Below are 57337 nucleotides of genomic sequence, written 5' to 3'. Positions count from 1 at the left end.
CACAAACGCTTGAAGATAAAACTAAAGGGCATGAGCCCGGTTCAATACCGAACGCATACCCTGCGGGTTGCTTAAAACTTCGTGTCTAACTTTTTGGGTTCACTTCATCATCGTTTAGCTGGTTTTTTTGATTCATCTCTATTTCGCTGTAAAACCAAGTAACATCTCCCGAATCAGCTTCGCTGCTGTAATCGGTGTCTGCTCAGTAGGATCATAGGCTGGAGCAACTTCTACTAAGTCTGCGCCTACAATCGTCAAGTCTGACTTCGCGATCGCATGGATGGAAGCGAGTAGTTCTTTGGTTGTGATACCGCCTGGTTCAGGGGTTCCTGTGCCTGGTGCATGTGCTGGATCGAGCGCATCGATATCAATGGTCACGTAGACAGGGCGCCCTGCTAGTTCGGGTAGACAGGACTTTAGCGGCTCTAGCACATCGAACGGGAAGAAGTGAATGCCTGCTTCTTCTGTATACTCCACTTCTTCTTTCGTCATCGAACGGATTCCGAATTGATACACGTTAGCTCCGCCGATTAACTCGGAAATCTTGCGAAGAGGGGTGGAGTGAGAGTATGGCTCTCCTTCATAATCTGTGCGTAGGTCTGCATGTCCATCGATGTGGATAATCGCTAGATCTGGATATCGTTTGTAAACCTCTTGTACAACGGGCCACGTTACTAAATGCTCGCCGCCCATCCCGAGAGGCATCTTTCCTGCATCGAGGACACGACTTACAAAGTCCGAGATCTGAGCCAAGCTTTTCTCGGGATTCCCGAAAGCGAGGGGGATGTCACCCGCATCGTAGTAAGCGATTTCGCTTAGTTCACGACGCAGATAGTGGCTGTATTCTTCATGAACTAAGGATGCTTCGCGAATTCGAGGAGGACCGAAGCGAGAACCGGGACGGAAGCTTACGGTCCAGTCCATCGGCATTCCGTATAGGACCGTGGTGGACTCTTCAAAGTTATCTGTGGAACCGATAAAGACATTTCCTGAGTACTTTTCTTCAAAACGCATGCTCTACTTCTCCTCTTTCACCGTTAACTCACGTACAAACTGAGGAAGTTCGAACACAGCTTTATGAATCTCTGGACGATAGTATTTGGTATCAAGCGTTGGCAATTCCCGTACATCCACATCTAATGGATCATATTTCTTCGATCCGATGGTAAAGCTCCAAAGTCCGGATGGATACGTTGGGATGCTTGCTGTGTAAAGGCGAGTAATCGGGAAAGTAGCCGATAGATCCGCAAACACACGACTGATGAGGTCACGGTTAAACCATGGGGATTCCGTTTGTGCGACCATGATTCCGTCTTCTTTTAATGCCTCGCGAATGCCTTCATAGAAGCCTTTTTCAAACAATCCCACTGCTGGGCCAACTGGCTCTGTAGAATCAACCATGATGACATCGTATTTATTTTTATTTTCAGCGATATGCTTGATGCCGTCTGCTACTTGGATATCGACACGAGCATCTCCAAATAAACCCCTTGCAATCTCCGGGAAGTACTTCTTAGAAGCTTCAATTACACCTCCATCGATCTCTGCCAAAACTGCTTTTTCGACTGAAGAGTGTTTTAGAATTTCACGAATCACTCCGCCATCTCCGCCGCCTACGACGAGCACGTTTTTCGGATTCGGGTGGGTATTCATCGCGACATGCGTAATCATCTCATGGTAAACAAACTCATCTATATCCGTTGTCATCACCATACCGTCTAGGACAAGCATATTCCCAAACTGCTCGGTTTCGATTACGTCCAATGATTGAAAATCGGTTACCTCGTGATGCAAGGTTTTATTGATTTTCGTCGTAATTCCGTAATTAGGAGTCTGCCGCTCCGTATACCATAACTCCATTTGTGGCTTTTCCATATGTAATCCGTCCTTTCGTTGGCAACAATCCTCAATAAGAATACCACACAGGGGAAATCCACGTAAATCATCTCCATTCATTCGTCTGATTATCTCTTTTCGAATCAAAATAGGTATATTATACCTGTCACTTTCGCATAATACTCTCGCCGACACACTGTAGCGAGAGGGAGCGACAGCTAGAATGGGAATCCACGTAGAATCACCGCTTGAACAAACAAAAGTCTACAAATGGTACAAACGGAGCGCCCACTGGGTAAAACGCGTATTCATCGGATTCGCGATTCTTTGCGTTGCTTTGTTCCTGTTCCTTTTATATCTACGCTCTAAGCCCCTACCGCCACCTGACATCTCAGCCACTACCTTCTTATACGATGATCAGGGAAATGTGCTGGATCAGATGGATGCGGGAGAACATCGGGAGAAGATATCACTAGAACAAATACCAAAGTCTCTCGTCGATGCTACATTAGCAGCGGAAGATCGTGATTTTTTTCATCACCACGGATTTTCCTTTCGCGGTATTACTCGCGCTCTTCTCGTCAATCTAAAGCAACTCCGCGTGGTTCAGGGTGCCAGTACCATCACCCAACAGTTAGCGAAAAATCTCTACCTTTCCCACGACCGGACTTGGTCCCGCAAGGTGAAAGAAGCGATGATTACGGCACAGCTTGAACTCCACTTTGACAAGAAAGAATTACTAGAGATGTACTTTAATGAAATCTATTACGGCAATGGGGCGTACGGGATTCAACGAGCAGCGCAAGAATATTTCCGCAAGGATGCTAAGGACCTAAACCTAGCCGAGTGCGCCTTTTTAGCAGGGATTCCCCGAGGGCCATCGGTCTATTCACCCTATCAACATTTCCAGCGGGCCAAGGAGCGCCAACAATCGATTATCGCGCAAATGTCCGGGATGAAGTTAATTACGAAGAAACAAGCGAAGGAAGCCGCGCAGTATACACTGGGCCTACAGCCTCCACTACCAAGCCAAAAGAGTATAGCAAGCTATTTTCGGGATTATGTCATTCAGACAGCTGTTAACCAATTAGGATTTGATGAGGAGTTAGTAAGGCATGGTGGGCTACGCATCTATACGACATTGAACAAGCAGATGCAGAATCAAGCAGAGGAATCCCTCGTAAGTCAGGTAGGACAAGTCCCTAGCCTACAAGGGGCACTTCTTTCGGTAGATGCACATACGGGGTCCATTAAGGCGATGGTGGGCGGAAAGAGTTATCAGGAATCGCAATTTAACCGAGTATTTGCCCGGAGACAGCCCGGTTCTTCTTTTAAGCCGATCGTCTATTTAACCGCGCTGGAGAAAGGGATTCCCCCTACGCAGAAAGTGGTAAGTGCTCCCACTGCCTTTACGTACAATGGAGAGACATATACGCCCGGCAATTTTCAAGATATCTATGCCCAGCGTCCCATCACGATGCGGGAAGCGATCGCCAAGTCGGATAATATCTATGCCGTAACCACCCAGTTTCAGGTGGGGATCGATCAAGAGATTGAAACAGCACGAAAACTAGGCATCCAGAGCTCGCTAAATGCAACGCCTTCGTTAGCACTAGGAAGCTATGAAGTAACTCCTTATGAGATGACAGAGGCGTATACCACAATCGCGAGTAATGGTGATCATAAGCCGCTGATGGGCATCACGAAGATCGTCGATTCGTTTGGACACGTTCTCTATCAAAATCAGCCTGAATCCAAGCAAGTCTTTTCGCCTAGCTCTACCTATGTGCTCACTTCCTTGATGCGCAGTGTATTTGACACGGGCGGGACCGGTCATCGTGTGCAACAAATGTTTTCCCATCCTGCCGCTGGGAAAACCGGCACGACGGACTGGGATGGTTGGCTAGTCGGGTATACACCTGATTTAGTAACCACGGTATGGGTTGGATTTGATCAAAACCAAAAGCTAAACCATAATCAAGCTAAGATCTCGCAACATGTATGGGGCCACTTTATGAGCCTCGCTACTCTCGGGAAGCCGAGTAAAATCTTTGCGGTTCCGAGTGGCGTAAAAGCGGTATACATCGATGATGAAACTGGAAAATTAGCTCATCCGGATCAAAAAAATGCACGGCTTGAGTACTTCATGGCCGGCACAGAACCGACCGAGTACACAAAAGCACCTGAGAGCGCCGATCCAGATCCTTCTTTATGGGATCGCATTAAGAAATGGTGGTCCAGTTAAAAAAAGACACAAAAAAAGCGAATCCGCTTGTAACGGGGTCCGCTTTTTTTGTGTCCTAGCAAATGGTTCCGAAAACCATATTAAGTTTACTCTCTGCATAATAGCTTGCGCAATATGTCACAAAAAATTGTCACATTCCGTTCACGAATTCGAAAGTGCATCCTTTAATTCGTCTGAGCTATTTTCCCACATCTCTTGATCATGATCGATAAAGAGCGCTTTTAATGCTTCTTTCTCTACTTCACCTAGTTCACTTACTTTAATCCGGCGCTTTAAGGCATCATCCATTCGATTTACGTGGAACGCGAGATTTTTCCAGCCTTTGCGAATCTCATGATCAATCACCATCGGGCAAGCCGTAACGCCTGCATAATAGCTACCTTTCTCATTTTGACCGATCGCAACCCAGACTACATAGTAGGTTTTTCCCTCTGCAACTTCTGCCTGGTCAGCCGTAAACTTGATTCCACGTTCGATCTTGCTCTTCGCGTGAATCAAGCCCAAATCAATATTCGCTGTATCATGATCGATCAACACAGAAGACATGTTGCTTAGATTCAACGTACCTGTATAGTAATCGCCATGCGTCGTCGCTTTGCGATTACTTAATATGTTAAATTGGTTCTTTGGTTTTTGATCCACCATCCATCAACCTCGCTTTATCATCTCAACACTATATTATCATTCCATTATAGAAAATAGTTATCGTTCAAACAATCACTTACTCTTATTCCCCGAACAATGCACAATCTTCTTCCATCTGAACGGGTTCTTGTTTTAGAGGTAGCGATAGGTGAAACGTAGTCCCTTTCCCCATGCGACTCTCCACTCGCATACAGCCTCCGTGGTCTTGAATGATTCGATGGCAGATCGCTAACCCCATCCCAGTCCCTTCGTCCTTCGTCGTAAAAAAGGGCTCATATATTCTCGATATAAATTCGGGCTTGATCCCTGCACCTGTGTCTTGGATCTCGATCCATAGACCTTTATTTTTCACATACCACTTGATTTCCACTCGTCCTCTTTGGACTAAAGCATCTAAGCCATTTTGAATTAAATTGATGAGAACTTGCTTTAATTTCTCCGGATCCGCTTCGATATAGATGGGTGCTTTCGGCGTTTCCATAACGAGTTCATGCCCCATTAACATCACTTTCGGCTTGAGCAGGGAGCAAATATCAGAGATTAGCTGGTCTACATGGAAGTTTTGGAATCGGGTAGGCCGTGACTCACTTAGATTTAGGAACTGGGTTAGAAGATCATTGATTCGGTCGATTTCAGGAAGGATGATCGATTCCCATTTCTTTACTTCGGTGGATTCGGCTGCAGATATCTGAACAAAGCCACGGATGGATGTAAGGGGATTCCGGATCTCATGGGCCAACCCAGCCGCTAGCTGCCCTACTGCTGATAGCTTCTCCATATGCCTCCGTTTCTCTTCTTCTTTATCCCGCATTCGCCTCTGCTCGATGGATAATCTCTTTTCGGCTAATCGAATCAGTTCACTCGCATTCGCGGATTCCGCAGGATACGATGCGGTGCCTATGCAGTATTCGATATTGACTCGCTCGGTACAAATTTGGCTCATCACTTGATCGATGATCTCTACGCATCGCCGCAGATAATGGTGATCCCCTGTCAGGCCAATCGCAAACTGATCCCCATCATACCTAGCAATGTGTACACTTGGCGGCAATTGGCCTTGAAACTGGTCCGCCACCTCGATCAAGATCTGATCTCCAAACTCCACACCCTCTCGCAAGTTTACTTGTTTAAAGTCCGCTAGATCGATGCTTACGACGTGGTAACTTTGCAACGGCGACATCCGCTCCAAGCTACGAACCACCGCATCCTGAAACCCACCTAGATTATAAAGCCCGGTTAGATAGTCCCGGCAGTAGATCTCTTCAATTTGATCATTCATCTCTTGAATCTCAAGCTGAGAGGCAGTGAGCTGCGAGGTGATTTCCCTGTTTTTCCGCCGTAGCTTCTTATTTTTATTATGTAGGTAGGTATAAATAAATACCACGATAAAGCATCCCCAGAGAAAGGGTTCTAGCGAAATCATTTCGTCTAATAGGCTATCTGTCATGGTTGCACTTCCTTTTATGTTATGGGGTTAGCTGGATTAGAAATCATTTCACCACAAAAACAAAAAAACCCTGCTCGACGGGTCAGTCAGATCAGGGAATTTAGAAAGATCATATAAAGTTGCACGTATGGACTAACCTAAGTAGTTAACTAGATGGTTATATCCCTTTACAGGACCTTGGTCTTTCTTCTGCTCACCTTCAGCTGGGGGTTGCATCACTGCCTTGTCCCACATTTGGTAGCCTTCTTCCATTCCTGCTGGCATTTGCTCTCTTTTGATCATCGTTACCTTTTGTGGATCTTCTACATATCCATAACCTGCTACCGGTACAGCTTGTCCTTGCATCATAGCATGTTGTTGCTGTGGGTCGTTATATACCTGACCGAGGGGACGGGGGCTAAAAACAGGTTGCTCGTTCAACAAGGTATGGAGAACGGTCTCTTTCAGGATGTTTTTGATCTCTTCACTACGGTAACCACTTTCTAAATTCTTAATCCACTGATATACCGGACCATCTTCTGGAGTAAAGGTAACATTACGTTGAGTCGGGACATAGTCGCTTCTCGATTGGATCTGCTCTTTCAACATTCTACCATCACAAATCGATTGTAGCGGGAAATAATTGTTACGTAGATATGATTGGATACAATACTTGACTAGCATAGGAAACTGGCCCTTTGGAAGAATTTCATACCAGTAACGCACGAGACGATCTTTTTTACCTAAATATACACCAACTGTGATTGATGACATAATTTTAACACTCCTCTAAATGACATAAAAAAATTTAAAATTACTTGAATTAATAATAATGGTAGCAGTATCCAGTTAGATAAGTCAACAGAATACTTTGTCGAATCGGCTCGTATATTTGCGAAAGTCAAAAAAAAATTCATCTACCGAGGTAATTTTCTTATCAGTTAACAAAGTAGTCGCCAATAATATACCATAAATGGTAAAATAATATAATATTAGTTTGTTAGATCGGAACCTCTTTCTTCTTGATAGAAACTTACGTTCCTTCCAATTCTTGCATATAGATCTGAGTCTGATTTGTGAACTTCTGATCATATTTGAAAGAATATTGTTTCTCTAAAACGAGTGTGCGAAAATGATCCTATTCATAGATCGTTTGAATGACCAAGGGAGCTGAATCGATGAGTGCCAAGATTTTAGTAGTAGAAGACGAAAAACCGATTGCAGATATTTTAAAATTTAACCTTGAAAAAGAAGGATTTGAAGTAGAGTGTGTGCATGATGGACTGGAAGCCATCTCGAAAGCGATCCAAACACCGCCTGATCTTATGCTTCTAGACCTCATGTTACCTGGAGCGGATGGGATAGAAGTATGTAGACAAGTCCGCCAGCATTATCAATTTCCGATCATTATGCTCACGGCGAAAGACTCTGAGATTGATAAAGTCCTCGGGCTGGAGATCGGAGCAGATGACTATGTAACCAAGCCGTTTAGCAACCGAGAGCTTCTAGCCAGAATTAAAGCAAATTTGCGCCGCAATGTTTCTTCGTCCACCGGTTCACATAAAATTGTCGACCCGGCAACTATACATGGGATCCAAATCGGCGAGCTTCTTATCGATGCAAATAGCTTCGTCGTGAAGAACGCAAATAAAACCATCGACCTTACACATCGTGAATTTGAGTTATTATTGTTCCTTTCGAAGCATGTGAATCAGGTTCTCACCCGCGAACATCTCCTCCAGTCTGTCTGGGGCTATGATTACTTTGGAGATGTGCGGACGGTGGATGTTACGATCCGCAGGCTTCGTGAGAAGATTGAGGACGATCCGGGTGCACCGAAATATATCATCACAAGACGAGGCATCGGCTATACATTGCGAGATCAGGACTCAAGCGGTAGATGAGGATGAGAAACTGGATCAAATCAGTGAGGCAGGGAAATGTTGCAGAGCGATGGTTCGCCTATGCAACAGGGCTACAATGGAAGCTGCTCGTTATACTTGCGCTCATCATTCTCATTGCTCTGCAAGTTGTTTTCGTCAATTTTAGCGATCGCTTGGAAAAACAATTGCTGACCAATGTAACGAATGACTTAAACAGACAAAAGAACGTTATTTCGAAAGTGATTGAAGAAACGATCCATAATAGAAAGAAAGAAGAAGGAGATTTAAAAGACCAGATAAAGAAAGATCTAGAAAGAGTCGTCTTTCTTCAAACCAAAAACAATCAGTTAATCAATGTACAAATTCTAAATAACAATGGACTCGTTGTAGCCGCAACAGGGGCTGGGGAATCCAAGGTTGGTTACAAAAACCCGTATGTCCATTCGCTTCTTTACAATCAGGAGGAAATCAGGCGAAGTCCTTCATCCAAAAGCCAAGATGTTTTGATGAAGGTATATCCGCTTGATCTCCAGAATCAAGACCTTGAATTTGATCGGATTTATATGGAATACCCACTTGATACAACCTACCAATTGATCCGCTCCATCATTAAAACACTGATCATCCAAACCTTTTACGCCATGATCATCGTAAGCATTTTAATTGTGATTATGACCCGGACGATTACCGTTCCTGTTAAGGAGATCAAAGAGCAGGCGACGGCTATGGCCGAGGGAGATTTTAACCGCCGAGTCGATGTGAGAAGCACCGACGAAATCGGGAAACTGGCCAAGGCATTTAATCATTTGGCTTCCCATCTACAGACTGCCCTCACTCAGAAGGAGGAAGAAAAAGAGAAGCTAGAAACCGTCCTCTCTGACATGAGTGACGGCGTGATTGCTACCAATCGTTCAGGGGCGATTATCGTCAAGAATGAGCGTTCCGAACAAATCTTAAATCGAGAGATTAAGCTTGGAGAGATGCTAAATAGTGTGCTTCCCTTATCAGAACCGGTTCAGTTTCCTATCACGCAAGAGCTACATAATCTGATCCGGATTCAGCATGACGATCAAGATGATCCACTCTATATTAAGCTAACGTTTACACCACTTAAACAGAAACGAAACAAGCCAACCGGTACCATTGTGGTGTTAAAAGACGTGACGGAAGAAGAACGACTAGACAGGCAACGAAAAGAGTTTGTAGCCAACGTTTCCCATGAGCTTCGAACCCCACTTACTACGATTAAAAGTTATCTAGAAGCACTCGAAGACGGTGCGCTTGAACAGCCTGAACTCGCTGTGCGCTTTCTACAGGTATCAAGAACCGAAGCCGATCGCATGACCCGCTTGATTAATGATCTTCTACAATTATCGAGATTAGATGCCAAACAATCCCGTTTTGATAAAAAGATCATGTATTTAGAGGATGTCTTAGAGGATGTAGCGGATCGTTTCATTTTCCAATGTAAGCAAAAGAAGATTAAGTTAACATTGCGTCATGCCGATAAAGAGTTACCCCGCATCTACGCTGATCGAGATAAGATGGATCAAGTCTTGGACAACCTCCTATCCAACGCGGTGAAATTTACACCTGAAGGAGGGTCTGTCACGATTTCCAGCCGTTTGCGCCCCGATGGCTTAATCGAAGTAGGTATAACGGATACAGGCATCGGCATCCCGAAGAAAGACCTCGAACGGATTTTTGAACGCTTTTATCGGGTTGATAAAGCGCGCGCGAGAGAGCAAGGCGGGACTGGTCTCGGCCTTGCAATCGTTCAAGAGATTATTAAGGCGCATGAAGGAATTGTTTGGATCGAGAGTAAAGAGCAAAAAGGGACTACTGTATTCTTTGCTCTGCCCCCATTCGAAAGGAGGGTGAATTCATGAAAAAGCCGTATTGGAAGAAATACAAGGAACCGATCAAGACCACCCTCCTGATTTCTCTTGTTTTCTTGAGCATCTGGCAAACAGCCTTTTACTGGCTATCCAGCGCCTTTTCGAACGCGACAACCGAAAACAACTACCAAATGATTCCTAAGTTTGGTGAAAAGGAATTTAACGAAAAAGAGACTTATCAATTATCCGCTCCACCGATTACCTATATACACGATCAGTCTGTGATTCGCTTTCTACCCGCAACGTTGTCCACAAGTGAAACAGAGCAAGATTCGTATCAAAAATTGATTAAACAAATTTCACAAACCACCTTGGGAGCTGCCCGATCCGTCGATCTAAATACAGAGGACTGGAAGAAGATATTACTGCAACCGGGTGTGGAGTTTCAATACCATAGTGCAGTTCCTCTTGAGCAAGTAAGTTCCTTTTTTAACTGGAAATCTCCGCCCCCTAGCTTATCTGTCAGAGAAGTCGACAGGGTTTGGATCACGGCACCTGCCGAACAAGAGACCGCTGTACTGTATCTGATTTCTGCACGCTCTCAAGATCCGCAAGTTTATCTGGTAGACACGACCTTATCGAAAAATGAATTTTCCAAGCTGATTCAAGGTGCAAAACCACAGACCTTATATCAAGCAACATCTAATTTTGATCCCAGTTCTTCAGGTCCCGTTCTTCCAAAGGGGAACCTATTCTATTTACCGGAGCAGCCCGTCAAGGCAGATAAAGTCACGTATCCTATTTCCTCTATTGAAATCGGAGATGTAAAAAAGGTACTCTTTGAAGATCCTAATCTGCAACCTTTAAAACCGCGAGAGGACTGGGAGATCTACGCGCACGGAACGCGGCAAACGCTTGTCTATGACAAGTTAAAAAATGAGATTCAATATAATAAACAATTGACTGAATCAGAAGACATCCCTCCGAAAACGGAATCAAAGATATTAGTAGGGAAGATGAATGATTTTCTAAAAAAGCACTTTGGATGGACAGGAGATTTTCATCTCGAACATCTTTCTTCTGAGAACAATGAAATGAAATTTAGGCAATTTGATAGCGGAATCCCCATCTATTGGAGAGGACAACCAGACCCTTTTCAACCAGATGTATCACCTGTGTTTATTCGGACTGAACCGTACATCTCCAACAGTAATATGGAGGATGCTAGATTATATCAGCGCTCACTCGATTTCTGGAAACCGACGGATCGAAAAGCACAGACTGTTACTCTACCAGACAAGGACAAGTTAAAAAACATATTTCAGAAGTACAAGGTCGATCTCGGCTCTATCAAACAAATTCAGTTGGTATATCTAGCAGATCGGGCAAGTGCGAGTAATAAAAATACGGTCACGCTTACTCCTTACTGGAAAGTGGTCGTAATGGATAGCCCTAGTTTTTCGATGAAGGAAAAAACGTTCTATGTAGGGGAGGATGGCCAATGGATTGGCGAAAAGCAAAAACCATTCTAATCATTGCCTTCCTCATTTTAGATCTGTATATTGGCTCGCTTCTCTATGCCAACTATCGGGAAAATGATTTACGAGTAGCGAAAAGCACCCTATCCGATCGACAGATTGAAGAGCTCGCTCAATTTAATGACATTAAGCTTGCCAACAAAAAGGTAGAGGTACCCGAAGAGATGGCCGTCTATACCGGCGTAACCACAAAGCTCGATTGGAAGTCTATAGGGGATGGGATCTATCAAAAAGAGTTTCCTAATCCAACCCAGGTAGGCGAATCGCCAAGTGAAGTGAAGGCATTTCTGCAAAAAGAAAGATTGCCCTACTTAACTGACTATAACTTTGACAAGATGGAGGAAGTTAGTAGCAGCGAAATCATGATCTATCAGGAAAAGGACCGTTTCCCGATTTTTAATGGAAACATTAAGCTTAAGTTTAATAACAAAAAAGAAGTGAAATCGATCTCGTATGTCCACTATGAACTAAGGGAACCATTGCCACAGGCGCATCGACCGAATCAGCTAAACAATGCGTTAGCTAGTTTACTGCCGCAAATAAAAAAAACAACTGTTCAGTCTGCGGAGCTTGGGTATCAGCGCAACAAGTATAACAAGGACACTGACTCGATTATGATCCCGATCTGGCGGTTTAAGGTAGGCGGGAAGTTCTACTACATTGGCACCACTAGTTCTGATAGTATTAGTAGCGTACAGCCTGCTACCAATAATTGAAAAGCACTCTAATAAAAGGGTTAGGTAATCACATGAAATTTAGTGTTCTAGCGAGTGGGAGTTCTGGTAACTCTCTATATGTGGAGTCGGGGGATTTACGAATCCTCGTCGACGCTGGTTTGAGTGGGAAACAACTCGAGCAGAGGCTAAAGCAAGTGGGTGCAGATCCGTCTACCCTATCAGCTATCCTTGTCACGCATGAGCATATTGATCATGTTAAGGGGCTAGGTGTCATGGCAAGACGGTACCAACTCCCTATCTACATGAATGAAAAAACATGGGATGCACTCCCTTCATCTGTGGGTGAGATCCCTGCTACCTTGCAAAACGTCCTAGAAGCGGGAGCTACTCTCGACATCGATCAATTACATATCCAAACCATTCCCATTTCACATGACGCAGCAGACCCGATGGGCTATCGGCTTAACGAGGACCGTGAATCACTTGCCATCGTGACCGATCTAGGCTACGTAAACCAGCGAATCCTCGATCAGGTTTCGGGAGTCGATACCCTCATCTGGGAAAGCAATCACGACGTATCAATGCTCAGGATGGGCTCCTATCCCTGGAACATCAAACGCCGCATTCTGAGCGATCTCGGTCACCTATCTAACGAGGATTCCGGTGAAGCCTTGCTTGAAATCCTGAAAGGAGTCGGCGAACAAGTCTACCTCGCCCACCTCAGCCAAGATAACAACGTAGTCGAATTAGCCCATCTAACCATCAAACAAATCCTAGAAAACGGCGGTGCCAAAATAGGACGAGACCTCCAACTCCACGAAACCCACCCCGACCGCCCGACGGCCCTACGGGAAGTCAGGTGCTTAGCTAAGCGTTGATGGAGTCCGTAATTGAATATAAGGTGTGTTGTGGCTACATAAAATACAGTTGGTATTTCATGTAGCCTATTTGGATATCTCTAGCAAAAACGCAACTTAGCAAGAAATGACCACAAATTCTAAACGTTTCCTCGCAAAAAAGAGGTTAAGATAGAATGAGTAGCTAATTAACAAAAAGAAATGATAGCGGTCAGATAACATACGTTATTGTATAATATGAGGATCGATCACAAACACTGAGTTTGTTCACTTTCGAAACGGAAAGGATGAGAACCCATTATGAACAACAACCAAGATCCATTTGGCTCTCAATTCTCAGAGGAAAACAAAGCAAATTCAAATCATGAAAATGAACCAAACAACACACATGAAAACCAGCAACCACAACGGGAACCAGAAGTTTTTACCCAATCTCAGTCTAATAATACACCAGTCACACCTCAGCCTTTTATCACGTCTCGTCCAGAGTATATGTCGATGGACTATAGCGAGCCTCCTAAGCACAAGAGGCGGACCCCTACTTGGGTTACCGCGATTGCATCAGCTGTCATAGGAGGATTAATCGTACTAGCTTTTACGCCTCTTTTGTTCCGTTCAGGAATTATTCCTTTTGGAAGAGGAACACTGGAGAGTAGCTATTCAGGACCCAGCAAATCCACTTCGGTACAAGTAAATTCAAACATTACCGAAGCCGTAGCAAAAGTACAAAATGCTGTAGTGGGCATCGATAACATAGCAAAATCAGATGATTTTTTCAGCTCTGGGGGAGAAAACCGAAAACAGGGAACTGGATCGGGAATCGTCTTTGAGAAAAATAAAGAAACCAACAAAGCACTGATTGCTACTAACTACCATGTCATCGCCGATAATCAAAGTGTTCAAGTAAATATACCTGCTGAAAAAGGGAAATCAAAACCCGTGACAGCAAAGGTACTCGGCACTGACCCAATTACAGACTTAGCAGTTTTAGAAATAGATGCTACCAATGTTAAGACAGTGGCTGATTTCGGAAATTCAGATGCCGTTAAGGCCGGGGAACCCGCGATTGCCATCGGGAATCCGCTCGGTCCGCAATTCTCACAGTCTGTTACAGTAGGCGTCATTAGTTCTGCAAAACGAACCATTGACCTTGGGAAAGGCATATCTACTGATGTCATCCAAACGGATGCTGCTATTAACCCAGGTAACAGCGGAGGCGCCTTATTAAATGCCGCCGGCCAAGTAATTGGAATCAATAGCCTAAAGATCGCCGAACAAGGGGTAGAAGGACTTGGATTTGCGATTCCTTCCAATGAAGCCCGCCCACTCCTAAATGCCCTTATTAAGAACGGAAAAGTTCCACGCCCTTACTTAGGTGTCGAGTTAATTGATCTAGAAAAAATCTCACCAACTCTCTGGAAAGAGTTACGCATTCCAAATGACGTAGACGGTGGCGCGATTATCAAAAGCGTTTCCAACGGCACACCAGCAAGCAAAGCTGGGCTACAATCTCGTGACTTAATCACTGCCTTGGATGATCAAGCTGTTACCAATGGTTCTGAACTTCGTAGCTTCCTCTACAAAAAGAAGCAGATTGGCGAGCAAGTAAAAGTTACGTTTTACCGAAGTGGCCAAAAACAGACCGCTACATTAACGCTTGAACGCAGTCCACAATAGGAAATAAAAAAGCTCCACTACCTAGTGGGGCTTTTTCCTACATTTTGATATGCTATGTGTATATCTTGTGGATAATGTGGATAACTAACACAATAGATAGTGTCGAATCATGTTAGAAAGGAGAGAGACTCATGCAAGATTTCCATATTTGGTACACTTGTGACGAACACCTTGATTACGTCATGGATGATATGATCGAAGAATTCCACACTGCACCCACACTAGAACCGTTGCAGTCACCTATTGAACATTCGTGCAAATGGTGTGGAAAAGAGGCCGAGTATCAACTAGAACTCGAATACGGCATTCACGAACAAACGGAATAGAATCGAGGATCAACCTTGCGAATCCAACTAATTACCATTGGAAAACTAAAAGAGAAATTCTTAAAACAAGCCTGCGACGAATATCAAAAACGTCTGCAGGCTTATGCCAAGATCGAGATCATCGAGTTAGCAGAAGAAAAATGTTCTGATCAGCCTTCTGATGCCGAGATTGAACAAGTCCTTCGAAAAGAAGGCGAACGAATCCTAAAAGCTCTTCATTCAGACTCATACGCGATTGTCCTTGCCGTGAACGGAGAAATGGCTTCCTCTCCTGGACTAGCTAAAAAACTAGACCACCTCACTACTTACGGACATAGCCACTTTAGCTACATTATCGGCGGCTCCCACGGCTTATCCAAAGACGTATACGCCCGCTCCAACTGGGATCTCTCCCTCTCTAAAATGACTTTTCCTCATCAGCTTATGCGGGTATTCTTGTTGGAACAGATTTACCGGTCCTGTAAGATTAATCGGGGAGAGACGTATCATAAGTAGTAAAAAGCATCATAAAAAAGGAGGGCTATTTTTAGCCCTGTATGTACCATTATTATTTCTATAAGATGAATGTAGAGGATTACTTTTTAAGAATTTTTATTACCAGTCTAATCACATAAATTACAACGATCATCAGTACTGCTACATTTAAAATCTGTGCAATGGGCCCCATATCCCAAGTAATCTTGAACATTAAGACCCCTCCTCACGAATAATAAAAATGGTCTGATATTCAGGTATAAAATGATTTCTTAAAACAGCTTGCAGATCATGACGGGTAAGACTCTCCAATGTCGAAACAACATCAAAAAAATTCATCCCATTAAACTGGTATCGTGTAAATTCCTTTGCAATAAAATCCAACGAATTGAGTGAACGCAAAAAAGCACCAATTTTTCGCTTAATCACCCGATCTATTTCCTCATCCAAAAAACCTACTTGTTGATAAGCGGTAATCGTCTCCGTGATTTTATCCGCCACATGATCTGGGTTGTTACTATTCCCACTAATTATGGAAAAGCCAAATCCCCATTCAGCTGTGTAATGAAATGAAAGTGGATCATGAAGATTACCAGACTCATATAAGCTTTCATACATCTTAGAACTTGGTGAAAATAGTAGATCGAGTACCACTTGAACAGAGAGTTGATGTTTTAATAAATCCTTTCCTTGCCTTGTAGGATCTTTCTCCTTATACCCAACGACACACTTTGGCACGCTAACTGGCATCGATATCGATCGTTTTGCAACATAAGTAGGCGTTCCTTCAGGTTCCACACAGCGAATAATTTCTTCCTTAACTGGAAATTTCTTTGCCGACTGATTCTCCCGTACGAGCCTCATGATCTCTTCTGGGTCAACACTCCCAACGATAAATAACACCATATTACTCGGATGGTAAAACGTTTCATAGCATGTAGTTAAGTCCTTTTTGGTAATGGCTGTAATCGATTCAATCGTCCCACCAATATCAATCCTTACAGGATGCTTCTCAAACATATTTTCAATCATACCAAAATAAGCACGCCAATCAGGGTTATCTGCATACATCTTAATTTCTTGAGCAATGATACCTTTTTCCTTTTCGATTGACCGGCCTGTAAAATACGGCTTTTGGACAAAATCGAGTAACGTTTCAATATTTTTTTCGATTTGCATCATGCTAGAAAATAAATATCCAGTCCTTGTAAAGCTGGTAAATGCATTCACAGATGCCCCCTGTTCGCCAAACGAATAGAAAACATCCTTCCCTTCATCCTCAAACATTTTATGTTCAAGAAAATGAGCAATCCCATCAGGTACTTTTATCGGTTCCCCCAGTCCTCTTGGGATAAATGTGTTATCAATCGACCCATATTTCGTGGTAAAAGTAGCAAAGGTTTCATGAAAGCCCTCTTTTGGCAAAATGTACACATTCAGACCATTGTCCAATTCTTCATGATATAGAACTTCATCTAACTGTGCATAAACCAGCTTCTTCATTCTGTCCACCCCCACCAGTCAAAAAGTAGATTGTATCCAATTCCCATTTATTCGCTGCCCGAATGACATCTTCTTTCGTTACGCAACTCATTTTCTTAACACGATCTAGTACCGAAAGGCGACGTTTCTCTACGATTTCAGGATAGGCTAACTCGATCACTCCTAGTGAGGTGTCAATCGATCCATATAATTGATTGATCAACCAGCCTTTTGCCTGCTCCAAATCTCTTTCTGTAAAGTCACCTTGCTGCATCGCTTCTACTTGTTTTTTTATAATGTCAACAGTCTGGTCATATGTATCAAACTCAATTCCTGCCGTCATAGTGAGTACACCTTTATGAGCCTCTAGCTTTGATCCAACAAAATAAGCCAGGCTATGTTTCTCCCGAACGTTCCTAAACAGTTTCGATAATGGAGAACCTCCAAACATACAGTTTGCTACTCTCATGGCTATATAGTCATCGTCCAAAAAGGTTGTATATGTACGATAACCCATACATAGTTCTCCTTGCTTTACTTCCCTTTTATCAAATACCACTTTAGCTCCCACCGATTTTTCCCATGTACGCACGACTTGCTGCTCTTGAACAGAACGGTTGCCACCATACAGAGACGAAACGATCTCTTTTATTGAACCCTCATCAAAGCTCCCCACAATGAATAGATCCATGCGATCGTGCTGAAGCATTTGCTTATACACATGATGGATCGCTTTAGGATTTAGTTCATCTAGATCTTCTACTCGGCCATACTCGGGTAAACGATACATCTCCTCAGCAAACAATTCTTCCATCATTCGTACCGCTGCGTATGCCATCTTATTATCATAGATAGATTGAATCCTCTGGCGTAATGCCTGCTTCTCTTGCTCAACAATCTCCTCTACAAAAGTACCGTTTTCCAAACATGGATTCATCACAATCTTATGTAGTAATAGAAGTGCTTCCTGTAACAACGACACCTTATTCAATAAAAATCTTTCAGATGCGACATCTATGCGAAACGTAATTACGTGTTGATCACCATTTTTTTGTATATCTGTCATCAGAACAGCACCATACATATCATCAAGCTTTTGCTTGATCATCGTTCTGTTCGGGTAATCTCTGGTACCACTTTGTAAAATTTCTGGAATCAACGCCCGTGCTGTCACCGTCTCTTCTGATAGAGGGGAGTTGATTTTTAGCATAATAGACGTCGTCTTAAATTTATCTGTTTTCCATAAGTGAAGATGTGTATCGCCAAACTCGTGCGTTGCTATCTTTACATTGTCCATCTAACCACATCCTACTGAGCCATTTTTAAATTCTGTCCCTCCACAAAATCAGCATACTTACGATGTGTGTTCATCAACTCATCATGCCTTCCCATACCGGTTACTTTCCCTGCATCCAAGAAAACAATTTGATCCGCATTTCGAATTGTCGAAAGTCGATGAGCAATCACTAGAGTTGTACGATTTTTCATCAAGTTAACCAGCGCGGTCTGCACGAATCTCTCACTCTCACTGTCCAAATTAGCCGTTGCCTCATCAAGCAACAAAATCTTGGGATTCATGATAAACGCACGCGCAATCGCAATACGCTGCTTTTGTCCCCCTGATAGCTTAATCCCTCTTTCTCCTACGACCGTATCATATCCCTCAGGGAGACTACTGATAAAATGATGTGCATTTGCTAGCTTTGTATAATGAACCATACTCTCTTCATCCGCATCATCCACACCGTACAAGATATTTTCTCGAATCGTTCCATTCATAATGGCGCTATCTTGCATCACGTAACCAATCATTTTCCGCCAATTGGATAATGGGATTTGGTCAATTTGAAGTTGGTCGCACGAGATGCTTCCATTGTCAAACGTATACATTCGTTCGATCAGGTGAAATAGAGTCGTCTTCCCAGCGCCCGATGGCCCTACAATCGCTGTAATCTGATTTGGCTGTGCTGTAAAAGATATATCTTGTAGTACTTTAGAATTTTTATTGTAAGAAAAGGACACATTGTGAAAGCGGATCTGACCATCAAAAATGTTCGTATACTCATCCAGCTCATCCACCTTCTCTTCTGATAGGGAATAAATCTCATACAACCGCTTAGTCGCTCCTGAAGTGGCTTTATATTCTGTAAAAAAGGAAGCTACCGAACTAATGGGTGTAATCGCTTGAATGATATAAAAGATAATCGCAACAAATGCCCCCGTTGTAAGAGATCCATCTGCCATGCGTAATCCCCCGTAACCTAGCAACACAAGTACCATTAACATGATCGTCCCTGAAATAAGAGGCGAAAAGATGGATTGTAACTTCGCCACCGCTAAATTAAGACGAAATAGGGAATCCCCTGATTCCATCACACGTGTATACTCTTTTTTCTCCCCACTATAACTTTTAACGAGGCGCATTTCTGCTAATACATTACTTAATTTCCCAACAAAAGCTGCCATTTCATTTTGTGTTTCCCCAGCTACTGTATATAGCCTTCTTCCTATAGGTACGATAATCACTGTTAAAATGGGGGCCATTACGAGTAAAGCAAGAGTCAGCTTCCAATCTAAAACAAATAAAAATACGATGGAACCAACCACCAACAGCGCTTGAGATATAAACTCAGGTACCTTTTTCGAAACAAAGTTATTTAATGTCGATACATCATCCGTTAACCGACTTACTGTTTGTCCTGTGCTATTATTATCAAAGTAATCAATTGGCAATCTCAAAATATGAGCCCACATTTTTTCCCTTAATCGATAGATCGTATACTCACCTAGATAGGAGATCATGTAGTGTGCAATACCACTCAATATCACATTGATCAAGAACAGCCCAACCAATAAAAATACCTTGGTAACATCAATATGAGATGTAAACGAATCAATCATGCTTTTCGTGACCCATGGTACTAATATGCCTAAAATCGCGGTCAGAACCGATGCTAAAAATGCGCCGAAAACTACTTTCTTAGGCCATGTGACCATCCTGATCAAAACACCCAAATGCGATCTATTCATTTCCGCACCCCCTCCACCTTTAACACTACTAAATTAAAACTCTTTCTGTTCGTAAATTCGAATGCACACCACGTAGGATACGATGAACATCACAAGAGAAATCCCTAAGAAAAGAATCGAAAATGGTAAGTCAGGATGGACTCTAGGAAATGTATTCATTATCGCGCTACCCACAGTTTCCTCATACAACCAACCACTGAAAAAAAGGATTCCAAGACTTGTAATGGTACTAGTTGTCATGATTTTTTCTGCTTTTTCTACTCCTAGATAATAGGTTAGCGGAAATATAGCACCTCCCATAATAAGAGTCACACCAATTCCTTTTAGAACTGACGTTAGTGCAGAATGAGTAAGTACATCCTTAGCAAAGAAATCAGCTAGCATAAATGAGAGTATCGCCACACAGAAACCCAGACATAATAAAATAGAAAAGAAAAGATAATAGCTTTGTATCACACGGCTTCTTTTTAGTGGCAACGTAATCAAAAGTTTGTTCCATCCAGACATCGCTTCAAGTTTTAACCCCTCAAGTATAGGAGAGACCATGATAATAAAAGGAAGAAATGTTGCTAAGCGTAATGTCTGTTTATATGGAAGTAAGAGCAAAATAGTGGTAATAACAAAACTTAGTACCACTGAACCCTTAATACTTTTTGCATTTGAATAATACTGATTTAACAATAGTCCTTTCATAGGTGCTCACCTCGCATTAACAAAAGTGCCACATCGTCAATCGAAAAATCCTTTCTCGCAACAGTAAACGGCACTTGCTCTCGATCACATACCAGCACATCAACCTGATCACTCTTCTTTTGGTATCCAACAACCAAACTTGATTCGATGTGTTCAAATTCCTTATATGTACACTCTAATATTGCATATCTAGACATTAGAGTTTCTCTACTAATCTGTAATAAAATACTTCCTGATTTAATAAAAATAAGGATATCTGCTATCGTTTCAATATCACTTGTAATATGAGATGACAATAAAATACTACGTTGTCCATCGGCTACGAAGTCCTTTAATACTTCTAACAAATCATATCTACCCAACGGATCAAGTCCTGCTGTTGCTTCATCTAAAAGGAGTAATTTCGCATCATGCGATAAGGCGACTGCTACAGAGAGTTTCATAGACATACCTCTTGAAAAATCACCAATCTTCTTATCTTTAGGTAAAGAGAAATATGTAATGTAATATTGAAATATATTTTGATCCCAATTTTTATACAGCAGACGAAATACATTCCCTAGTTGCTTGATATTCAACTGCTTAGGCAAATGCATCTGATCAAAGACGGCCCCGATATCTTCCTTTAGATGGCTCTTATTTGAATCCATCTCTTCTCCAAAAATTTTGACTGATCCCCCATCCTTACGTATCGTTCCTATAATGGCTCCCATCGTTGTTGATTTTCCTGCTCCATTATCCCCGATAAATCCAGCAATCGTACCTCGTGGAATCGAGAAAGAGACATTTCTTAATACTGTTTTTTTTCCTGAAAAACATTTGCTCAGATTTTCTACTTCCAAAATTGCTGACATACCTACTCTCCTTCCACATACTGAATAGAAACAAAGATCTCATGGAGTTTTAATTTGAATCCGTCATCTAATCCATATTTAAAAGCTGTACCATTTAGTTGAAGATCTCTCAACTAAATGGTACAATTTAACTCATATTAGCAGTTGTTGCTGACGGTAGACATTCCGGATACTGTGGTTACAGTAGTACGAACAACTACTGTCCATGTTCCCATCTCAGGTTGCTCTGAGTTATTTTGGGAAGTTTTTTGCAAGTCTAATACTTGGTTCATTCTTTTCACCTCCTTAACATAATCTAGCTCTATTAGCAGTTGTTGCTGATGGTAGACATTCCGGATACTGTGGTTACAGTAGTACGAACAACTACTGTCCATGTTCCCATCTCAGGTTGCTCTGAGTTGCTTTGGGAAATTTTTTGCAAGTCTAATACTTGGTTCATTCTTTTCACCTCCTTAACATAATCTAGCTCATATTAGCAGTTGTTGCTGATGGTAGACATTCCGGATACCGTGGTTACAGTAGTACGAACAACTACTGTCCATGTTCCCATCTCAGGTTGCTCTGAGTTGCTTTGAGAAATTTTTTGCAAGTCTAATACTTGGTTCATTCTTTTCACCTCCTCTTTCTAATCTACTCCAACCATCATTTTCGAGGTCTCTCTATTAAATCTAGTATCTTCATAGAATCGATCAATATTTACGATCGGGAGCCAATACAATGGGTTTTCTTGTAATATTCCTTTCAATCCAAGTATGATACCCGAGCTACCCGAGAATAGATCATCCGACAAACGGAACCCAAACTGACCGGGAAATGATAGATAGTTCTTCTTATCGATCAAATGTAGATTCAACAACTCAAGGATATCTTCTGTTTGAGAGTGATACGCTACGTGGTCTTTCCCGATCATTGGAGGTATTACTAAGAAACTTCCTGCTCCATCGAACAATCCTCCTGAAATGGTAGTTCTAATCTGAGATAGATTTGAGATGAACTTCAACTCTTCTTGAAACATTTTCTCTTCACTGACATGATTTAAATACCATATCGCAACTCCTACCCCTATCGATCCTCCTGATAAGTAAGGTAGTAATCTACTACGATTATCAATTGTGTTTAATGCCTCTAATTCGTTATCTCTAACTGTTTTATTCAAATCTCGCACTACCAACTCAATGGCTCTAAAATAGTATTCTCTTTTTTCAGTCAGAGCGTAGAGTGCTGAGTAAAACACTGATACTCCTGACCACCCATCTATCAAGCCTATTGGAAGGCCAGTCCAATCTTGGACTGTAATCTCCCTATTTTCCTCTAAAAACATATCTATTTTTGTTGCTATCAACTCAGCTTTCTCTAAAAACTTCGGGTCCAGTGTCTCCAAATAGAGGCTCGTTAACGCCAAACCAATTCCTGCTAATCCTGATCTCAATGTGATATCTGAATCATCCAAGAAGCTATCTATTTCAGAAAAAATATGGAGCGATTCATCTTTATATCCATTTTCGTATAGCATCCCTGCTATACCCGACTTCCCCGTAAACAGCCCTGCACTCTCGACTGTATCTACGCTTTTCAATGCATATTGTGTAATCCATTCGTGCAGCTCATCGTTCGCTCTTCCTACTCGCGAAAGTGCAATGGCAGCTCCAGTTCCTCCGCTTAAAACGTTTAACTTCCCATCATTTTGTTCGTACTGCCGGATATCACCGTTTATCAATCTTATGTCCCCAGTTAGATTTGCTTTAATCCCGTCACTAAGGCCCTCTATGATGGACAAAATATCCTTTTTCAGCACAAAGTCCTCATCCATGTTATCAAACAATGGTACTTTTTCTCCAAAACCAACTAGATGATCTGCACACTTTTGAATAATGCCTTGAACAAACTGATAGAACTCATTTCCATAAACTGTTTTAATCCACTTGAAATAGTGATCGTTTATGTGCGGATCAAGACATTCAGAAGAAAGGATTGGTAGCAGAGAATAACGTACAATTTTTTGTAATGCGAACCAGTCCATCCCTCCACTCGTTTTAATTTGCGAATTGATAAACCCGGTTGTTGCCATGCCTGGTTTTTCTTGAGAATGGGTTTGTTTAGCTGTTTCAAAATCAATTAAAGTCACTTGAAGATCTTCTGATATCATAATATTAGCTGGTTGTAAATCACCCATTGCTACACCTTTATCATGAATCTCTTCCATAATGACTACCAGCTGGGATAAAATCTTCCCTATTTTCGTCCTATAGTCATCCAAAGGTTTATTTTTCATAAAAGGATAGTTAATCGCAATCCATGAATGTAAATCCATTCCTTCTACATGCTCTTCGATAAGAAAGTAATGCTCCCATACCTTGAAATGATCTAGTACATTGACAATGCCCTCTACACTTGAAAGCTTTTCTAGTGCATCGCGTTCTATATTCTGTCGCCCTACTGCATCAACCGAGTTTCCATCTAGACCCGCCTGTGGCCGCGCCTCTTTTATAATTACCTTTTTGTTATCTGATTTTCTTTCGGCGAGATAGATACCTCCACTATTGGTAAAACGAAGAGCCGTATGAATGGTATATAGATCCAACTTGCTATTCTGATCTTCATTATCTGGCTTATCATTTAACGCATCTAGGTATTCATCAAACTCTTTAACAAAATCAGGAGCCTGATAAAAAGGGGTCCTCTCGTCTACCGTCAGCTCGCCCTTATCATCTCTGATACATAATTCACCTTTATCATTATAGATGATGTTAAAACCACCATATCGATAGTAAACGTTGCTTTTCTTCCAACATTTATCATTCAAGATATAAGGTCCTTTTTCATAATGTTTAATCTTTTTTTGAAGAGCACCTAGTAGGTGCACGAATTCACTGTCGTCCTTTGGATATATAGCGATAAACTTACCAGAGCTTGCTCTGTTTGCGCCTTTCGAATTCATTTGAAGAAGCATCTCTATGTTTTTGATGTGCTTAAATGCTACTTGATGTTCTATCAAGACTTCGCTTACAGCTTTTAAAACTTGCTCTGCCTCATCCATCGTCGCGCTAACATGTATCTTCCACCCTTGCGCAGGCAAAGCCCTACCTTTGAACTCGTAGTATCTCCAGATCGTTTTTTCATCATCGAATACTACCATATCCGCTGTTTGATCTTCTACGAAAAACTCTTTTGCCGAATTGCTCTGATCATGCGGTCCATAGTACTCAGATCCTCGCTTTAAATAACCGTGGTAGAGCATATCACCTTTCATACCATTCACCCCTTACATACAGCTACTGTTCTTATATGAAATAGTACGTATCTGAAAGCATATATTTTATAAATAATTGTTTTACGTGCGACCGATGCCTTCAGTAGTGATGGGACCACCGTCACCTTTAGGAGGCTTAATAGTTGTTGTATTTATTCCTACTATTAATGCACAACAAGCTATCATCAATAAAGTATTAGAAACTTTTTTCATAGATATTCATCCTATCTGCTAGTTCGTTTATCTTCTGTCTTCATAATAATGGAGACCCACAGTTTAATGGAACAAGTAAAATACATCAATTTATTTTAGGTAATAACCCTCGGATTTCTAAGAGCATTTAACCAAATGTCTCTAAGCTGACAAATGCCCTCCTTTTTTATAGTGTTCGTTTCTCTTCATATTCCGTGGCCATCATAAAATAATTCGCAGACTTCTTATACGCTCTTCTCTCATAATAGTAACTAGCTATTTGCTTGGCTAACTTTGTAACCAGAATAAACTGCTGGCTCTCAATCCCCAAGATAATAATTCGTTGCATCTCTTTCTCATATCGAGCCTCATCTTGCCGTAGTAGATACGTACCCGCCTTAATAGAGGACAAGTCAATATAAAGAGAAGGGGACTGCTCTGGGTCCACTTCGCTCAGACCTTCATTCAAATAATACTCTACCTTCTCCCACTCTTTTAGCTTTATATACACCTCTACTAATCTCTTATATGTATGGATCCGCTTATCCGCAACATCAAGCTGCTCATAGTACTGTAGGCTTCTTAGATAATACTCGATAGCTACTTCATTGTTTCTTTGCGCTACATGTACTCTTCCTAGATGAAATTCAATGATACCTAGGAAATAGCTATTATTTGGATCAACCATGTCCTTCGCCTTTGTTAAGGATTCAACGGATTTATCCAATTGCTGATTCATGTGGTACTGAATCCCCATTGTAATTAATACACCAGCTATCTGTTCCTGATCGTTTATCTCCAGATACAGATCATAAGCTTTCTGTGCATAGAAAAGACTAACCGTTTGATCAGTTAGAATCTCTTGCTTCGTTACACTTCTATCGAGATAAAAGTTAGCTACCTCCTTACGATTCGTCACATAACCAAGAAGTTCTTCTCGTAAGTCATCATAGTGACTTGCTTTCATATAGTTTTGTTTATTGAAGAACATCGCTCCACACGCGCGATAGTAGTAAAAAAATTCTTCCTCTAAACCCGATTCTACTTGTTCCGATATAAATCTTTGAGATAATTCGTATATCCGATATGCTTCTTCCAAGTCTACATTCAATTTAGAGTAGTAATAGGTCAATATCGTGTATACCTTCAAATGAACACTTGTGGGATATAAATCCGTAGCGTTTAGTCGTAGAAATGATAAATCTTCTTCTATGATATTTTTTTTCTGTTGAAACTGACGATAGATCTCTCCAACTCTCTGTTCTACATCATCAGCCCGTCGTTCCATTAAATCTTCTACTTTCACGCCTAACTTAGGTGCAACGGAGGAAATAAAATTCTGAGATGGTTTCGTGTTCCCATTTTCCACACGACTCAAATATGCAACCGAAGTAATTCCGCCTACAAGTTCCCCTTGTGTCATGCCTTTATGTAAGCGTAATTGCCTGATTCGATCCCCTACTACCATCCTGTCACCTCATATAGAATTAATTATTTTAACTTTTATTTAAAGATTTAATCAAATTAAATGAATATTAGACTGTTTTTTTATTATAGTTCTTTTTGTGTGCTATTTCTATATTTTATCCCATTAGAGGAGCACACCTACATTGTGATAAATGGCTAAAATCAAAAAAGCCGCGCCCCATAGGGCACAGCTTCCTTTTTCATCTACGCATATACAGGACGAACTTGAATCGTTTGATCCCGACCTGGGCCAACAGAGAAGATTGTGAGCGGAATCCCTGTTAGTTGGGTAATCCGTTCCACGTAATGTTGGGTCGCTAGTGGGAGATCGTGGAGCGTTTTTACTTGGGTAATATCTTCGTGCCAGCCTGGGAACTCTTCGTAAACAGGTTCACAGTCAGCGAGGATATCGAGGTCAGCTGGATAGTTCTCCATCAGCTCCCCTTTGTATTTGTAAGCCACACAGATTTTCACGGTGTCGAGACCTGTTAGGACGTCAAGGGAGTTTAAGGATAGCCCTGTAATCCCGCTTACACGACGCGCATGACGTACGACCACACTATCAAACCAACCTACACGGCGAGGTCTGCCTGTAGTCGTTCCGTATTCCCGTCCGATCTCACGAATCTGATCTCCGATCTCATTGTGCAGTTCCGTTGGGAAAGGACCGTCTCCTACGCGGGTAGTGTATGCTTTCGCCACTCCTACCACTTGGTTGATTTTCGTAGGTCCTACACCTGAGCCGATACATACTCCGCCGGCAACTGGGTTAGAGGACGTTACAAATGGATAGGTACCTTGGTCGATGTCTAACATGACACCTTGTGCGCCTTCAAATAGAACCCGCTTCCCTTGGTCGATTGCATCATTTAGTACAACAGAAGTATCCATAATGTAAGGCTTGATTCGCTCGGCAGCCTTCATGTAAGTATCATAAATTTCCTCGAAGCCAAATGGTTCTACCTCATATAGACGTTCGAGAATCCGATTTTTTTCTTCTAGGTTACGTTTTAATTTCTCAGCAAAGCGACTTGGGTTGAGTAGATCTCCGACTCGAATGCCCACGCGTGCTGCTTTATCCATATAAGCAGGGCCAATTCCTTTGCCCGTTGTTCCAATCTTGCTACTACCTTTACTTGTCTCTTCTAGACGATCCAGACGCAAGTGGTACGGCATGATGAGATGAGCACGGTCCGAAATACGTAAGTTCGATAAATCAACTCCGTAACCGACTAGATAATCTAACTCGGTGATCAATGCTTCTGGATGAATCACCATTCCATTCCCTAGAACGCAAATTTTATCTTGATAAAAAATGCCAGAGGGAATCATGTGAAGCTTGTATTTTACACCGCCAAACACAATCGTGTGGCCGGCATTATTACCACCTTGGTAACGAGCCACGGCCTCTGCTTTCTCAGCAAGGAAATCCGTAATCTTCCCTTTTCCTTCATCTCCCCACTGGGTACCTACGACAACAGCTGTTGACATTTTCCATTCCTCCGATCAACTAAAGACAAGTAAGGGTTAAAACGAATCCGTACATATCTGAACGAGAATATTGTATCAGTGACACAAAGAGAATGTCAATAAGAAAACCGAACATTAAGCTGAAAAATAAAACATTCATTCGTTCTTAGTCTAGTTTTTTATCTCTAAACTGAGAAATTTGTTATAGTTTTTGAGGAAAAGAAGTTCTACTTTTCCTACAGGGCCACTCCTTTGTTTCCCGATGATGACTTCCGCCACGTTCTTCTTCTCGGAATCCTCATTATAATAATCATCACGATATAAAAATGCTACAATATCCGCATCTTGCTCGATCGAACCTGATTCACGCAGATCAGATAGCATGGGCCGTTTATCCTGTCGCTGTTCTACAGCACGCGACAACTGGGATAGGGCAATAATCGGACAGTCAAATTCCCGCGCCATCAACTTGAGCGAACGGGAAATCTCTGAGATTTCTTGTTGGCGACTCTCACCATTTCCTCGCCCATTGATCAGCTGAAGATAATCGATGACCACCATTCCAAGGCCATGTTCTGTCTGTAGTCTACGAAGCTTAGAACGAATATCGTGTACCGTTACCCCGGGTGTATCATCAATAAAGACCTTGGCTTCGGACAAAGAGCTTATTGCCATAGTTAGTTTTTCCCAATCTTCCTCATTTAAATTTCCTGTTCGGAAGGCTTGTGCATCTATATTTCCTTCAGCCGAGAGCATCCGCATCACCATTTGCGGAGCAGACATCTCGAGATTAAAGATTGCCACGGTTTCATTTGCTCTTAGCGCCACATTTTGAGCGATATTGAGTGCAAATGCCGTTTTCCCCATCGCAGGACGTGCAGCGACAATAATGAGATCGGATTTGTTAAATCCAGACGTCATTCTATCTAGATCGGTGAACCCAGAAGGAATCCCACGAATCCCCGTACTATTATAGTGAAGCCTTTCGATCTGCTCAAATGACTCTAATAACACATCTTTAATGGGAAGAAATCCACCCTTAATATTCCGCTTAGAAATTTCCAGGATTTTTTTCTCTGCTGTATCGATCAAACTGGAAACTTCTTCTCCCCCACTGTATCCGGACATCGCGATTTGAGTCGCAGTGCGAATGAGTCGACGTAAAACCGCTTTTTCTTCCACGATTTTAGCATAATATTCTACGTTTGCCGCTGTGGGGACAACGGATGCCAGCTCTGTTAGATAGGAGACTCCACCGATTTCATCTAACACTTTTTTATCGGAGAGATCTGCTGTAACGGTTACGAGATCGACTGGCTCTCCCTTTTCGGCAATTTCATTCATCACCTGGAACAATTTCTGATGTCCAGGACGATAGAAGTCCTCTGTTCGTAACCGCTCATTTACCGAGATCAGTACAGAAGGTTCGAGGATAATCGCCCCCAAAACGGCTTGTTCTGCTTCTATATTTTGTGGCGGAAGACGATCTGCAAATAATTCGTTCAAACTATTTTTCCTCCCAACCGACTGAGAAGGCTCCACTCCCTAGTGGGAACAGTGGAGCCTTTCCATTTGTTTCTACAAGTTTGTTGATTATCCTTTATTAGGTGGATACATTGCCCCTAGCCTATTCCTAATCCCTAATGGACTTGGCTTTGGTGCTTCAGCTAGTTTCTATCCTTGTTCTTTTACATGTACTGAAAGGGTAGCTGTTACTTCTGGATGGAGCTTCACAGGCACCTTGGTTACGCCCAGTGTACGAATCGCATCGTCAAGGAGCAGTTTCTTTTTATCAATCTTCATTTGGTGTTGCTTGTTCAACCCTTCGACGATTTGTTTGGTCGAGATTGCCCCGAAAAGACGGCCTTCTTTACCTGATTTTGCAAATAGAACTACTTCTAATGACTCCATTTGGGTAGCAAGCTTTTTTGCATCTTCTAGTAGTTGTGTCTTTTTTACATCGTCTAAGCGTTGTTTTTCTTTCAAGCTATTTACGTTTCCGCTTGTTGCCTCAACTGCTAACTTCCTTGGTAATAGGTAGTTACGGCCATGCCCCTCTGATACTTCTTTTAATTCACCTTTTTTACCTGTTCCTTTTACATCTTCTAATAGAATGACTTTCATGATGTCTCCTCCCCCTCCAGCTGTTCTTGAATTAGGGATTTTAGTATTTGTTTGCACTCTTGAACACTTTTGTGCTCTGGTTGACAGGCAGCATGGGTCAGGTGTCCACCACCGCCCATCTGTTCCATGATCAATTGGACATTTAGATCTCCTTCCGATCTTGCACTAATCGAAACAACTCCTTCTGCTTTATACGCAATCACAAAAGAAGCAGAGATCCCTTGCATATCTAATAGCGTATTAGCTGCTTGAGCGATGAGCAACTGGTCATAAATCAGGCTCTCATCTCCCACTGCGATCGCAATCTTTCCTTGATATAACTCCGTTTCTCGTATGAGTTCTGCACGTTTTACGAACTGGCTCAGGTCCTCTTTTAGTAAGGACTGCACGAACATGAGATCGGCTCCGTGTCTCCGTAAAAAGGCAGCCGCCTCAAAAGTCCTCGATCCAGAGCGAACGGAGAAGTTCTTCGTATCCACCACGATTCCAGAGAGGAGAGCTGATGCTTCCAGCGTATCCATAGTTAAACGATGATCCTGATACTGAAGTAACTCCGTGACTAGTTCACAAGTAGACGATGCGTAGGGCTCTAAGTATACCAGAACGGAATCTTCAACAAAATCCTCCCCACGACGGTGATGGTCTATCACGACCACTTGATCAGCACGTTCGATCAGTCTCTTATCTGTCACTAGACACGGTTTATGTGTATCCACTAGCACAAGGAGGGTGTCTGGATCACCGATCCACTGCATGGCTTGATCCGGAGTGATGAACACTTCGCTTAAGTCCTCGTGCTTCCAAATCTCATCCATTAACTTTTGAATTGCACTTAAATCATCATCTAGAACGATAAGCGCTTCACAATCGTTTAATTCTGCTAATTTTACTACACCAATCGCAGCACCGATCGCATCTAAATCAGGTTGCTTATGTCCCATCACGATCACTCGTTCGCAATCTTGTAGCAGATTACTAATCGCATGAGAAATGACCCTAGCCTTTACCCGATTTCGTTTTTCAACTGCGTTGGTCTTACCTCCAAAAAAGGCAATTTTCTCTTTTGACTGTACAGCAGCTTGATCACCACCACGCGCCAACGCTACTTCGAGTGCGGCTTGTGCATGTTTGGACTTTTCAACGAGCGTTTCTCCCAAGCTAGCGATTCCTAGACTTAGTGTAATAGGGATCTTATTATTTCGCGTCATCTCTCGTACTGTATCCAGTATGTCAAAACGATCATGAATCATGCGGTCCAAGTTCTTTTGAAACATGATAAAAAACATTTTATCGGTATCAATTCGCTTTAGAGCCACTTCATAATGCAAAGCCCATTCTGAAATCGCTTGGAACACCTTACTGATCAAAAGGGTTTCTTCTTGGTCGGATAGCCCCTGCCCCGCCTCATCTATATTGTCCAGATGCAAGAAACCTAAAATCGGCTTCTCTTCTTCGTATTTCTCTTGTAATGATACCCACTTCGTTACTTCTTCTATCAAAAATAAACGTTCAGCACGATGATATATACACGAATAATGTTTATCACCAATCTGAATCATAATTGGATCTGATAGCGAATGTTCCTCCGGATCCAGTTCGGGTAGGTGCTCGGCAATCTTGCTACCGATTAATCTTACCTTGGGAAATAAATTGGATACGAATGGATTATGCCACTGTACCTCTCCCACATGATTGATCAGGATCATGCCAACTGGGAGGTGCTTCACTGCAAGCTGGCCAGCAAATTGAATGCGATCTGTTAACGTTAACAGGTATTGGGATTGTTCTTTTTTTAGTTCGAACTCTGTTTTGTACTGCATGGCAGTCAGGAATCCTACACAGAGTGTGGCAATTGCAACATAGGAAAGCCTTTCTGTAAGAATCCATATGAGGAGTAATACAGTAAGTCCTAATATCCAACTTGTGGATACACTTAGCCATCTATGCAAAAAATTTTTTGGCATTTCCTTTAACTCCTCCAAGCTGGGGTAACACTAATAACCTCATACCTTCTATTTTACCCGAGTTCAGCGGAGCTTCAACTCTTGCGGAGTTATAAATTTGACCAGATTTTGGATTTATTTATAGCTGACCATTTCTCATTCTTATTCTAACGTTTATTAATATATTTCTCCATAGCAGACAAATCGCCATACCACTCTTCCAATTGATGCCCTTCTTTCATATGTTCTCTCAATTTTTGGGTGACCACTTGATCCACTTCACGGTAAGGAATCCCCATCCTTCTGGCTAATACGTAAACAGAAACTAAAATGCTCGAAAGGCTATCTATGATCATTTGTTGATTTGCATAATGGAGGCCCCGAAATAAGCTAGCGATTTGGTCTAGGATTTCTGTTTTTAACCAGTCGACCACTTTAATATTTTTCGCAATATGTATACCTTTTTCTGGTCGGTTCATGGTATTCGCTCCCCTTCTAATTTCTCGTTAGAAGGAATTTCCACATTTCTATGTTATTTCCTGCCTGGTAGGGAAAAACAACTTCTGTATTCTGTAAAATGTAACATTGAATCTGTTGCGTGCAAATAAGATGTATCTATAAGTGACTGTGAGTAGGGACTTGATAATGGAGGCGAATGTATTGGGTTACTATATACACGTAGAGCCAGATGTGAGGATTTATACGGAAGACGTAAATCCCAAGGGAAAACGAACCATTCTCTTTATTCATGGATGGCCTGCAAATCATAATCTATTTGAATATCAATTTAATGATCTTCCTGGATATGATTGTAGATGTATTGGAGTCGATCTTCGTGGCTTTGGGAAATCGGATAAACCTTGGAGGAAGTATAGTTTAAATCGGTTGGCAGATGATATTTACTGTGTAATCAAATCCCTTCAATTACAAGACATCATGTTGGTTGGTCATTCGGTGGGTGGCGCAGTGGCCATTCGGTATATGTCACGACATTGTGGATATCAAGTTTCCAAACTAGCATTACTCGGAGCAGCAGCCCCAAGTGTGGTTCAGCGCCCCAACTTCCCACATGGACTGCCCATTGAGGAAGTGAATCGTCTGATCGAAGGGACATACGAAGATCGTCCAAAAATGTTAGAGCAGTTTGGAACATCCTTTTTCCATCAAAAAATATCCCAACCATTTGCAGAGTGGTTCCTACAAATGGGACTAGAAGCTGCGGGATGGGCTACTGCTAAAGTGGCGAAGACTTTTCGGGATGAAACTTTATTTTCTGATCTATGTGAGATTCATGTCCCCACCCTCATTCTTCACGGCATCCACGATCAGGTGTGTTTGTATCCACTTGCTACTGCTCTTCATAAAGGGATTCCGCACTCCAAACTGGTTCCTTTTGAGCATAGTGGCCATGGGCTAATGTGGGAAGAGAAAGAGAAGCTAAATAAGGAATTAATCAAGTTTATCAACGGAACAAAAAAAACAACCCACGAAATGGATTGTTTTTAGAGATTCCTAGTCGTTTGTATAAGCTAGGAGTGCCATTTGACGAGCACGTTTGATTGCACGAGTCAATTGACGTTGATATTTTGAACTAGTTCCTGTTACACGACGTGGTAAAATCTTACCGCGTTCGCTAACAAACTTACGGAGCAAGTCTGTATCTTTATAGTCGATGTAAGCAACTTTGTTTACTGTGAAGTAACAAACTTTACGACGTTTATGTCCACGACGACGAGCCATTCACATTCCCTCCTGTCCAAAAAAAGTACATTTTATCGTTAACTAGAATGGAAGATCATCATCAGAGAGATCAATTGGCTTACCCTCGTCTTCGAACGGATTATCCGCCTTACGACGACCTTGGGTGCTAGAATTGTTTTGATTCCAGCCACCGCCAAAGTTGTTATTGTTATGATTATTGCTACCGCCGAAGCTTTCACCCGAGTTGCCACCATAAGAAGAATCGCCAAAATCAGAACCGTTACCCTCACGAGTACGATTTGATTCTAAGAACTGAACGCTTTCGGCTATTACCTCTGCGTTACGTACTTTACGGCCTTCTTGGTTTTCATAGACGCTAATTTGTAAGCGGCCATCAACACCAACCAGACGCCCCTTCTTTAGGTAGTTAGCACAGGTTTCTGCTGTACCACGCCATGCAACAATATTGATAAAGTCTACTTCACGTTCTCCTTGCTGATTCGTATAATTACGATTTACAGCTATGGAAAAGCGAGTCACTGCAACCCCAGACTGCGTATAACGCATTTCAGGATCAGCAGTTAATCGACCAATCAAAACAACTCGGTTTACCATGACGCAATCTCTCCCTTGAATCCCTCTAGTATTTATTTTTCATCCATGTTTACAACCATATGGCGGATGATATTTTCATCAATGTTGATTACACGCTCCAACTCAGAAACCATAGTAGCTTCTCCGTTGAAGTTTACAACTGTATAAACACCTTCACGGTATTTATTGATGAGGTAAGCCAAACGACGTTTCCCCATGTCGTCGGTCTTCACAACTTCGCCACCGTTGTTTGTAATCACACCCGCTACTTTCTCACGGGTTGCTTTCACAGCTTCTTCGTCCATATCTGGACGTACGATGTACATCAATTCGTATTTGTGCATTCCGTCTACACCTCCTTCTGGACTTTGCGGCTCTCACATCTAAGGAGAGAGCAAGGGGCGAGCATATTTACTCACGTTAATCCATTCTAGCAAAGCTCAACTATAATAGCAAGCTAGAAGCAATTTCCTATTTTGTGAAACTCCGTTGATGTCTATGGGTAAAATCATATCAAACGTATGTTCGATTGTGAAGTAGTTTGTTAGAAAAAAGGTAGATTTATCCATTTTACATACCTGCTACACATTAAAACGGAAGTTCATCACATCTCCATCATCCACTACATAATCCTTACCTTCTAAACGAAGCAGACCTTTTTCGCGCGCCTGTGCTAAACTTCCAGAGTTGATCAAATCCTCATAAGCAACGGTCTCTGCACGAATGAACCCACGTTCAAAGTCAGTATGAATCACACCCGCCGCTTGTGGAGCTTTCGTACCTTCACGAATGGTCCAAGCCCGTACTTCTTTTTCACCCGCAGTAAAGTACGTGATCAAGCCTAATAAACGATACGCCTCCGTGATCAAACGGTCGAGTCCTGATTGCTCCAAGCCTAGCTCATCTAGGAACATTTTCCGCTCTTCATCATCTAACTCGGCAATCTCAGCCTCTACTTGAGCACTAATCGTGACCACTCCAGCGCCTTCCGATGCTGCGATTTCCTTTACTCGTTGAACGTGTGGATTTCCATCTGGATTGGCAACTTCCTCTTCACTCACATTTGCCGCATAAAGCATGTTTTTCATCGTTAGCAGGTTCAGGCTTTTCACGATCAGCTTCTCTTCAGGGCTTAGGTCTACAGAGCGCGCAGGCTTCCCCTCTTCCAATACAGGAAGTATTTTCGATAATACATCATGCTCTTGAGTAGCCAGTTTCTCGCCACTTTTCTTCTGACGTAAAACGCGATCCATCCGTTTTTCTACTGTCTCCATATCCGCAAATACGAGTTCGAGATTAATCGTTTCCATATCATCCGCTGGATCGATCTTCCCAGATACGTGGGTAATATTCTCGTCTTCAAAGCAGCGCACTACGTGAATAATTGCATCTACTTCGCGAATATGAGAAAGAAACTTATTTCCGAGTCCCTCCCCCTTACTCGCACCTTTCACTAAGCCTGCAATATCTACAAAATGAAAGGAAGTAGGCACAACTCGCTGAGGATTAATCATCTGCTCTAGGCGATCCAACCGTACATCTGGTACATCTACCACTCCTACGTTTGGGTCAATGGTGCAAAATGGATAGTTTGCTGATTCTGCCCCTGCTTGTGTAATCGCATTAAATAATGTGGATTTCCCGACATTCGGGAGACCTACTATTCCTGTCGTCAATGCCATTTATCATTCAACTCCAATTTTCCCGATTCTTTGATTCAACTATCTTATTATAGCGGAAATAATTCATAACAAAAAGCGATTCCCATAGAACCGCCCTCACTTTTGGATATCGTTAGTTTCCTTCTGACTCAGCAGACGTAAGCACCTTTTTCAACTTCTGTTCAAATCTCATTCTAGGCAGCAAGACACTATGTTCACAACCTGTGCATTTGATGCGGATATCCATCCCCATACGGATCACTTTCCAGGCATTTGTCCCGCAAGGATGGGCTTTCTTCATCTCTACCACATCGCCTAACCCAAATTCTTTTCGTTGCAAGAAAGTTCCCCACTCTCCATTTTAAAATCATCTACGTATACAACTTAATCCATTTGCTCAATCGACTTCCGTAAGTCCAGTAGTGTTTGCAAAATTTGTTGCGAGAGATATTCTTGCCTCTCCCGAAAGGTTCCTGCTTCTGGGACCAAAATCAAATCTCCAATAATGATCCGAATCTTACTAGGTCTGATCCAAATCTTCCCTACAGGTAACGCCTTTTCGCTACCTGACAGATAAATAGGGACCACAGGGGCATTGGCCTTTATGGACAAGAAAGCAGCACCTTGTTTTACTTCTTGGAGAGGGGCTACATCCTCACGAATTCCACCCTCCGGAAAAAGACCCACCAATTTTTTTTCCTCTAAATAACGCAAAGCGGTTCGGATCGCTTGAATATCTGCTTTCTCTCGATTAACAGGAAATGCCTGGAATATATCCAGGAAAAACTTTGTGATTCGAAATCTCCATGCTTCTGCTTTCGCCATAAAATGAACATGGCGCGGTAACATAGAGCCAATATAAAAAGGATCGATATAACTAATATGATTGCCAACGATAAGTGCGGCCCCTTCGCGGGGGAACTTTTCCATTCCTATTACTTCCACACGATGATATAAACGGAGGAACATTCGAATCACCCATTTTAATAGAGATGATGTTCGCATCTAAGCATCCTCCTTCCATAGAGATTGTATCTTACATCTTATCTTACCCACTCTACAAATCTCTCAATCTGTAGGTATAAACCTCTCAAAATATCCGTATACTGTAACATCAATATATTCTGAGAGGACGCTGGTGATGAAAGAATCATCTAACCAAATTAAAACTCTTTCTCCATTTCGCATCTCTTATCAAGATTCTAGCGCTCTACACAATTGCACTCATTCCCTTTATCAACATCTCTTACAACTCTCGCATGGACGTGAAATCGTCTGTGTTTGTATCGGTACAGATCGATCAACAGGAGATTCACTCGGACCCCTTGTTGGCTCTATCCTACAGAAAAAACGATTTCATGATATAGGGGCTGTCTATGGAACGCTTGACGAACCTGTTCATGCTCTCAACTTAGCTAGTACAGTAGAAATGATTCAACAGCACCACCCAGATAACTTTATTATCGCCATTGATGCATGTCTAGGACAATTAAAAAATGTGGGTGCTATACAGGTTTCTCAAGGCTCTATCAAGCCCGGAGCAGGTGTTAATAAAGACCTGCCAGAGATAGGGAACCTTTCGATTACTGGTATTGTGAACGTGTCTGGCTTTATGGAATACCTTGTCCTACAAAATACTCGCTTAAGTCTTGTGATGAATATGGCAGAGATTATTGCGGGGAGTATTCAGCAATCGATTCACCTGGTCCGAAATGCGGAGTTAGACCGTGCACAACCTTATGTATAATGTACCCTTAGTGGACAAAGATAACAAACAACCCTGATCTTCGTGTGAGATTCGTTTTCACATGAAGTTGGGGTTGTTTGTGTTAGGTTGCTCTGCTTAAGGAATCTATGTCCAGTGTTCAAAGGCAAGAACTTTAGATTATCTATTAGATGGAGCGCCCGGGGCATATATCTATCCACAGCTTAAATAGTGAGCCTACGAGGATGTGGAAAGCAAGTCCACTTCTCTGCAGGATCGGTATTGAGCAGTGATTGAATAGACTCTCCGGACCTTGATCACCCAATATCTGCTTATCTACCCTATAAAATCCGATCTTGTTGCAGTAACTCCACGATCCGCTCCAGTTCTCGCTCAGAGTAGTATTCGATCTCAATCTTACCTTTTCTGCGACCTGGACGAATCTTAACAGATGTACTAAAAATCTCTTGGAGTACACCTTCAAAACGTCTCATCTCGGGGGAAAGCTCCTGTTCCTGCTTTGCCTTCTCTGTCTTTGGACTCCCCTTCTGATTCAGCCGCTGGATCCACTCTTCTAGTTGACGAACGTTGGTCTCTTCTTCGATCACTTTCTTCGAGAGCCTCTTTTGTAAGTCCGAATCTTTGACTCCTAAAAGCGCTCTGGCATGACCCATGGACAATGTTCCACGTGAAACATTGTCTTGAATCTCCGCGGGGAGCTGTAGAAGACGGATGAAATTGGTAACATGTGACCGACTTACGCCCACTCGCTCTGACAATTGCTCTTGCGTTAAATGCAAGTGTTGAAGCAATTTTTGATACGCCATCGCCACCTCGATCGGGTTTAAGTCCTCTCTCTGCAGGTTTTCTACCAGCGCAATTTCCATCATTTCATTGTCTGTATAATCCCTGACGACAACTGGGACTTTCTCTAAGCCTACCTGCTTCGCCGCACGAAACCGTCGTTCTCCTGCTACAATCTCATATCCACGAATGCTTTTTCGTACAATCAAGGGCTGGATAATCCCATGTTGTTTCACTGATTCCGCTAATTCATTCAAAGAACCATCTTCATCAAAGTGCTTTCGCGGTTGATATGGATTGGCACGTAATTCAAGTACTTCTACTTCTTTTACAAGATCATCGTCACGAACATCAGCGTCTGTGTTGAGAAAAAGTGCGTTTAACCCTTTACCTAAGCCTTTACTCACTTCTCGCCACTTCCTTTGCTAATTGCATATAGCATTCAGCGCCTTTCGATCTTGGATCATAAGCAATGATAGATTTACCATAACTTGGCGCCTCCGATAAACGAACATTACGAGGGATAACGGTCTCGTACACTCTGGATTGGAAGTATTTTTTTACCTCTTCCATCACCTGAACGGACAAGTTGGTTCGGGCATCGAACATGGTCAGAAGAACTCCCTCTACCTCCAGATTCCGATTCAGATGTTTTTGCACGAGACGAACCGTATTAAGCAATTGTCCTAGCCCTTCTAATGCGTAAAACTCACACTGAATCGGGATGATAACCGACTCTGCGGCAGTTAGCGCATTTAGCGTAATAATACCCAATGATGGTGGACAATCGATAAAGATATAATCAAATTCATTCTTACAGGTTTGCAGGGCTCGTTTGAGCCTTAATTCCCTCGAAATGGCCTGTCCCAATTCAATCTCTGCACCCGCTAATTGAATCGTTGCTGGGATCAAATGAAAGTTATCAACGCCTGTTGGTAGGATTACTTCTTCAACAGAGCGATCATTAATCAAAACATCATATACACAATGCTTCACGTCGGCTTTGTTAATGCCTAGCCCGCTTGTGGTATTTCCTTGCGGATCAATATCTACTATTAAAATTTTCTTGCCTATCGCCGCCAAACATGCTGCCAAATTTATAGAGGTTGTAGTTTTGTAGGGTAGAAGGTAGACGCCTTGCCAATAAGCAGGTCTCCCACCAACCCCCTCCGAACCGTACGTACACCTTTCGGCATATACGGCTCTCCAGTTATCACAGAATCAAACAAGACGAAAATGAAAATTAACGTGGATCATACTGGGCGAACCGCTCCCCATCCCTGGCCCGAAGAACCCTCTTCTCTTTTGTTCCATATCGATTTAATGTCTTTTTAACCGAACTCTTTTCTTTCGCTGCGATGGTTTTACATAAGCTGACAAAATGTATATCACAGAATCGGTCCCTCTGTTTCGGAAAATACTTCTTAGCCTCTGTATGAGTATCAAATAATTGCAAATCACGACAATACAACTCTATAATCTGTGGAATAGATAAATGAATTCGATTGGAAACATGACAGGCTCTCCCGCTTTTCGTAAAGGACTTTATCCAGTGCCAACATTCCTCTTCTGCTATGTAAACCTTCCACTTCTGATGGTTCCTCTGCCAAGCAATCTGATAGGGGCCGATCACTCTCTTCCCTTTACGCTCCGGATCATTTACAACAATCGGTAGCTTATGCTGATCACACACCGATTGCAAGCGCTGTTGATATCTTTTCACTTCCGAAAATGGTGCATCTACAAATATATGAACCTGCGAATGAATCCGAATATAAAACGTGTCCATTCCAAGAAGCATACGTTGCACAAGTGTGTCAATCGCCTTATGTAGTGTAAAAGAAAATGGCTGTACTCCGTAACGCTCATATTCTGAATGTGGATGGAGCCACTTTTGGCTATGACATCTTCGGACCAACTCTAACCATCGACCATCTTGACATCGCACCTTTAGTAGCGTTCGGCAATGTTCCCACGAATCCATTAGGTCAAAGGGTATCGAAAATGAAATCAACCACTTATTGGTAGCATTTCGCAATGTCCTCCCTAATTCACGAAAATCATGATGTTTCATAGAAGTTCCCTGATCCATCACAAACTGATTTTCATGTACTGGAAATAGAGCCTGATGACATACTTGAAGAATTTTCATAACCGTCATCTCAGGAAACAACGTTTGCCCTTCCATGTTCCTATGTGGATGCCAACACTCCGATTGAATCAAATGGTACCAGTCGTCCCATTGATAAGCTCCGAGGGGATTCGGTACGGACTCCCCTGATGATTTCCAACCATAGGAGTAAACATCCGGATTATACAGGATTCGATACAGTCGATTAAATTGGAAATTTTCGTCTTGTCTTGCTTTCTGTTTGATCAGAGATAGCACTAGTTCGGCCGATTGCATTCCGCATACCTCACTTTATCCCTGTAATCTGATAACCTGCCTTCCTTCGCCATGTAACCGTCTTTCTCGATCTCAGACTACTATGAAGGCTCCGACGCCATGGGAAACATTATCTTCCTTTAGGCCTCTCCGTTTTAGTTTCATAGAGCTATCTGAGTAACGTAGGTTCTCCGTTCGCTTCTTTCTCAATCCATTGATTGATTGGGAGATCGTAGAGAGTACATCGACTATGGGTAACGGTCTCTGTAACCATCTCATATGCAGTTATTTTCTCTGCATATCCCCAGTGGCAGGGCCTCAAAGCTAGAGTTCAAGCAGTGTAGCTTTAACCATATCACTCCATGGTGTCGCAAGTTCTCACAACTCACTTTTTGGGCATGCGATGTTCCCTGTCCAGTTTCCCTTCCAGGTAAGCCCAATCACCAGTAGGACTTCTCTCTAGTCCTACACCTTTCTGGTATCTCTATGAGACCTGTACGGACGCACACCCACTCCACCTTTTTGATTGGCGATAGCAATGATTTTACCCATACAATCACCTCATTCTAAGAAACTTCCCACTCATCATATCGAACATAAGCGTTATAAGTAAAGCTTGTATGATCTTGTCGAATCCACAGCGTACATACATTAAGCATGCACGGGTTGCTTGGGAATCCGTATCACAACCTCATAAAAATCATCATGTTCGTTCTCTTCTGTGGATATTTCCATCCCTGTTTGCTTCACTAGATCAATCGATTGTCTAATCGTGTTTACAGCAAGCCTGAGATCTCGTGTATAACTCTTGCGTCGTAACTGCTTTTGTTCCATTTCATTTGCTTCCATCAGCTTCTTGATCTTTTCCTCTGACTGCTTTACATTTAATTCTTTTTGGATAATCTCTTCCAACATGGATAAAATAAGAGCTTCTTCTTTTAGCGTCAATAAGGCTCTAGCGTGTCTTTCTGTGATGGTTCGTTTTAACAACTCGTTTTGAACTTGTGTTGGTAATTGGAGTAGCCGAATTTTATTGGCAATAGTGGATTGCCCTTTTCCTAATTTCTGAGCTAACTCCTCTTGCGTAAGAGATTGGATCTCGATCAAGTTTTGATAAGCCCTTGCTTCTTCAATCACTGTTAAATTCTCACGTTGTAAATTTTCAATGAGTGAAGCAGATGCGGCTTGATGATCTGACATGTCTTTAATAATAGCTGGAATAGTAGGAAGACCTAAGCGAAGAACCGCCCTCCATCTTCTCTCCCCCGCAATAATTTCATAACCTTTCTGCTTTCTTCTGACCACAATAGGTTGAATAATACCATGTTGCTGAATCGTCAGGCACAGTTCATCCAACCGTTCATCCTCAAATATAGTACGCGGTTGATAAGGACTGACAGAAATCTCTGCTACTGATATATCCTTCATTTGCTCCGTTATCTTCTCTGATAAGCCAAAGAAGCGAGTAAAAGGCTCCTTCATACACTCACCACCTGCGCCTTCCTATGAATAATAAATTGGGAGGGATTGGTATACATTTCGCTACATGTTAGAAACTACCTGCTAAAAAAGAAAAAATAAGCCCTCATATGTTTCACGTGAAACATATGATTTTATTATTGGACTGTTCTAATAAAATGGTTTCTATCTAGAAAATGTGAAAAACAACGAAATATGATTGACCCTTTCATTCTGCACTTGATAGAATCGTTGGAGAGAAGAATTTCATCCAAAAATAGGAGGAATACATATGAATTCACCAGTTTATATAGGTAATGATCAAGGATACTATGGAACGAAAGTAGTATCTAAATCTAACGGAAAATTCTATAAAATGTTTATTCGTAACATGGTAGTACCGAACCGAGTGGGGGAAATTACATACAACAATGACCCTCATAACATCATGTATCGAGAGCGTGAAGGGGATCGCGAGTGGTTCTGCGGGAAGCTTGCAGTTGAACAGTCTGGGGATGACGAATTATTTGACTCCCATAAGCGCCGTCTATTTAGTCCAACTTGGTTTCGCGAACAAGAGTATCAAATTATGTTCCGCGTCAGTACAGGACTCATGCTTCAAGGTAGTAACGAACCTGTTGTATCTGTAGCCCTACCAACAGATAGCTATATTGATTATAAAGAAGAGTTAAAACGTCGCCTGATCGGACGTCATAGCTTCGAAGTGAAACAAGGAAATCTACCTTGGCGTCGAATTGAATTTGAAATCAAGAAAGAAAATCTCTATGTAATCAGCCAACCGATGGCTACTCTCTTCCACATCGCGCTTGATCGTGATGGAAAGTTGCTGAATGAAGATCTCTTTATCCAAAAAGTAAGTATTAACGATCTTGGTTTCGGTACATCTGACATTGAGACATTGCACGGAGAAACCATTATCAAACGACAAAGCTTTACTTCCCGCCATGCCATGCTAAACGTATACACCCTCCTCTCCAAACGTTTACTAGAGTTTACCCGCGGGATCGATCCGGAGAACAACGGAAAAGAGTATCCGATTTGGAGCTTGCCTCGCATCGTTCGCTCTGGCGAGATCAGTTTTAAAGGGAAAACGCATGATATTAGCGACATCGTAAACGAATCTATTCGCGAAGTAGGGGAAGCATTGGTAGAAGAAGTTTGGCAACGCCTAGACTTTGGGGATGATATCACATACATCATCCTAACCGGAGGCGCGTCCATTCCATTTAAGCCGTTCTACCGCGAACGCTTTGGCGATAAGTTGATTTTTGCCGAGGACTACGGCATTGATGCGCAATTTGCCAATGGATTTGGTCTCTGCAAATTCTCTCAATCCAAGTCAAAAGCCCAACCAGTCAAAGATTTACTAGAAGCCGCTGCTACCATTCAACAAGAGTTTACTGTTCCAGATCATCTAAGTGAAAAAGGTGCAAAGAAGAAAGTCGTAGCTGTACCGACAAAGAAATAGGGCCCTTTTATGCAAACGACCTCCCGTGATACTTGTGGGAAGGTCGTTTGTTCTCTTTATAGGCTAAAGTATTTGATTACGAGTCCCAAATAGGAAAATACATTTTTTAAATACTAATCCAATTGATGATTCCAATATTGCGTGATCGAGGGCAGGAGAGTCTGTCCAATCACTGCTCAAATACTGATCCAGCAGAGAAGTAGAGCTGTCCGCTTCGCAATCCTCCGCTAGGGCAGAACGCGGGGACATGTTGCACCAAAACGCCCTACACTACGGACCGCTACGCTAAGTAGGATCGCTAACATCGCAACAATTGAACAGACTCTCCCTCCCCTTCATCCCCATCACTGGTTAATCAAAGGCTTAGAAGCAAAAACCTTAATAAAAGGGAGCAGATACATGCCATGAACTTCCTCACAAACTAAGAGCTATGAATCAGTAGTAGATTTATTATCTAAAACTTATCTAAAACCTCCTAACCTGACTAGTACACTCAACAGACTAGGGGCTATGGATCTGCCCACAGCGATGTTAGTGAGCCTACTTAGCGAAGAAGGGCGTAGCGGACACCTCCACTTCCTCGCTGGCTCACTATTTGAGCTGTGGGCAGATTCATAGCCCTGGGACTGCTTCAGTAACAGATTTGTCATCTATCATCCTAAAAAATCAAGCAAACATAATAGTTTTATCTAGAAATGACTTGTAAAAAGAGAGATAATAAACTATATAATTATAACCCGACTGCAATCATCCAAAAGAAGGAGGGAAAGATATGTCTCACTTAGAACAATATGACGTGATAATTCTAGGATCGAGAGAAAAAGCTGAACAGGCAATCCGAGCTAGCGAACAACAGGGTCAGAAGGTTCTCTTGATCGATTTAGACCTGCACGTTACGACATCGTTGATTTGTCAAGAAACCCTTTCTTCCAATACATCGCTAAGTAAAGACCACAAAATTGTGGCTCATAAACAAGAAGTACATACCCCACTCCATAAAACAACTACATTCGTCTTTCAAACCGAATTGGTTACTATGGAACAAGTATCATATGACGAGGCGACAGAAGATATTTTCTTATCAGACGAAGACCTTACTTCATTTGGTGAGCCAGATGTAGTGCCCACACAGCCTACTGTCTCATTAGGTTATATAGAAGTGAATGATGATTTAGAATTAAAGGTCGAAGATGATTATTTTGATCCGATCGAAGAATTTGATCCCACTCTAGAGGCAAGCTCGATAGAGGTCCTTTCAGAATCGGAATCCCAGCCAGTGATCCCAGAGACTGATTCCTCACTCAAACAGCCTGAGGATCAGCCAGCTCTTTTCCAGCAAGAGGAGCCCTCAATAATAGAAGATCAGGATGATTCGATTTCAGCTACTAAAAACCAACCAGAATCGATTTTACCTAGTCTCCTCTGGAATCGGGAAAATTCGCTCAAAGATCGTCTCACTAGAGAAAACTCGGTGACTCCAGCGGTGCTACAAAGTTCCCTTACTAGTCATTTGTTCGAACGGATTCAACAACCTGATCAAAAAACGCAAGCTGACCTTAATACCGATTTAGGGGAATCCCGCCCTTCGAAAGTGGAGCCAGATACATCCGTTGAATCAGAATCAATACCAGACCTAGAACTCACCACAGCGGAGCATGAATCGATGGAAATGGAAACCCCATCAGAGTCATTAGAGGATACAAATCAGGACCATGACACCGAATTTGTGTTTTCTTTTCAGGAAGCATCGAAGGAACCAAATCGTGCCTATAAAGAGCGTGATATTCGCTTACGGAAAAAGTTTTCTCAGTCTAGATCACGGAATTCCTCTCCCGACCCATTTGATTTCTTTTCCAAAGAGACGGAACCCGTATCCGGTGGAAATGAATCCGTCGAACCAGTCGAGGTTGAAGCTTCCAAACCATTGAAAACATCCAAATTGGTTTCTCTTACCCTCTTGGAAAAGCCAAAAGATACCCAGACCCATACGACAACCCCTCTAGAAGATGAACCAGTAACGACGGACACTCCATTTGCTCCTAGAAGGCGTTCTCGGACACAAAAGAAAAGTAGACTGTTCCAGAATATTGATCTAAATGCGAGTAAGGACTCATCAAAGGAACCGAAAAAAAAGAGTCTGGAGACAAAGGGTGACAACTCCCCTTTTGATCTATTCTCCTTCTCACCTGAAGGCGATCTTAGCACAGGCAAGAGTAGTCATCATGTTGATAAAAAGCTTCTCCATGAGAAGGAGAATGACTTAAACCCATTTACTCCGCAGCAGCAAAACAATGGATTAAAAGCCGATGAAATTGAGTTTGAAGACGCCTATGGATATAACTCATGGGAGGAATTCCTCACTCCTATTTCCCAGAACAATCGCAAACGGCAAGAGCTGGATCAAATCGAAAAACGAAAGCTTGCTCTGCGTGGGTTGCACAACTTAATTGATAATCTTGGATAAGCAAAAAGCGAATTCCTACCCAACGATAGGATTCGCTTTTTTCTATACAATCGGCTGTTTTACCGGTGTACCTGCTTTTCGTGGATACGCTTTCGGGGTATGATCCCGTTTGGTTAAATTCACCAGATGACGGCTTCCCATCTCGTCGGGTAGTGTAAGTTTTTGTACTTCCACTTGGTTCTTACCTAAGACGTGAAGGGCACGCTTCGCTTCCACTACTTCCTCATCAACTGCAGAACCCTTCATCGCGATAAAACTTCCACCTACTTTTACAAAGGGCAGACAATATTCAGCGATGACATTTAGCTTCGCTACGGCCCGGGCAGTGGCTAGGTCAAACATCTGACGATACTCTTTTTGGTGCGCAAAGTCCTCAGCTCTCCCATGTATACAAGTTACATTTTGTAGGCCAAGCTCCCCTGCTATTTGCTCGAGAAACTGAATCCGCTTGCGTGAAGAGTCTAACAGTACCACTTTCCAGTCTGGATTGGCAATTTTAAGAGGGATTCCTGGGAAGCCTGCTCCTGTTCCTACATCGATCATGCGGAGGGCGGATCTCCCCTTCTCTCCTAGTTGCAACATCAGGGTAAGGGAGTCGTAGAAGTGCTTGACATACACTTCCCTCTCCTCTGTGATTCCCGTCAAATTCATCACTTTATTGGTTTCGACTAGTAGATGAAAATACTGATCAAACTGCTTTAACTGTGTCTCATCGAGGTGAATTCCCCATGGCTTCACTGTTTCTTGTAACCACAATCCCTGCTCCAAACAAAATCCTCCCTTCAAAAATAGGCCTGGCTTTCACCAGACCCACCTTGTTATGCTTCAACGGCTTTTGTCCCCTGTTCCATATGCACCATCAAGATCGAAATATCAGCTGGGTTCACGCCTGAAATACGTGTTGCTTGTCCCAACGAAATCGGACGAATCTGCCCTAATTTCTCTCTGGCTTCCGAGGAAATACCGGCGATCTTCGAATAGTCGATCCAATGAGGAATTCGCTTTTCTTCCATCTTTTTCATCTTCTCTACTTGTTGTAGCGATTTCGAGATATAACCCTCGTATTTTAGCTGGATTTCTACCTGTTCCGCTACATCTGGCGCCACGGATTCCTCTGGTGGTGCCATACTCGCGATCTGCTCGTAACCAAGCTCGGGACGCTTAATCAAATTGGCTAACTCAACTGCATTATTGATCTCATTTGTCCCCATATCGCGTAAGATTTGCTGCACTTCGGGTGTTGGACGTACTTTCGTCTCACGCAGACGAGTGATTTCACGGGCAATCGCTTCTTTCTTAGCAGTAAAGCGACGGTAGCGATCTTCTTTAATTAATCCAATGTCATGTCCGATCTCTGTTAGGCGAAGATCTGCATTATCATGGCGCAACAAGAGGCGGTATTCGGCCCGCGAAGTAAGCAAACGATATGGTTCGTTTGTCCCCTTCGTCACCAGATCATCAATCAAAACGCCAATATAAGCCTCCGATCGATCAAGCACAACGGAATCCTTACCTTGTACTTTTCTCGCAGCATTAATCCCCGCCATAATGCCTTGAGCCGCAGCCTCCTCATATCCAGAGGTACCGTTAATCTGTCCGGCTGTAAAGAGTCCTGGCACTTCCTTTGTCTCCAAGCTTGGCCATAATTGCGTAGGAACAATCGCATCGTACTCAATCGCATAGCCTGTCCGCATCATCTCAGCTTTTTCCATGCCTTTAATCGTACGTAGCATCTCAAGCTGTACGTCCTCTGGCAAGCTTGTTGATAAGCCCTGAACATAAATCTCCTCCGTCGCGCGTCCTTCTGGTTCAATAAATATCTGGTGGCGATTTTTATCAGAGAAGCGAACGATTTTATCCTCAATCGATGGGCAATATCGAGGTCCTCTGCCTTCAATCGTACCGGAATACATCGGAGCACGATGCAAGTTTTCTTGAATATATTCATGTGTTTGTTCGTTCGTATAGGTTAACCAACAAGGAAGTTGATCCGTGATATATTCCGTTGTTTCATAGGAAAAAGCACGTGGAGTCTCATCCCCAGGTTGGATTTCCATTACACTGGTATCAATGCTCTTCGCGCTAACCCGCGGAGGAGTCCCTGTTTTAAAGCGTACCATCTCAAAACCTAACTCCTGCAAATGAAGCGCTAAGTTAATCGATGGTTGTTGATTATTGGGACCACTTTCATAGGCTAAATCCCCGATAATAATTTTCCCACGTAAATAAGTCCCTGTTGTAAGCACCACCGATTTCGCGTGATATCGAGTACCTGTCCGAGTCACAACACCCTGGCACTCTCCATCTTCTATGATGAATCGCTCGACCATATTTTGATGAATCTCCAAGTTTGGTTCTTGTTCCAAAACTCGCTTCATCTCACGTTGGTATAACAATTTATCGGCTTGAGCACGTAGTGCATAGACAGCAGGTCCTTTACCCGTGTTTAACATTCTCATCTGGATATGGGTCTTATCTATATTTTTCCCCATCTCCCCGCCAAGTGCATCCAATTCCCGTACCACATGACCTTTGGCAGGTCCCCCTACGGATGGATTACATGGCATATAGGCAATGGTATCTAAACTTAATGTCAACAGTAGCGTCCTACACCCCATACGAGCCGAAGCAAGCGCCGCTTCACACCCTGCATGTCCCGCACCGATGACGATCACGTCATATTGATTATTCATCTTGATTTCTTCACCTCATCATTTCCCTAGACAGAACTGGGAGAAAATCTGGTCAATTAGGTCTTCCGCCACCGCATCTCCAATTACTTCTCCTAGATACTGCCATGCATTTTTTAGATCGATCTCCACTAAGTCTAACGGCATCCCAAGCTCAATCCCATTTAGCACATCTTGAATGCTCTTTTGGGCTTCTTCCAGCAGATGAATATGGCGCGCATTGCTTACATACGTACTATCCGCCATAGCGACTTTCCCGGAAAAAAATAAAGCGGAAATCGCTTCTTCTAATTGGTGAATCCCCTTTTCTTCCTTCAAAGACGTTGTAATAACGGGTGTATGTTCTGATATAGAGGAACGTACCTCTTCCATCGAACATTTACCAGGCAAGTCCATTTTGTTCATAATCACAATCGCCGTTACATGCTTAACCTGCTCTAAGAGCCTGCGATCTTCTTCTTGTAATTCCTCTGCCTGATTTAGCACTAATAACACCAAATCAGCCCGTTCTAATGCTTGACGAGAACGCTCGACTCCAATCTGTTCCACCAGATCTTCTGTCTCCCGAATGCCCGCTGTATCTAATAATTTGAGCGGAATCCCGCGAACGTTTACATATTCCTCGAGCACATCCCGAGTCGTTCCTGGGATATCGGTCACAATCGCTTTATTCTCCTGAGTCAATACGTTCATCAATGAAGACTTCCCTACGTTAGGACGCCCGATGATGGCAGTGGCAATCCCCTCACGCAAGATCTTCCCTTGACGAGCTGTTTGGAGTAATTCGTCAATATGACCGATGATGTATTTACATCGCTCTTGTAAAAACTGACTCGTCATAACCTCAGCATCATATTCAGGATAGTCTACATTTACTGCTAAATGGGCTAACGTTTCTACGATTTCTTCCCGCAATTGTTGGATTAACTTGGATAAGCGTCCCTCTGCTTGTTGGTTCGCTACTTTGGCTGCACGATCCGTTTTCGCACGGATAAGGTCCATAACCGCTTCCGCTTGGGATAAATCAATCCGACCGTTTAAGAAGGCCCGTTTTGTAAATTCCCCTGGTTCTGCCAAGCGAATTCCGACTGACAGCAGCGCCTTGAGCGTCACCTGAACAGGAATAAGTCCACCATGACAGCTAATCTCCACCACATCTTCTCGCGTAAAGGTTCTGGGTGCACGCATCACCGTAACCAGTACTTCATCAATCCGCTCTTCCGTTTCCGGATGAACCATATATCCATAACGCACCGTATGCGTTGGCGTTTGTTGTAAGGATTCCTTACCTGCATATAGTTGATCTACTTTTTCAATTGCTTGCGGACCACTCACTCGGATCACAGCGATACCGCCTTCCCCCAGTGCTGTTGCAATCGCAGCAATTGTATCATTTTCAAATAGCATCTGTTTTCACCTCGATCATCATAACACAATTTTACAATTCCCTTCAAAGATACAGTTTAATAAAAAACGCCTCCTAGCGAGGATTCAGTTTGTCGACAAAAGCTACATTTGTTTACAGTCTGAATTCCCTCACACAAGAGGCATTTTTCACAGTTGTCATCTTTTACGCAGTTACTTTTCCTGCTTTTTTTCGGCTGAAAATCATGTACTGCAAAATGGTAAAGATATTTCCGTATACCCAGTACAAAGCCAGAGCGGAAGGCAAGTTGTAACCAATGATAAAAATCATAATCGGCATAACCCAGATGAGAATTCGGGTTTGTGAGCTATTTGCACTTCCTTGTGCAATCATCTGAATATATGTCGTAAAGGCCGCTAGGAGCGGGAAGATGAAGTAAGGGTCGGGCTTCCCTAATTGAAGGTACAAAAAGGTTGATTTTGCAATCTGTGGATCAAACTGAATCGCTTGATAAAAGGCAATGAAGATCGGAATCTGTACCACCATCGGCAAGCAACCCGACATTGGATTTACATTATGCTCTTTATAAAGCTTCATCATCTCTTGCTGTTGCTTCTGTTGATCCTTTTTATATTTAGCACGTAACTTCTGGATCTTAGGCTGAATCACTTGCATCTCTTGCATACTTCTCTGTTGCTTAATGGATAATGGCAAGATTAATAGACGTACCAAGAACGTAACGATTAGAATCGAGACCCCGTATGTACCAAACATATCATAAAAATAATCAAGTAATTGAGACAGTGGATATACTAAATAGCGGTCCCATATCCCTGATGATGGGTCAATCGTCTTACCTGTCGTCGAACATCCTGTAAGTAGTGCAAAACAAAAGATGAGTACCGTTAGCAACATCCATTTGCGGTTTAGGTAACGCACATCTTCTCCTCCTTTCAGATCATCCCAAGCTATACACGTATCTTTTTTTCGGGAACAGGGTCCATTCCACCTGGATGAAATGGATGACACTTTCCAATTCGGATCATCGTAAGCCATGTTCCTCTAATAAAACCGAACCGTTGATAGGCAGTTAAACCGTATTGTGAGCAGGTTGGATAAAATCGACAAGTAGGCTGGGGTTTCAAAGGAGAGATAAATTTGCGATAAAATCGGATGAGAATAATAGCAAAGTCCTTCATCTATCTTTCCCCTTCTACGGCCTAGTGTATTTTTTAAAGAGCTTGGCCCGTCTAAATACATGACGTAAACTCGATTCCACTTGGTAGAAATCCATCGTAGCAGCAGGATTTCGGGCGATGATCACCACATCGGCTCCCTCTTTTAAATCTGGAATCCAGTGTCTGGTAACTTCTTTTACTAATCGTTTAACACGATTGCGAACGACCGCATTTCCTACCTTCTTACTCACAGATATACCGATTCGAGGCCCAGGAAGAATCCCAGTCCCAGCTTGACGTGGAGAGATATACACAACAAACTGACGATTTGCGGCAGAAGTTCCTAAGCGAAATACTCGGCGAAAGTCATTCCGACGCCTCAGTCTGTATTCTTTTTGCACCCTGCTCCCTCCCTATCTCACATTATCGGCAGATTCATCCTTCTATAAACGATTCCCATATAGAGAAAAAGGCCACTCTACTTAGTGGCCTCTCATTATGCAGAAAGTACTTTTCTGCCTTTTCTTCTACGAGCCGCTAATACTTTGCGACCGTTTTTTGTACTCATGCGAGCACGAAAACCATGAACGTTTTTACGTTTACGTTTAGATGGTTGGTAGGTACGTTTCATATTGTTTACCTGGTAATTGCCGGTCCTATATAAGAACGACAAACCGGACATACGCCGACCAGGGTGCCTCCCTTCATACGATAAGATGAAAAATTTCCGCAGACAATCCTCCACATTATAGCTTTATCCCTGATGCCTGTCAAGAATAGAAGAAATGTGGATAACTTGTGGGGATAAAACAAAACTTATCCACATGTATCCACTACTTATTCACTCATTATCCAGAAGATATCCACAGGTTGTTTGATTGTGGATAAAAAGTTATCCACAGGCTGTGGGTAATGTGGATAAACGGATATGCACCTTGTAAATACTGGTATATTTTGATATTCTATTGTTGTTTTCCCCGTGGATAACTTTTTTATCTTTATTAGTTATCCACAATTGTGGATAACTTTCTATCCTTCCGATTATAATCTGTGGATAGGTATATTGATTACAATCTTGTGGATAGTGTGGATAAGTTGGTTTAACCTATATATCAGCCAATTTAATACTGTGGATAACATGGAAAAAATGTTTTTTTGGAAGGAGGGTTCTGATCATTGTGGAAAATGTTAATGACTTATGGAAAAAATGCCTTGACCTAATTCAATCGAAGATAAGTAAACCCAGCTTTGAAGCCTGGTTAAAACAGACTGAAGCGATCGAACTCCAGAGCAATAAACTCATCATTGGAGTTCCCTCTACATTTGCACAGGACATGCTCTCAAATCGTTATTATGGAATGATAAAAGATGCTGTTAAAAAGGTTTCGGGTACAAATCTGGAGATTGAAGTGATTAGTCTCGGGACTGAACCGATTCAAGTGCAAGGGGAATTGCCTGTTCAGCACATAACAAAAACCCCTCATCCTAAATCAGGAGAGGGACAGAAAGAGACAGAACCTCCTCTTTCATCTACTCTCCATTCGAATGAAGAACCAAATGAAGAGTCTGATGAAGAGATGGAAGGGTTTGTTCAGTCACAGTTAAATCCCAAATATACATTTGACACATTTGTCATCGGATCCGGAAACCGTTTTGCACACGCTGCTTCCCTAGCTGTTGCCGAAGCACCGGCTAAAGCGTACAATCCGCTCTTTATATATGGAGGGGTTGGTCTTGGAAAAACGCATTTAATGCATGCCATTGGCCATCACGTACTGGCTCATAATCCAAATAGTCGTGTGGTATACCTGTCATCTGAAAAGTTTACAAATGAGTTTATCAATGCGATCCGGGACAATAGAGCTATTGGTTTCCGTAACAAATATCGAACTGTGGATATCTTGTTAATAGATGATATTCAGTTTTTAGCAGGCAAAGAGCAAACGCAAGAAGAATTCTTCCATACGTTCAACGCTCTGCATGAAGAGAACAAACAGATTATCATCTCCAGTGATCGTCCTCCTAAAGAAATCCCAACACTAGAAGATCGCCTACGCTCTCGTTTTGAGTGGGGATTAATTACAGATGTGCAGCCTCCCGATCTAGAGACCCGTATCGCCATCCTTCGAAAAAAAGCCATTGCTGACCAGCTCGATGTGCCAAGCGACGTACTCGCTACCATCGCTGACCGAGTGGATACCAACATTCGGGAATTAGAGGGAGCTCTCATCCGCGTTGTCGCTTACTCTGCCTTGATGAATCAACCGATCAGTACTGACTTGGCAGCAGAAGCATTAAAGGATATAATGCCCAATGCCAGACCGAAAATCATTACAATCTCAGATATTCAGCAGGCGGTTAGTACCTACTACCGTTTACGCGTTGAAGATCTAAAAAGTAAAAAACGAACGAAAACGATCACTCTTCCACGTCAAATTGCGATGTTTATCGCACGTGAGATGACCGATTACTCTCTACCCAAGATCGGTGAAGACTTTGGGGGCAGAGATCACACCACGGTTATCCACGCGCATGAAAAAATCAACCGCGCTCTTGACAGTGATCCACATCTCCAGCAAGCAGTTGAGGAATTAAAGAAACGAATTTTGCGAGGCTCCTAGGTAGCTGTGGATACTGTGGATAATTTTGACAAGCTTATGCACACTTTATCCACAGCGTATTTTGGCTCCATGTATGGCCCCAGCCTACTTATCCACAGTATCCACAGCCCCTACTACTATTACTACGGTTTTTTTATTAAATAATATATATGTATATGGCCCACGAGACGCATTCATGCTATATTTTTTATTTATCCACAATTGATTGACAGAGGTGAGGAACTCATGAAAATCCGTATTGCCAAATCGGTACTCGTAGAAGCGGTAGCACAAGTTAGTAAAGCGGTATCTCAAAAGACGACGATTCCCGTTCTAACAGGAATGAAAGCAATCGCAGATCAAGAAGGGTTGCTTCTGACGGGTAGTAACTCTGATATCACGATTCAAGTAAGGATTCCTCATGTAAAAGAGGATCAAGAACAAGTATTTGTGGAACAGACAGGAAGTGTCGTCATTCCTGGTAAAATCTTTGGAGAGATGGTAAGGAAGTTACCTGGTGAGTATGTAGAATGGGAAGTGAATGAGCGGTATCAAATTACTATTCAATCAGGTTCAACGGAGTTTCAACTACACGGATTTAATCCAGATGAATACCCTCGCCTGCCACGTCTATCAGCGGATCAAGTTTTCTCGATTCCGGCTGATGAGCTTCGTTCATTGATTCGGCAAACAGGTTTTTCCGTTGCAACCAATGAAGCACGAGGCGTGTTGACAGGTGTTTTATGGCAACTAGAAAATGGGGTTCTCACCTGTGTCGCCACAGATAGTCACCGTCTCTCGAGACGTTTGATTCCGACTCCAAACACAGGTCAACTGTCTTTGGATAACGTAATCCTTCCTGGTAAAAGTATGAGTGAGCTAGCGAAAACCTTTGCCGATGATGAGGATTCCGTGGAAATCGTCGTGGCGGATCATCAACTGTTGGTAAAAAATGAGCATATTGAATTTTACTCTCGTCTCTTAGATGGTACCTATCCAGATACCAATCGAGTCATTCCACAATGCGGTGATACAGAGTTGATCACTTCAACCAGAGAATTGTTACAATCTGTTGAGCGTGCTTCTCTTATTAGCCGAGATGGACGGGATAATGTGATAAAATGGACAATGAGTGATGACACAGTTGAAGTTACCTCTGTGTCCCAAGATGTCGGAAGCGTTACAGAAGAAGTGAAGGCTCGTGTAAAAGGGAATGCGCTGGGAATCTCGTTTAATGCGCGTTACATGATTGAGGCCTTACGATCGATTGAAAGCGATGAGATTCGCATTCAATTTACAGGAACGATGACTCCATTTATCATTCAGCCTGCAGACCGTGATGACACGTTACACCTAATCGTACCGATACGTACGCGCTAGAAAGAAGGATGTTGAGTCATGAAGCACGTATATATTGACGGGCCCTATATTCAGTTAGGGCAACTTTTAAAAAAAGTAGACGCCATTGATAGTGGTGGTTTCGCAAAGATGTTTTTAGCCGACAATGAAATATATATCAATCAAGAGCTAGAAAATAGACGAGGTCGCAAGGTTTATCCACAGGATGTTGTGGATATCCGAGGCTTTGGTCGTTTTCTCATACTGTCTGAGAAATAGGGGGTTGCCAGGTGCGTGTTCAGTCACTAGAGATCCAGCGCTACCGCAACATTTCTCAGCTTTCACTCGATTGCTCGCAAGATCTCCACATCTTTGTGGGGCCCAATGCGCAAGGCAAGACTAACATCTTAGAATCGCTCTATCTTCTTGCGCTTGGGAAATCGCATCGAACCCGTTCTACAAAAGAATTAATTCAGTTTGGTGAGCCACATGCGATCTTAAAAGCCCGGGTCAAACGGGATGAAACTGGATCCAGATTAGAGGTACAGTTGCGCGATCTGGGAAAAAAAGTTAGCATTAATGGGATAGAGCAATCGAAGTTAAGTCAGTATATCGGCTTCTTACCAGCTATTTTGTTTGCCCCAGAAGACCTCGCAATTGTCAAAGGTAGCCCTCAAATCAGGCGGCGTTTCTTGGATATGGAGATTGGACAAGTCAGTCCTACCTACCTGTACCATTTGTCTCAGTTACATAAACTTCTTACCCAGAGAAATAGTTTGCTGAAAGGACTCGGTACAAATAAAAAATTCCAAGTTGAATTTTTAGATGTATACGATGAACAGCTCATGTCTCTTTCCCTTGAATTGTGGAGAAAGAGATTTCATTTTCTCAAGCAATTAACGAAGTGGTCTGGGGAGATTCATCAATCTATCACGAGTGCCAATGAGGAATTGCTGATTGAATACCTTCCCTCCATCCCCATTACAGCAGACATGTCGATTGAAGAATGGCGCACAGTTTTTCAAGCCGAGTTACAAAGAGTTCGTGAAAAAGAAATTCGCAGAGGCTCTACTCTACTCGGACCGCAGCGCGATGATTTTCGCTTGGTTGCGAATGGATTGGATCTTCATACATTTGGTTCACAGGGGCAACAAAGAACAGCTGCCCTTTCCTTGAAGTTGGCCGAAATTGAGCTGATTCATCAGGAAACAGGTACATATCCCATTTTATTATTGGATGACGTTTTATCGGAGCTGGATGATTCGAGAAAAACCCATCTGCTAGAAGCCATTCGAGGGCGGGTTCAGACGTTTGTAACCACAACGAACTTAGAAGGAATTGACGGGGAGACGCTGGATAAGGCACAGATCTATCAGATCCGGCAAGGAAACATTCGAGAGTTGAGGTGAAAATATGTACATTCACTTAGGTGGAGATCAAATTGTAAGGGCGCGGGATGTAGTCGCTATTTTGGATCATCAATCCATGGACTCCCACTCCTTTTTAGAATCGAGCAAACAAGCAGGCCGACTAGTTGATATTCCCGATGATGAAGTGAAGTCGTATGTCGTGACACCTCATCGTGTGTATCCTTCCCCTATCTCTTCCGTTACCTTGATGAGACGGGCAAGGCAACCTAGGGTTTTTCATAAAAACAAATGACAGTTGATTCATGAGAGAGTAGGTGAGTAGATTGACAGCACAAAACAACAATTATGATGCTTCGCAGATTCAAGTGCTAGAAGGTTTGGAAGCGGTTCGAAAACGTCCAGGGATGTACATCGGCTCTACTTCCAGTCGTGGTTTGCATCACTTGGTATGGGAAGTAGTCGATAACAGTATTGACGAGGCTTTAGCGGGCTTCTGTGACACCATTCAAGTCATTGTAAACGAGGATAATAGTGTTACCGTTATCGATAACGGGCGGGGAATCCCTGTAGGTATTCAGCCTAAGCTAGGGAAGACAGCAGTAGAAG

General features: G+C 42.6%; 57 protein-coding genes and 1 pseudogene (1 of these 58 running past the window's edge). 20 read left to right on the top strand and 38 right to left on the bottom strand.

The features are described 5' to 3' along the window. Positions 1–75: IS3 family transposase (locus EDD57_RS15080; RefSeq protein ID WP_165873636.1), on the top strand; the 75-nt coding region annotated here is incomplete at its 5' end. Between the two features lie 63 nt (positions 76–138). On the opposite strand, the gene speB is transcribed toward EDD57_RS15080, so the two are convergent. Both speB and speE read right to left on the bottom strand, forming a co-directional pair. Further along, on the bottom strand, positions 139–1014 hold the full coding sequence (gene speB / locus EDD57_RS02010) for an agmatinase (protein ID WP_131847811.1): 876 nt from the start codon (positions 1012–1014) through the stop codon (positions 139–141). A 3-nt stretch (positions 1015–1017) separates the two neighbouring features. Then, the gene (gene speE, locus EDD57_RS02005; protein ID WP_131847819.1) at positions 1018–1860 is read right to left on the bottom strand and encodes a polyamine aminopropyltransferase; all 843 of its coding nucleotides are present in this window, start codon (positions 1858–1860) and stop codon (positions 1018–1020) included. A gap of 199 nt (positions 1861–2059) precedes the next feature. Between speE and EDD57_RS02000 the strand changes: the two genes are divergently transcribed. Further along, on the top strand, positions 2060–4081 hold the full coding sequence (locus EDD57_RS02000) for a transglycosylase domain-containing protein (protein WP_131847810.1): 2022 nt from the start codon (positions 2060–2062) through the stop codon (positions 4079–4081). A 141-nt stretch (positions 4082–4222) separates the two neighbouring features. Here the strand turns inward: EDD57_RS02000 and EDD57_RS01995 are convergent, their stop codons facing one another. The 3 genes from EDD57_RS01995 to EDD57_RS01985 form a co-directional block, all read right to left on the bottom strand. Further along, positions 4223–4726 carry a YwhD family protein gene (locus EDD57_RS01995; RefSeq protein WP_131847809.1) on the bottom strand — a complete coding sequence of 168 codons (504 nt, stop codon included), beginning with the start codon at positions 4724–4726 and terminating at the stop codon, positions 4223–4225. Positions 4727–4808: 82 nt separating this feature from the next. Then, the gene (locus tag EDD57_RS01990) at positions 4809–6173 is read right to left on the bottom strand and encodes an ATP-binding protein (protein ID WP_131847808.1); all 1365 of its coding nucleotides are present in this window, start codon (positions 6171–6173) and stop codon (positions 4809–4811) included. A gap of 132 nt (positions 6174–6305) precedes the next feature. Beyond that, on the bottom strand, positions 6306–6926 hold the full coding sequence (locus EDD57_RS01985; protein ID WP_131847807.1) for a hypothetical protein: 621 nt from the start codon (positions 6924–6926) through the stop codon (positions 6306–6308). 404 nt (positions 6927–7330) lie between these two features. Between EDD57_RS01985 and yycF the strand changes: the two genes are divergently transcribed. From yycF to rlmH, 8 genes are all read left to right on the top strand, one after another. Next, on the top strand, positions 7331–8056 hold the full coding sequence (gene yycF, locus EDD57_RS01980) for a response regulator YycF (protein WP_131847806.1): 726 nt from the start codon (positions 7331–7333) through the stop codon (positions 8054–8056). 2 nt (positions 8057–8058) lie between these two features. Continuing rightward, the gene (locus EDD57_RS01975; protein WP_165873635.1) at positions 8059–9924 is read left to right on the top strand and encodes an ATP-binding protein; all 1866 of its coding nucleotides are present in this window, start codon (positions 8059–8061) and stop codon (positions 9922–9924) included. Then, positions 9921–11405 (top strand): two-component system activity regulator YycH, encoded by a 1485-nt coding sequence (yycH, locus tag EDD57_RS01970; protein WP_131847804.1) that lies wholly within the window; start codon positions 9921–9923, stop codon positions 11403–11405. Before EDD57_RS01975 ends, yycH begins: the two co-directional genes overlap by 4 nt. Then, positions 11375–12127, top strand: a complete 753-nt coding sequence (locus EDD57_RS01965) for a two-component system regulatory protein YycI (protein ID WP_131847803.1) — start codon at positions 11375–11377, stop codon at positions 12125–12127. The genes yycH and EDD57_RS01965 overlap by 31 nt, the downstream gene beginning before the upstream one ends. Before the next feature lie 32 nt (positions 12128–12159). Further along, complete coding sequence (locus tag EDD57_RS01960) at positions 12160–12966, top strand: MBL fold metallo-hydrolase (RefSeq protein WP_131847802.1); 807 nt, start codon at positions 12160–12162, stop codon at positions 12964–12966. 279 nt (positions 12967–13245) lie between these two features. Next, on the top strand, positions 13246–14622 hold the full coding sequence (locus tag EDD57_RS01955; protein WP_243649406.1) for a S1C family serine protease: 1377 nt from the start codon (positions 13246–13248) through the stop codon (positions 14620–14622). Between the two features lie 131 nt (positions 14623–14753). After that, on the top strand, positions 14754–14948 hold the full coding sequence (locus EDD57_RS01950) for a CxxH/CxxC protein (RefSeq protein ID WP_131847801.1): 195 nt from the start codon (positions 14754–14756) through the stop codon (positions 14946–14948). Positions 14949–14963: 15 nt separating this feature from the next. Then, positions 14964–15443, top strand: coding sequence for a 23S rRNA (pseudouridine(1915)-N(3))-methyltransferase RlmH (gene rlmH, locus EDD57_RS01945; RefSeq protein ID WP_131847800.1), 480 nt, complete (start codon positions 14964–14966; stop codon positions 15441–15443). Between the two features lie 192 nt (positions 15444–15635). Here rlmH and yfmH read toward each other — a convergent pair whose 3' ends face one another. The 16 genes from yfmH to EDD57_RS01885 all read right to left on the bottom strand — a co-directional run bounded on the left by yfmH (position 15636) and on the right by EDD57_RS01885 (position 32406). Then, entirely contained in the window at positions 15636–16925 is a 1290-nt protein-coding gene (gene yfmH, locus EDD57_RS01940) for an EF-P 5-aminopentanol modification-associated protein YfmH (RefSeq protein ID WP_131847799.1), read from the bottom strand. Next, a complete protein-coding gene (gene yfmF, locus EDD57_RS01935; protein ID WP_131847798.1) occupies positions 16894–18201 on the bottom strand; it encodes an EF-P 5-aminopentanol modification-associated protein YfmF in 1308 nt (435 codons plus the stop codon). The genes yfmH and yfmF overlap by 32 nt, the downstream gene beginning before the upstream one ends. An 11-nt stretch (positions 18202–18212) precedes the next feature. Next, positions 18213–19934: an ABC transporter ATP-binding protein gene (locus EDD57_RS01930; RefSeq protein WP_131847797.1), complete on the bottom strand. Its 1722-nt coding sequence runs from the start codon at positions 19932–19934 to the stop codon at positions 18213–18215. A gap of 33 nt (positions 19935–19967) precedes the next feature. After that, the gene (locus EDD57_RS01925; RefSeq protein WP_131847796.1) at positions 19968–20627 is read right to left on the bottom strand and encodes an ABC-2 transporter permease; all 660 of its coding nucleotides are present in this window, start codon (positions 20625–20627) and stop codon (positions 19968–19970) included. Next, positions 20624–21481 carry an ABC transporter ATP-binding protein gene (locus EDD57_RS01920; RefSeq protein WP_131847795.1) on the bottom strand — a complete coding sequence of 286 codons (858 nt, stop codon included), beginning with the start codon at positions 21479–21481 and terminating at the stop codon, positions 20624–20626. Before EDD57_RS01920 ends, EDD57_RS01925 begins: the two co-directional genes overlap by 4 nt. Positions 21482–21618: 137 nt before the next feature. Then, positions 21619–21753: a class III lanthipeptide gene (locus tag EDD57_RS14595; protein ID WP_207896784.1), complete on the bottom strand. Its 135-nt coding sequence runs from the start codon at positions 21751–21753 to the stop codon at positions 21619–21621. A gap of 32 nt (positions 21754–21785) precedes the next feature. Further along, positions 21786–21920: a class III lanthipeptide gene (locus EDD57_RS14590; RefSeq protein WP_207896783.1), complete on the bottom strand. Its 135-nt coding sequence runs from the start codon at positions 21918–21920 to the stop codon at positions 21786–21788. Positions 21921–21953: 33 nt separating this feature from the next. Then, positions 21954–22088: a class III lanthipeptide gene (locus EDD57_RS14585; RefSeq protein ID WP_207896783.1), complete on the bottom strand. Its 135-nt coding sequence runs from the start codon at positions 22086–22088 to the stop codon at positions 21954–21956. An 18-nt stretch (positions 22089–22106) separates the two neighbouring features. Continuing rightward, positions 22107–24731, bottom strand: a complete 2625-nt coding sequence (lanKC, locus tag EDD57_RS01915; RefSeq protein ID WP_131847794.1) for a class III lanthionine synthetase LanKC — start codon at positions 24729–24731, stop codon at positions 22107–22109. An 81-nt stretch (positions 24732–24812) separates the two neighbouring features. Beyond that, a complete protein-coding gene (locus EDD57_RS14895; protein ID WP_279388925.1) occupies positions 24813–24944 on the bottom strand; it encodes a hypothetical protein in 132 nt (43 codons plus the stop codon). A gap of 166 nt (positions 24945–25110) precedes the next feature. After that, a complete protein-coding gene (locus EDD57_RS01910) occupies positions 25111–26391 on the bottom strand; it encodes a helix-turn-helix domain-containing protein (RefSeq protein WP_131847793.1) in 1281 nt (426 codons plus the stop codon). 203 nt (positions 26392–26594) lie between these two features. Next, positions 26595–27881, bottom strand: a complete 1287-nt coding sequence (locus EDD57_RS01905; RefSeq protein WP_131847792.1) for an adenylosuccinate synthase — start codon at positions 27879–27881, stop codon at positions 26595–26597. Between the two features lie 150 nt (positions 27882–28031). Next, the gene (dnaB, locus tag EDD57_RS01900) at positions 28032–29366 is read right to left on the bottom strand and encodes a replicative DNA helicase (RefSeq protein ID WP_131847790.1); all 1335 of its coding nucleotides are present in this window, start codon (positions 29364–29366) and stop codon (positions 28032–28034) included. A gap of 168 nt (positions 29367–29534) precedes the next feature. Beyond that, positions 29535–29984 carry a 50S ribosomal protein L9 gene (gene rplI / locus EDD57_RS01895; protein ID WP_131847788.1) on the bottom strand — a complete coding sequence of 150 codons (450 nt, stop codon included), beginning with the start codon at positions 29982–29984 and terminating at the stop codon, positions 29535–29537. Then, a complete protein-coding gene (locus EDD57_RS01890; RefSeq protein ID WP_131847786.1) occupies positions 29981–31948 on the bottom strand; it encodes a DHH family phosphoesterase in 1968 nt (655 codons plus the stop codon). Before EDD57_RS01890 ends, rplI begins: the two co-directional genes overlap by 4 nt. Positions 31949–32094: 146 nt before the next feature. Beyond that, the gene (locus EDD57_RS01885; RefSeq protein WP_072332140.1) at positions 32095–32406 is read right to left on the bottom strand and encodes a MazG-like family protein; all 312 of its coding nucleotides are present in this window, start codon (positions 32404–32406) and stop codon (positions 32095–32097) included. A 181-nt stretch (positions 32407–32587) separates the two neighbouring features. Between EDD57_RS01885 and EDD57_RS01880 the strand changes: the two genes are divergently transcribed. Continuing rightward, entirely contained in the window at positions 32588–33433 is an 846-nt protein-coding gene (locus EDD57_RS01880) for an alpha/beta fold hydrolase (protein ID WP_131847817.1), read from the top strand. A gap of 6 nt (positions 33434–33439) precedes the next feature. Here EDD57_RS01880 and rpsR read toward each other — a convergent pair whose 3' ends face one another. From rpsR to EDD57_RS01850, 6 genes are all read right to left on the bottom strand, one after another. Further along, positions 33440–33667: a 30S ribosomal protein S18 gene (rpsR, locus tag EDD57_RS01875; RefSeq protein WP_131847784.1), complete on the bottom strand. Its 228-nt coding sequence runs from the start codon at positions 33665–33667 to the stop codon at positions 33440–33442. 42 nt (positions 33668–33709) lie between these two features. Continuing rightward, positions 33710–34243, bottom strand: coding sequence for a single-stranded DNA-binding protein (ssb, locus tag EDD57_RS01870; RefSeq protein ID WP_131847782.1), 534 nt, complete (start codon positions 34241–34243; stop codon positions 33710–33712). A 32-nt stretch (positions 34244–34275) separates the two neighbouring features. Further along, complete coding sequence (rpsF, locus tag EDD57_RS01865) at positions 34276–34566, bottom strand: 30S ribosomal protein S6 (RefSeq protein WP_131847780.1); 291 nt, start codon at positions 34564–34566, stop codon at positions 34276–34278. A gap of 237 nt (positions 34567–34803) precedes the next feature. Beyond that, the gene (gene ychF / locus EDD57_RS01860) at positions 34804–35904 is read right to left on the bottom strand and encodes a redox-regulated ATPase YchF (protein ID WP_131847778.1); all 1101 of its coding nucleotides are present in this window, start codon (positions 35902–35904) and stop codon (positions 34804–34806) included. Positions 35905–36016: 112 nt separating this feature from the next. Then, a complete protein-coding gene (locus tag EDD57_RS01855; protein WP_131847776.1) occupies positions 36017–36223 on the bottom strand; it encodes a DUF951 domain-containing protein in 207 nt (68 codons plus the stop codon). Positions 36224–36267: 44 nt separating this feature from the next. Further along, positions 36268–36888: a lysophospholipid acyltransferase family protein gene (locus tag EDD57_RS01850; protein ID WP_131847774.1), complete on the bottom strand. Its 621-nt coding sequence runs from the start codon at positions 36886–36888 to the stop codon at positions 36268–36270. 136 nt (positions 36889–37024) lie between these two features. On the opposite strand from EDD57_RS01850, the gene yyaC reads away from it, so the two are divergent. Further along, entirely contained in the window at positions 37025–37630 is a 606-nt protein-coding gene (yyaC, locus tag EDD57_RS01845; RefSeq protein WP_131847773.1) for a spore protease YyaC, read from the top strand. Positions 37631–37929: 299 nt separating this feature from the next. Here the strand turns inward: yyaC and EDD57_RS01840 are convergent, their stop codons facing one another. The 4 genes and pseudogenes from EDD57_RS01840 to noc all read right to left on the bottom strand — a co-directional run bounded on the left by EDD57_RS01840 (position 37930) and on the right by noc (position 42260). Beyond that, positions 37930–38799, bottom strand: coding sequence for a ParB/RepB/Spo0J family partition protein (locus tag EDD57_RS01840; protein WP_131847771.1), 870 nt, complete (start codon positions 38797–38799; stop codon positions 37930–37932). After that, positions 38792–39508, bottom strand: a pseudogene (locus tag EDD57_RS01835) (ParA family protein); the annotation flags it as partial. The pseudogene EDD57_RS01835 and the gene EDD57_RS01840, both read right to left, overlap by 8 nt. Before the next feature lie 127 nt (positions 39509–39635). After that, positions 39636–40799 carry a hypothetical protein gene (locus EDD57_RS01830; RefSeq protein ID WP_131847767.1) on the bottom strand — a complete coding sequence of 388 codons (1164 nt, stop codon included), beginning with the start codon at positions 40797–40799 and terminating at the stop codon, positions 39636–39638. A 630-nt stretch (positions 40800–41429) separates the two neighbouring features. Then, on the bottom strand, positions 41430–42260 hold the full coding sequence (noc, locus tag EDD57_RS01825; protein ID WP_131847765.1) for a nucleoid occlusion protein: 831 nt from the start codon (positions 42258–42260) through the stop codon (positions 41430–41432). A gap of 268 nt (positions 42261–42528) precedes the next feature. Between noc and EDD57_RS01820 the strand changes: the two genes are divergently transcribed. After that, positions 42529–43725, top strand: a complete 1197-nt coding sequence (locus EDD57_RS01820; protein WP_131847763.1) for a ParM/StbA family protein — start codon at positions 42529–42531, stop codon at positions 43723–43725. 772 nt (positions 43726–44497) lie between these two features. After that, positions 44498–46189, top strand: a complete 1692-nt coding sequence (locus tag EDD57_RS01815; RefSeq protein WP_131847761.1) for a hypothetical protein — start codon at positions 44498–44500, stop codon at positions 46187–46189. Between the two features lie 42 nt (positions 46190–46231). Here the strand turns inward: EDD57_RS01815 and rsmG are convergent, their stop codons facing one another. From rsmG to rpmH, 7 genes are all read right to left on the bottom strand, one after another. Next, positions 46232–46957: a 16S rRNA (guanine(527)-N(7))-methyltransferase RsmG gene (rsmG, locus tag EDD57_RS01810; RefSeq protein WP_131847759.1), complete on the bottom strand. Its 726-nt coding sequence runs from the start codon at positions 46955–46957 to the stop codon at positions 46232–46234. 50 nt (positions 46958–47007) lie between these two features. Then, the gene (gene mnmG / locus EDD57_RS01805) at positions 47008–48882 is read right to left on the bottom strand and encodes a tRNA uridine-5-carboxymethylaminomethyl(34) synthesis enzyme MnmG (protein ID WP_131847757.1); all 1875 of its coding nucleotides are present in this window, start codon (positions 48880–48882) and stop codon (positions 47008–47010) included. An 18-nt stretch (positions 48883–48900) separates the two neighbouring features. Beyond that, positions 48901–50286 (bottom strand): tRNA uridine-5-carboxymethylaminomethyl(34) synthesis GTPase MnmE, encoded by a 1386-nt coding sequence (mnmE, locus tag EDD57_RS01800; protein ID WP_131847755.1) that lies wholly within the window; start codon positions 50284–50286, stop codon positions 48901–48903. A gap of 163 nt (positions 50287–50449) precedes the next feature. Next, on the bottom strand, positions 50450–51184 hold the full coding sequence (gene yidC / locus EDD57_RS01795; RefSeq protein ID WP_243649405.1) for a membrane protein insertase YidC: 735 nt from the start codon (positions 51182–51184) through the stop codon (positions 50450–50452). 29 nt (positions 51185–51213) lie between these two features. Beyond that, the gene (yidD, locus tag EDD57_RS01790; RefSeq protein WP_131847753.1) at positions 51214–51444 is read right to left on the bottom strand and encodes a membrane protein insertion efficiency factor YidD; all 231 of its coding nucleotides are present in this window, start codon (positions 51442–51444) and stop codon (positions 51214–51216) included. A 14-nt stretch (positions 51445–51458) separates the two neighbouring features. Continuing rightward, entirely contained in the window at positions 51459–51824 is a 366-nt protein-coding gene (gene rnpA / locus EDD57_RS01785) for a ribonuclease P protein component (RefSeq protein WP_131847751.1), read from the bottom strand. 95 nt (positions 51825–51919) lie between these two features. After that, complete coding sequence (rpmH, locus tag EDD57_RS01780) at positions 51920–52054, bottom strand: 50S ribosomal protein L34 (RefSeq protein WP_093290982.1); 135 nt, start codon at positions 52052–52054, stop codon at positions 51920–51922. 547 nt (positions 52055–52601) lie between these two features. Here rpmH and dnaA point away from each other — a divergent pair. The 6 genes from dnaA to gyrB form a co-directional block, all read left to right on the top strand. Further along, on the top strand, positions 52602–54044 hold the full coding sequence (gene dnaA / locus EDD57_RS01775; protein WP_131847749.1) for a chromosomal replication initiator protein DnaA: 1443 nt from the start codon (positions 52602–52604) through the stop codon (positions 54042–54044). A gap of 225 nt (positions 54045–54269) precedes the next feature. After that, positions 54270–55403 (top strand): DNA polymerase III subunit beta, encoded by a 1134-nt coding sequence (gene dnaN, locus EDD57_RS01770; protein ID WP_131847747.1) that lies wholly within the window; start codon positions 54270–54272, stop codon positions 55401–55403. An 18-nt stretch (positions 55404–55421) separates the two neighbouring features. Continuing rightward, positions 55422–55640 (top strand): S4 domain-containing protein YaaA, encoded by a 219-nt coding sequence (gene yaaA, locus EDD57_RS01765; protein WP_131847745.1) that lies wholly within the window; start codon positions 55422–55424, stop codon positions 55638–55640. 11 nt (positions 55641–55651) lie between these two features. Continuing rightward, positions 55652–56770, top strand: a complete 1119-nt coding sequence (gene recF, locus EDD57_RS01760) for a DNA replication/repair protein RecF (RefSeq protein WP_131847743.1) — start codon at positions 55652–55654, stop codon at positions 56768–56770. Positions 56771–56774: 4 nt separating this feature from the next. Further along, positions 56775–57023, top strand: a complete 249-nt coding sequence (gene remB, locus EDD57_RS01755; protein ID WP_131847741.1) for an extracellular matrix regulator RemB — start codon at positions 56775–56777, stop codon at positions 57021–57023. 31 nt (positions 57024–57054) lie between these two features. Then, positions 57055–57337, top strand: the 5' end (the start) of a protein-coding gene (gene gyrB / locus EDD57_RS01750) for a DNA topoisomerase (ATP-hydrolyzing) subunit B (protein WP_131847815.1). The gene runs 1628 nt beyond the window's last position; 283 of the gene's 1911 nt are visible here — the first part of the coding sequence; it begins with the start codon at positions 57055–57057; the stop codon falls past the right edge of the window.

The organism is Baia soyae (assembly GCF_004341445.1).
Classification (GTDB): Bacteria; Bacillota; Bacilli; order Thermoactinomycetales; family Thermoactinomycetaceae; genus Baia; species Baia soyae.
The sequence above is the reverse complement of the archived record's forward strand: the minus strand, read 5'-3'. Positions and strand labels throughout refer to the sequence as shown.

Bases quoted from the DNA above. Each gene is read 5' to 3' on its own strand.
- speB (WP_131847811.1), bottom strand. From the start codon at position 1,014: ATGCGTTTTGAAGAAAAGTACTCAGGAAATGTCTTTATCGGTTCCACA.
- speE (WP_131847819.1), bottom strand. From the start codon at position 1,860: ATGGAGTTATGGTATACGGAGCGGCAGACTCCTAATTACGGAATTACG.
- EDD57_RS02000 (WP_131847810.1), top strand. From the start codon at position 2,060: ATGGGAATCCACGTAGAATCACCGCTTGAACAAACAAAAGTCTACAAA.
- EDD57_RS01995 (WP_131847809.1), bottom strand. From the start codon at position 4,726: ATGGTGGATCAAAAACCAAAGAACCAATTTAACATATTAAGTAATCGC.
- EDD57_RS01990 (WP_131847808.1), bottom strand. From the start codon at position 6,173: ATGACAGATAGCCTATTAGACGAAATGATTTCGCTAGAACCCTTTCTC.
- EDD57_RS01985 (WP_131847807.1), bottom strand. From the start codon at position 6,926: ATGTCATCAATCACAGTTGGTGTATATTTAGGTAAAAAAGATCGTCTC.
- yycF (WP_131847806.1), top strand. From the start codon at position 7,331: ATGAGTGCCAAGATTTTAGTAGTAGAAGACGAAAAACCGATTGCAGAT.
- EDD57_RS01975 (WP_165873635.1), top strand. From the start codon at position 8,059: ATGAGAAACTGGATCAAATCAGTGAGGCAGGGAAATGTTGCAGAGCGA.
- yycH (WP_131847804.1), top strand. From the start codon at position 9,921: ATGAAAAAGCCGTATTGGAAGAAATACAAGGAACCGATCAAGACCACC.
- EDD57_RS01965 (WP_131847803.1), top strand. From the start codon at position 11,375: ATGGATTGGCGAAAAGCAAAAACCATTCTAATCATTGCCTTCCTCATT.
- EDD57_RS01960 (WP_131847802.1), top strand. From the start codon at position 12,160: ATGAAATTTAGTGTTCTAGCGAGTGGGAGTTCTGGTAACTCTCTATAT.
- EDD57_RS01955 (WP_243649406.1), top strand. From the start codon at position 13,246: ATGAACAACAACCAAGATCCATTTGGCTCTCAATTCTCAGAGGAAAAC.
- EDD57_RS01950 (WP_131847801.1), top strand. From the start codon at position 14,754: ATGCAAGATTTCCATATTTGGTACACTTGTGACGAACACCTTGATTAC.
- yfmH (WP_131847799.1), bottom strand. From the start codon at position 16,925: ATGAAGAAGCTGGTTTATGCACAGTTAGATGAAGTTCTATATCATGAA.
- yfmF (WP_131847798.1), bottom strand. From the start codon at position 18,201: ATGGACAATGTAAAGATAGCAACGCACGAGTTTGGCGATACACATCTT.
- EDD57_RS01930 (WP_131847797.1), bottom strand. From the start codon at position 19,934: ATGAATAGATCGCATTTGGGTGTTTTGATCAGGATGGTCACATGGCCT.
- EDD57_RS01925 (WP_131847796.1), bottom strand. From the start codon at position 20,627: ATGAAAGGACTATTGTTAAATCAGTATTATTCAAATGCAAAAAGTATT.
- EDD57_RS01920 (WP_131847795.1), bottom strand. From the start codon at position 21,481: ATGTCAGCAATTTTGGAAGTAGAAAATCTGAGCAAATGTTTTTCAGGA.
- EDD57_RS14595 (WP_207896784.1), bottom strand. From the start codon at position 21,753: ATGAACCAAGTATTAGACTTGCAAAAAACTTCCCAAAATAACTCAGAG.
- EDD57_RS14590 (WP_207896783.1), bottom strand. From the start codon at position 21,920: ATGAACCAAGTATTAGACTTGCAAAAAATTTCCCAAAGCAACTCAGAG.
- EDD57_RS14585 (WP_207896783.1), bottom strand. From the start codon at position 22,088: ATGAACCAAGTATTAGACTTGCAAAAAATTTCTCAAAGCAACTCAGAG.
- lanKC (WP_131847794.1), bottom strand. From the start codon at position 24,731: ATGAAAGGTGATATGCTCTACCACGGTTATTTAAAGCGAGGATCTGAG.
- EDD57_RS14895 (WP_279388925.1), bottom strand. From the start codon at position 24,944: ATGAAAAAAGTTTCTAATACTTTATTGATGATAGCTTGTTGTGCATTA.
- EDD57_RS01910 (WP_131847793.1), bottom strand. From the start codon at position 26,391: ATGGTAGTAGGGGATCGAATCAGGCAATTACGCTTACATAAAGGCATG.
- EDD57_RS01905 (WP_131847792.1), bottom strand. From the start codon at position 27,881: ATGTCAACAGCTGTTGTCGTAGGTACCCAGTGGGGAGATGAAGGAAAA.
- rplI (WP_131847788.1), bottom strand. From the start codon at position 29,984: ATGAAAGTCATTCTATTAGAAGATGTAAAAGGAACAGGTAAAAAAGGT.
- EDD57_RS01890 (WP_131847786.1), bottom strand. From the start codon at position 31,948: ATGCCAAAAAATTTTTTGCATAGATGGCTAAGTGTATCCACAAGTTGG.
- EDD57_RS01885 (WP_072332140.1), bottom strand. From the start codon at position 32,406: ATGAACCGACCAGAAAAAGGTATACATATTGCGAAAAATATTAAAGTG.
- rpsR (WP_131847784.1), bottom strand. From the start codon at position 33,667: ATGGCTCGTCGTCGTGGACATAAACGTCGTAAAGTTTGTTACTTCACA.
- ssb (WP_131847782.1), bottom strand. From the start codon at position 34,243: ATGGTAAACCGAGTTGTTTTGATTGGTCGATTAACTGCTGATCCTGAA.
- rpsF (WP_131847780.1), bottom strand. From the start codon at position 34,566: ATGCACAAATACGAATTGATGTACATCGTACGTCCAGATATGGACGAA.
- ychF (WP_131847778.1), bottom strand. From the start codon at position 35,904: ATGGCATTGACGACAGGAATAGTAGGTCTCCCGAATGTCGGGAAATCC.
- EDD57_RS01850 (WP_131847774.1), bottom strand. From the start codon at position 36,888: ATGCGAACATCATCTCTATTAAAATGGGTGATTCGAATGTTCCTCCGT.
- yyaC (WP_131847773.1), top strand. From the start codon at position 37,025: ATGAAAGAATCATCTAACCAAATTAAAACTCTTTCTCCATTTCGCATC.
- EDD57_RS01830 (WP_131847767.1), bottom strand. From the start codon at position 40,799: ATGCAATCGGCCGAACTAGTGCTATCTCTGATCAAACAGAAAGCAAGA.
- noc (WP_131847765.1), bottom strand. From the start codon at position 42,260: ATGAAGGAGCCTTTTACTCGCTTCTTTGGCTTATCAGAGAAGATAACG.
- EDD57_RS01820 (WP_131847763.1), top strand. From the start codon at position 42,529: ATGAATTCACCAGTTTATATAGGTAATGATCAAGGATACTATGGAACG.
- EDD57_RS01815 (WP_131847761.1), top strand. From the start codon at position 44,498: ATGTCTCACTTAGAACAATATGACGTGATAATTCTAGGATCGAGAGAA.
- mnmG (WP_131847757.1), bottom strand. From the start codon at position 48,882: ATGAATAATCAATATGACGTGATCGTCATCGGTGCGGGACATGCAGGG.
- mnmE (WP_131847755.1), bottom strand. From the start codon at position 50,286: ATGCTATTTGAAAATGATACAATTGCTGCGATTGCAACAGCACTGGGG.
- yidD (WP_131847753.1), bottom strand. From the start codon at position 51,444: ATGAAGGACTTTGCTATTATTCTCATCCGATTTTATCGCAAATTTATC.
- rpmH (WP_093290982.1), bottom strand. From the start codon at position 52,054: ATGAAACGTACCTACCAACCATCTAAACGTAAACGTAAAAACGTTCAT.
- dnaN (WP_131847747.1), top strand. From the start codon at position 54,270: ATGAAAATCCGTATTGCCAAATCGGTACTCGTAGAAGCGGTAGCACAA.
- yaaA (WP_131847745.1), top strand. From the start codon at position 55,422: ATGAAGCACGTATATATTGACGGGCCCTATATTCAGTTAGGGCAACTT.
- remB (WP_131847741.1), top strand. From the start codon at position 56,775: ATGTACATTCACTTAGGTGGAGATCAAATTGTAAGGGCGCGGGATGTA.